Source organism: Staphylococcus taiwanensis (assembly GCA_020544305.1).
GTDB lineage: Bacteria > Bacillota > Bacilli > Staphylococcales > Staphylococcaceae > Staphylococcus > Staphylococcus taiwanensis.
The window spans coordinates 2,377,501-2,435,171 of the sequence record CP058667.1 but is presented as its reverse complement, the minus strand read 5'-3'; the positions used below and the strand labels follow the sequence as shown (position 1 = coordinate 2,435,171).

Annotated in this window: 49 protein-coding genes, 1 tRNA gene, 3 rRNA genes and 1 other RNA gene (2 of these 54 only partly in view); 52 read left to right on the top strand and 2 right to left on the bottom strand. The window is 35.6% G+C overall.

The annotated features are described in order from the left end of the window. Nucleotides 1-636, bottom strand: the 5' portion of a protein-coding gene (locus tag HYI43_11665; protein UDI79162.1) for a YibE/F family protein. 486 nt of this gene lie to the left of the window's left edge; 636 of the gene's 1,122 nt are visible here — the first part of the coding sequence; it begins with the start codon at nt 634-636; its stop codon lies beyond the left edge, outside the window. Between the two features lie 129 nt (nt 637-765). Further along, nucleotides 766-1,653, bottom strand: a complete 888-nt coding sequence (locus tag HYI43_11660) for a LysR family transcriptional regulator (protein ID UDI79161.1) — start codon at nt 1,651-1,653, stop codon at nt 766-768. Between the two features lie 162 nt (nt 1,654-1,815). Between HYI43_11660 and gltB the strand changes: the two genes are divergently transcribed. The 52 genes from gltB to lysS form a co-directional block, all read left to right on the top strand. Then, nucleotides 1,816-6,336: a glutamate synthase large subunit gene (gene gltB, locus HYI43_11655; GenBank protein UDI79160.1), complete on the top strand. Its 4,521-nt coding sequence runs from the start codon at nt 1,816-1,818 to the stop codon at nt 6,334-6,336. 17 nt (nt 6,337-6,353) lie between these two features. Then, nucleotides 6,354-7,817, top strand: a complete 1,464-nt coding sequence (locus HYI43_11650) for a glutamate synthase subunit beta (GenBank protein ID UDI79159.1) — start codon at nt 6,354-6,356, stop codon at nt 7,815-7,817. Nucleotides 7,818-7,940: 123 nt separating this feature from the next. Further along, nucleotides 7,941-8,033, top strand: a tRNA-Ser gene (locus HYI43_11645). A 251-nt stretch (nt 8,034-8,284) separates the two neighbouring features. Beyond that, the gene (treP, locus tag HYI43_11640) at nt 8,285-9,733 is read left to right on the top strand and encodes a PTS system trehalose-specific EIIBC component (protein ID UDI79158.1); all 1,449 of its coding nucleotides are present in this window, start codon (nt 8,285-8,287) and stop codon (nt 9,731-9,733) included. A gap of 100 nt (nt 9,734-9,833) precedes the next feature. Further along, on the top strand, nt 9,834-11,465 hold the full coding sequence (gene treC / locus HYI43_11635; protein UDI79157.1) for an alpha,alpha-phosphotrehalase: 1,632 nt from the start codon (nt 9,834-9,836) through the stop codon (nt 11,463-11,465). 39 nt (nt 11,466-11,504) lie between these two features. Continuing rightward, on the top strand, nt 11,505-12,230 hold the full coding sequence (gene treR, locus HYI43_11630) for a trehalose operon repressor (GenBank protein ID UDI79156.1): 726 nt from the start codon (nt 11,505-11,507) through the stop codon (nt 12,228-12,230). Nucleotides 12,231-12,321: 91 nt separating this feature from the next. Then, nucleotides 12,322-12,591: signal recognition particle sRNA large type (gene ffs / locus HYI43_11625), an RNA gene on the top strand. A 195-nt stretch (nt 12,592-12,786) separates the two neighbouring features. Then, the gene (locus HYI43_11620) at nt 12,787-13,311 is read left to right on the top strand and encodes an N-acetyltransferase (protein ID UDI79155.1); all 525 of its coding nucleotides are present in this window, start codon (nt 12,787-12,789) and stop codon (nt 13,309-13,311) included. Between the two features lie 68 nt (nt 13,312-13,379). Then, the gene (dnaX, locus tag HYI43_11615; GenBank protein UDI79154.1) at nt 13,380-15,095 is read left to right on the top strand and encodes a DNA polymerase III subunit gamma/tau; all 1,716 of its coding nucleotides are present in this window, start codon (nt 13,380-13,382) and stop codon (nt 15,093-15,095) included. A 162-nt stretch (nt 15,096-15,257) separates the two neighbouring features. Beyond that, nucleotides 15,258-15,575 (top strand): YbaB/EbfC family nucleoid-associated protein, encoded by a 318-nt coding sequence (locus HYI43_11610; GenBank protein UDI79153.1) that lies wholly within the window; start codon nt 15,258-15,260, stop codon nt 15,573-15,575. 6 nt (nt 15,576-15,581) lie between these two features. Further along, a complete protein-coding gene (recR, locus tag HYI43_11605) occupies nt 15,582-16,178 on the top strand; it encodes a recombination protein RecR (GenBank protein UDI79152.1) in 597 nt (198 codons plus the stop codon). A 527-nt stretch (nt 16,179-16,705) separates the two neighbouring features. Continuing rightward, nucleotides 16,706-18,257 (top strand): 16S ribosomal RNA (locus HYI43_11600). Nucleotides 18,258-18,592: 335 nt separating this feature from the next. Further along, nucleotides 18,593-21,518, top strand: a 23S ribosomal RNA gene (locus tag HYI43_11595). A 68-nt stretch (nt 21,519-21,586) separates the two neighbouring features. Then, a 5S ribosomal RNA gene (gene rrf / locus HYI43_11590) occupies nt 21,587-21,701 on the top strand. The 16S, 23S and 5S rRNA genes sit together here, the layout of an rRNA operon. Nucleotides 21,702-21,902: 201 nt before the next feature. Then, the gene (locus HYI43_11585) at nt 21,903-22,436 is read left to right on the top strand and encodes a GNAT family N-acetyltransferase (protein ID UDI79151.1); all 534 of its coding nucleotides are present in this window, start codon (nt 21,903-21,905) and stop codon (nt 22,434-22,436) included. Nucleotides 22,437-22,459: 23 nt separating this feature from the next. Beyond that, on the top strand, nt 22,460-23,794 hold the full coding sequence (locus HYI43_11580) for a lysine decarboxylase (protein UDI79150.1): 1,335 nt from the start codon (nt 22,460-22,462) through the stop codon (nt 23,792-23,794). 1 nt (nt 23,795) lies between these two features. Beyond that, nucleotides 23,796-24,407 carry a dTMP kinase gene (locus HYI43_11575; GenBank protein ID UDI79149.1) on the top strand — a complete coding sequence of 204 codons (612 nt, stop codon included), beginning with the start codon at nt 23,796-23,798 and terminating at the stop codon, nt 24,405-24,407. A gap of 33 nt (nt 24,408-24,440) precedes the next feature. Then, nucleotides 24,441-24,770, top strand: a complete 330-nt coding sequence (locus tag HYI43_11570) for a cyclic-di-AMP receptor (protein UDI79148.1) — start codon at nt 24,441-24,443, stop codon at nt 24,768-24,770. A gap of 284 nt (nt 24,771-25,054) precedes the next feature. Then, complete coding sequence (locus HYI43_11565; protein ID UDI79147.1) at nt 25,055-25,981, top strand: DNA polymerase III subunit delta'; 927 nt, start codon at nt 25,055-25,057, stop codon at nt 25,979-25,981. 1 nt (nt 25,982) lies between these two features. Continuing rightward, nucleotides 25,983-26,786, top strand: coding sequence for a stage 0 sporulation family protein (locus tag HYI43_11560; protein UDI79146.1), 804 nt, complete (start codon nt 25,983-25,985; stop codon nt 26,784-26,786). 16 nt (nt 26,787-26,802) lie between these two features. After that, the gene (gene yabA / locus HYI43_11555) at nt 26,803-27,201 is read left to right on the top strand and encodes a DNA replication initiation control protein YabA (GenBank protein ID UDI79145.1); all 399 of its coding nucleotides are present in this window, start codon (nt 26,803-26,805) and stop codon (nt 27,199-27,201) included. Between the two features lie 157 nt (nt 27,202-27,358). Continuing rightward, nucleotides 27,359-28,084 (top strand): tRNA1(Val) (adenine(37)-N6)-methyltransferase, encoded by a 726-nt coding sequence (locus HYI43_11550; GenBank protein UDI79144.1) that lies wholly within the window; start codon nt 27,359-27,361, stop codon nt 28,082-28,084. Then, entirely contained in the window at nt 28,077-28,325 is a 249-nt protein-coding gene (locus HYI43_11545; GenBank protein UDI79143.1) for a GIY-YIG nuclease family protein, read from the top strand. The genes HYI43_11550 and HYI43_11545 overlap by 8 nt, the downstream gene beginning before the upstream one ends. A 1-nt stretch (nt 28,326) precedes the next feature. Then, entirely contained in the window at nt 28,327-29,166 is an 840-nt protein-coding gene (gene rsmI / locus HYI43_11540) for a 16S rRNA (cytidine(1402)-2'-O)-methyltransferase (GenBank protein ID UDI79142.1), read from the top strand. Nucleotides 29,167-29,424: 258 nt separating this feature from the next. Then, nucleotides 29,425-31,404 carry a methionine--tRNA ligase gene (gene metG / locus HYI43_11535; protein UDI79141.1) on the top strand — a complete coding sequence of 660 codons (1,980 nt, stop codon included), beginning with the start codon at nt 29,425-29,427 and terminating at the stop codon, nt 31,402-31,404. A 63-nt stretch (nt 31,405-31,467) separates the two neighbouring features. Beyond that, on the top strand, nt 31,468-32,241 hold the full coding sequence (locus HYI43_11530) for a TatD family hydrolase (GenBank protein UDI79140.1): 774 nt from the start codon (nt 31,468-31,470) through the stop codon (nt 32,239-32,241). 142 nt (nt 32,242-32,383) lie between these two features. Further along, entirely contained in the window at nt 32,384-32,932 is a 549-nt protein-coding gene (gene rnmV / locus HYI43_11525) for a ribonuclease M5 (GenBank protein UDI79139.1), read from the top strand. Nucleotides 32,933-32,935: 3 nt separating this feature from the next. Beyond that, the gene (rsmA, locus tag HYI43_11520) at nt 32,936-33,826 is read left to right on the top strand and encodes a 16S rRNA (adenine(1518)-N(6)/adenine(1519)-N(6))-dimethyltransferase RsmA (GenBank protein UDI79138.1); all 891 of its coding nucleotides are present in this window, start codon (nt 32,936-32,938) and stop codon (nt 33,824-33,826) included. 99 nt (nt 33,827-33,925) lie between these two features. Continuing rightward, the gene (locus HYI43_11515) at nt 33,926-34,189 is read left to right on the top strand and encodes a Veg family protein (protein ID UDI79137.1); all 264 of its coding nucleotides are present in this window, start codon (nt 33,926-33,928) and stop codon (nt 34,187-34,189) included. 321 nt (nt 34,190-34,510) lie between these two features. Continuing rightward, on the top strand, nt 34,511-35,359 hold the full coding sequence (locus HYI43_11510; protein ID UDI79136.1) for a 4-(cytidine 5'-diphospho)-2-C-methyl-D-erythritol kinase: 849 nt from the start codon (nt 34,511-34,513) through the stop codon (nt 35,357-35,359). Nucleotides 35,360-35,375: 16 nt separating this feature from the next. Then, complete coding sequence (gene purR / locus HYI43_11505; GenBank protein UDI79135.1) at nt 35,376-36,200, top strand: pur operon repressor; 825 nt, start codon at nt 35,376-35,378, stop codon at nt 36,198-36,200. A 15-nt stretch (nt 36,201-36,215) separates the two neighbouring features. Then, on the top strand, nt 36,216-36,596 hold the full coding sequence (locus HYI43_11500) for a RidA family protein (protein UDI79134.1): 381 nt from the start codon (nt 36,216-36,218) through the stop codon (nt 36,594-36,596). Between the two features lie 67 nt (nt 36,597-36,663). Continuing rightward, nucleotides 36,664-36,966, top strand: coding sequence for a septation regulator SpoVG (spoVG, locus tag HYI43_11495; GenBank protein UDI79133.1), 303 nt, complete (start codon nt 36,664-36,666; stop codon nt 36,964-36,966). A gap of 509 nt (nt 36,967-37,475) precedes the next feature. After that, complete coding sequence (glmU, locus tag HYI43_11490) at nt 37,476-38,831, top strand: bifunctional UDP-N-acetylglucosamine diphosphorylase/glucosamine-1-phosphate N-acetyltransferase GlmU (GenBank protein ID UDI79132.1); 1,356 nt, start codon at nt 37,476-37,478, stop codon at nt 38,829-38,831. 111 nt (nt 38,832-38,942) lie between these two features. Continuing rightward, nucleotides 38,943-39,908 carry a ribose-phosphate diphosphokinase gene (locus tag HYI43_11485; protein ID UDI79131.1) on the top strand — a complete coding sequence of 322 codons (966 nt, stop codon included), beginning with the start codon at nt 38,943-38,945 and terminating at the stop codon, nt 39,906-39,908. Between the two features lie 183 nt (nt 39,909-40,091). Beyond that, on the top strand, nt 40,092-40,766 hold the full coding sequence (locus HYI43_11480; GenBank protein ID UDI79130.1) for a 50S ribosomal protein L25/general stress protein Ctc: 675 nt from the start codon (nt 40,092-40,094) through the stop codon (nt 40,764-40,766). A gap of 182 nt (nt 40,767-40,948) precedes the next feature. Next, nucleotides 40,949-41,521, top strand: a complete 573-nt coding sequence (locus HYI43_11475) for an aminoacyl-tRNA hydrolase (protein ID UDI79129.1) — start codon at nt 40,949-40,951, stop codon at nt 41,519-41,521. Further along, a complete protein-coding gene (gene mfd, locus HYI43_11470) occupies nt 41,518-45,027 on the top strand; it encodes a transcription-repair coupling factor (protein ID UDI79128.1) in 3,510 nt (1,169 codons plus the stop codon). The genes HYI43_11475 and mfd overlap by 4 nt, the downstream gene beginning before the upstream one ends. Further along, entirely contained in the window at nt 45,017-46,627 is a 1,611-nt protein-coding gene (locus tag HYI43_11465) for a polysaccharide biosynthesis protein (GenBank protein UDI79309.1), read from the top strand. The genes mfd and HYI43_11465 overlap by 11 nt, the downstream gene beginning before the upstream one ends. Then, the gene (locus HYI43_11460; protein ID UDI79127.1) at nt 46,624-47,814 is read left to right on the top strand and encodes a nucleotide pyrophosphohydrolase; all 1,191 of its coding nucleotides are present in this window, start codon (nt 46,624-46,626) and stop codon (nt 47,812-47,814) included. Before HYI43_11465 ends, HYI43_11460 begins: the two co-directional genes overlap by 4 nt. Beyond that, nucleotides 47,811-48,089: an RNA-binding S4 domain-containing protein gene (locus HYI43_11455; protein ID UDI79126.1), complete on the top strand. Its 279-nt coding sequence runs from the start codon at nt 47,811-47,813 to the stop codon at nt 48,087-48,089. Before HYI43_11460 ends, HYI43_11455 begins: the two co-directional genes overlap by 4 nt. A gap of 20 nt (nt 48,090-48,109) precedes the next feature. Then, a complete protein-coding gene (locus HYI43_11450; protein ID UDI79125.1) occupies nt 48,110-48,508 on the top strand; it encodes a septum formation initiator family protein in 399 nt (132 codons plus the stop codon). 126 nt (nt 48,509-48,634) lie between these two features. Beyond that, nucleotides 48,635-49,063, top strand: a complete 429-nt coding sequence (locus HYI43_11445; GenBank protein ID UDI79124.1) for an RNA-binding protein S1 — start codon at nt 48,635-48,637, stop codon at nt 49,061-49,063. Continuing rightward, on the top strand, nt 49,036-50,040 hold the full coding sequence (gene tilS / locus HYI43_11440) for a tRNA lysidine(34) synthetase TilS (GenBank protein UDI79123.1): 1,005 nt from the start codon (nt 49,036-49,038) through the stop codon (nt 50,038-50,040). The genes HYI43_11445 and tilS overlap by 28 nt, the downstream gene beginning before the upstream one ends. Nucleotides 50,041-50,043: 3 nt before the next feature. Beyond that, nucleotides 50,044-50,583: a hypoxanthine phosphoribosyltransferase gene (gene hpt / locus HYI43_11435; GenBank protein ID UDI79122.1), complete on the top strand. Its 540-nt coding sequence runs from the start codon at nt 50,044-50,046 to the stop codon at nt 50,581-50,583. A 289-nt stretch (nt 50,584-50,872) separates the two neighbouring features. Beyond that, nucleotides 50,873-53,053: an ATP-dependent metallopeptidase FtsH/Yme1/Tma family protein gene (locus HYI43_11430; protein ID UDI79121.1), complete on the top strand. Its 2,181-nt coding sequence runs from the start codon at nt 50,873-50,875 to the stop codon at nt 53,051-53,053. Between the two features lie 237 nt (nt 53,054-53,290). Then, nucleotides 53,291-54,175, top strand: coding sequence for an Hsp33 family molecular chaperone HslO (gene hslO, locus HYI43_11425; protein ID UDI79120.1), 885 nt, complete (start codon nt 53,291-53,293; stop codon nt 54,173-54,175). A gap of 204 nt (nt 54,176-54,379) precedes the next feature. Then, nucleotides 54,380-55,312 carry a cysteine synthase A gene (gene cysK, locus HYI43_11420; GenBank protein ID UDI79119.1) on the top strand — a complete coding sequence of 311 codons (933 nt, stop codon included), beginning with the start codon at nt 54,380-54,382 and terminating at the stop codon, nt 55,310-55,312. A gap of 227 nt (nt 55,313-55,539) precedes the next feature. Further along, nucleotides 55,540-56,343 carry a dihydropteroate synthase gene (folP, locus tag HYI43_11415; GenBank protein ID UDI79118.1) on the top strand — a complete coding sequence of 268 codons (804 nt, stop codon included), beginning with the start codon at nt 55,540-55,542 and terminating at the stop codon, nt 56,341-56,343. Next, complete coding sequence (gene folB / locus HYI43_11410; GenBank protein UDI79117.1) at nt 56,321-56,686, top strand: dihydroneopterin aldolase; 366 nt, start codon at nt 56,321-56,323, stop codon at nt 56,684-56,686. The genes folP and folB overlap by 23 nt, the downstream gene beginning before the upstream one ends. Next, nucleotides 56,687-57,163 carry a 2-amino-4-hydroxy-6-hydroxymethyldihydropteridine diphosphokinase gene (gene folK / locus HYI43_11405; protein ID UDI79116.1) on the top strand — a complete coding sequence of 159 codons (477 nt, stop codon included), beginning with the start codon at nt 56,687-56,689 and terminating at the stop codon, nt 57,161-57,163. Between the two features lie 208 nt (nt 57,164-57,371). After that, nucleotides 57,372-57,671: the start of a lysine--tRNA ligase gene (gene lysS, locus HYI43_11400; GenBank protein UDI79115.1), read on the top strand. Its footprint extends 1,191 nt past the window's final position; 300 of the gene's 1,491 nt are visible here — the first part of the coding sequence; its start codon is at nt 57,372-57,374; its stop codon lies beyond the right edge, outside the window.

Sequence of the window (57,671 nt, the reverse complement as noted above, 5' to 3'; positions counted from 1 at the left end):
CAGTGTGCCAGCAATGGTAATCCATGTCCGCGTGTGCCAGCCCGTTACTAATAGGAGAGTCACAATAGTAGCAAGTATAATCGTGCCACTCATTAGCAAGAATAAATTGACTGATGGGTGTTTATCATGAATCGCAATCGCTGCAATCACGGCTCCAGTATTAAAGACAAGTGATAGAATCGATTGTAAACCTACATTGCGTCCTACTAAGAGGAGAGACATGACAAAGATACCTACAACAGCCACAGTAAGGCTGTCACGTTTTTTCTCTAATATGGTCGCATCTTTAGGATTATTCTGGATGTGCATTAAAACTTTATTATTTTTACTAAAATGTTCTGAGTCAGCTTGTGATTTAACATATGTATTATCAACAGTTGTAGATTGACCTTTATATTTACCGTTTAATATCGTTAATGTTAAATGTTGTTTGTACTTGTAATCCGTATTATGTTGTTCGTCGACTACTTTTTGTGCCTTACCGGTCTCTACGTGAGTAATCTTTCCAATAGGCGTGTTGTAGAAAGGTGCATTAAAAAAGGTGAAAATGAAGATACCTAAAAATATTATGCCAATCGCTAGTATGACGCGATTTATCAGACGATGTTGTGAATTACTTTGTTTCTTTATATCCATAAACCATAAACCTCATTAACTTTTTTAATTTTTTACCCTTTGTTATGCCAAATGATTATACGCTTCTATGCATCTATATTCAAATAGTAACTATTTTGATTTACAAATTGCTATGAAAACACCTATAACTTAATGGTAAGTCGTCACTTTATTTAATAGTTGTTGTATTAAATTTAAAAAGTTGAGAATATCTGTCTTTTTATTATCTTTTTTAGAAACGACGCAAAGTGAACGTTTTAAGTCTGTGTGCGCTAAAGAAATATCGCTTAAATGTTCCGCCGTATCTGATAGTGATAGATAGTCTGGCATTATGACGTAACCGCGACGATGTTTTAGTAAGTAGCTTGCTAATGTTTCAGAACCTATTGTATTAAGCGATTGTTTCATTATGTGCATTAAACGTCTTTCAATCGTTGGTGCCAATGACTTTAACGTAAATAACGGTTGTTTCGTTAACTGGTTTAGTGGTGGATTAATCGTTAAAGCAATTGGATCATCTTTAGGCGCATATAAATGATACGTTTCTTCGAACAGAGGTCTCAGAGAGAGGCTTGAGTCCGCTTGCAGTTCTGACGTAATCTCCACTAGACCCACATCGATAACACCAGCATTAAGTGCGTCTATGATTTCCGAAGTGGTCATAAGGTTAGGAATAATGTCACTATCATGTTGGCGTTCAAAGGTTTGAATAATGGCTGTAATCATCTGTGACGCGTAACTTTCTTCAAATCCCAGATTAATAATACGTGTGTTTTTAAGATTTTCTTGTTGAAAAAGTGCTACCGTTTCATCCAGTTGTTCTAAAATATGTGTAGCCTGATTTAAAAATGCTTTACCGTGTGAAGTTAATTGAATATTACGCCCCTGTCTATTAAATAACGTGACCTGAAGTTCTTGTTCTAACAAGGTAATTTGTCTACTTATAGCTGATTGCGCAATGTTTAATTCTAAAGCAGCTTCAGAAATATGTTCTCTACGGGCAACTTCAATAAAGTATCTCAATTGTTTAATCTCCAAGTAAAACACTCCTTTGTAAGTTAAAATTTGCAATAATGAGTAACCGTTCTAATTTTTAGAATGATGTTATCTATTTGATATATTGTTCAGATAAATATTTTACATTATATTAATTATTATTAACAGTAAATTTTCTGAAAATTCTCAAAATGAGTGGGCATCATGTTTGATGAAAGATTAAAAAGAGGATTGTATGATTACCAAGAGGAACATGATGCATGTGGTATTGGGTTTTATGCAAATATGGATAATTTAAGGTCACACGATATCATTGAAAAGTCATTAGAAATGTTGCGTAGACTAGATCATCGCGGTGGTGTTGGTGCTGACGGGATTACTGGTGATGGTGCCGGTATTATGACTGAAATACCATTTGAATTTTTTAAACAACATGTAGAATTTGACTTACCTAATGAGGGGAATTATGCGGTAGGTCTTTTTTTCACTCAAAAGAAAATACAAGGAACAGTTCATGAAGCGCAATTTAACAAATACTTTCGTAGCGAAGGGTTAAAAGTCATCGGTTATCGTGACGTACCCGTTGATATAGAGGCAGTAGCCCCACATGTAGCGGCAACGATGCCTGCTATTCAACAAGTGTTTATCGATATACAATCGCTAGAAAATCCTACGAAATCACTATTTTTAGCAAGAAAGCAAATTGAGCAATATGGAGAGTCACAAAGTTTAGAACTTTATTTTACAAGCTTATCTCATAAAACCATCGTTTATAAAGGCTGGTTACGTTCAGATCAGATTAAAAAGTTGTATTTGGATCTTAATCATGAAGATTACAAATCTAAGTTATGTCTTGTGCACTCAAGATTTAGTACAAATACTTTCCCAAGTTGGAAACGCGCACATCCTAATCGTCTATTAATGCACAATGGAGAAATTAACACTATCAAAGGCAACGTAAATTGGATGCGGGCACGTCAAAGACAGTTAATTAAAACGTTATTTGGTGAGGAGCATAAGAAAGTACAGCAAATTGTAGATGAAGATGGTAGTGATTCAGCTATTGTAGATAACGCTTTAGAATTTTTATCACTGGCAATGGAACCCGAAGAAGCGGCTATGTTGCTTATCCCAGAACCATGGTTATACAACAAATCGAATGATGAAAATGTGCGTGCATTCTATGAATTTTATAGTTACTTAATGGAACCTTGGGATGGACCAACCATGATTTCATTTTGTAATGGAGATAAAATAGGTGCATTAACTGACCGTAATGGTTTACGTCCTGGACGATACACAATTACGAAAGATAACTTTATCGTTTTTTCTTCAGAAGTAGGTGTAGTAGATGTACCAGAAGATAATGTTGCTTTTAAAGGACAACTTAACCCAGGTAAATTATTGCTTGTCGATTTTAATTCACATAAAGTCATTGAAAATAATGAATTAAAAGCACACATTGCGAAACGCCATCCATATAAAACATGGTTAGATAACCATAAAGTTGATTTGAAATTAGATAAAGAAGTATTTAATCAAAGTTTATTAAATCCTTTAAAATTATTTGAATTACAGCGTCAATTTGGTTATACGAAAGAAGATATTTACAAATATATGGTTGATTTAGTAGTGGGTAAAAAAGAGCCTATTGGTGCTATGGGGTATGATACACCACTTGCGATACTCAATGAACGTCCAGAATCTTTATTTAATTATTTTAAACAGCTATTCGCCCAAGTAACCAATCCCCCAATAGATGCATATCGTGAAAAGATTGTCACAAGTGAATTATCTTATTTGGGTGGAGAAGGTAATTTACTTCAACCCGATACTAAAGTGTTAGATCGTATTCAATTATCTAAACCAGTTTTAACATTAACGCAATTAGACAAGATAAAGCAGAGTAAGTTTAACGTGAAACATTTATCTACACTTTATCAAGATGATCTTGAACAAGCGTTAGAAAGATTAGGAAATGCTGCTATCCAAGCTACTCGAGAAGGGCACACTATTTTAGTGCTTGATGATAGTGATCTTACGATGGATGCATCTAATGATTGTAATGCAATCTCACAATATGCAATGCCAATGTTACTCGCTATTAGTCATGTTCATCAATTGCTTATACGCGAAGGCTTACGTATGGATACAAGTTTGGTGGCATTATCAGGTGAAACACGCGAAGTGCATCATGTAGCTTGCTTAGTAGGTTACGGCGCAAACGCAGTGATTCCGTATTTGGCTCAACAAACTGTTGCACATTTAACTGAAGATGGACGTCTTGAAGGTACTGTGTCTGACAATGTTGAAACGTATACGCGTGTTTTATCTGAAGGGGTTATTAAAGTGATGGCCAAAATGGGCATATCCACTGTTCAAAGTTATCATGGTGCGCAAATATTTGAGGCAGTAGGGCTATCACATGAAGTTATAGATAAGTATTTCACAGGCACACAATCTAAATTGTCAGGTTTAAGCATTCAACATATTGATCATGAAAATAAGGCACGTCAAAGTCAACATCAAGCATTTTTAGAATCAGGAAGTACTTTCCAATGGCGTCAACAAGGACAACATCATGTCTTTAATCCAACAACGATTCACTTATTGCAACATGCTTGTAGAGAAAACGATTATAAACAATTTAAAACATTCTCTGAAGCCGTTCATGCACATAGAAAGGACCATTTACGTGATTTACTAGAATTTAAAATCCATAAACCTATTGATATCACTGAAGTAGAACCGGTAGAAGCAATTGTGAAACGTTTTAACACTGGTGCAATGAGTTACGGTTCGATTTCAGAAGAAGCACATCAAACGTTAGCTCAAGCAATGAATCGTTTAGGTGGTAAAAGTAATAGTGGTGAAGGTGGAGAAAATCCTAAACGCTACGAAATTCAAGGAGACGGCAATATTTTATCAAGTGCGATTAAGCAAGTTGCCTCAGGACGATTTGGTGTTACGAGTGATTATTTACAACACGCTAAAGAACTACAAATTAAAGTTGCTCAAGGTGCTAAACCTGGCGAAGGTGGACAGTTACCAGGTACTAAAGTTTATCCTTGGATTGCTGAAACACGTGGATCAACCCCTGGTATTGGTTTAATTTCACCACCTCCACATCATGATATTTATTCAATTGAAGACTTAGCACAATTGATTCATGACTTGAAAAATGCAAACAGAAATGCAGATGTTGCGGTTAAATTAGTATCTAAAACAGGTATTGGTACGATTGCTTCAGGTGTAGCTAAAGCCTTTGCCGATAAAATCGTTGTTAGTGGTTATGATGGAGGTACTGGTGCTTCACCGAAGACAAGTATTCAACATGCTGGCTTGCCATGGGAAATCGGCTTAGCTGAAACACATCAAACATTGAAACTTAATGATTTACGTAGTCGTGTTCGTTTAGAAACTGACGGTAAATTATTAACTGGACGAGATGTGGCACTGGCTTGTGCTTTAGGTGCTGAAGAATTTGCCTTTGCGACAGCACCACTCGTTGTCCTAGGGTGTATTATGATGCGTGTTTGTCATAATGACACATGTCCAGTTGGTATTGCCACACAAAATAAAGATTTGCGAGCGCTTTTCAGAGGGAAAGCAGATCATGTTATAAACTTTATGCACTTTATTGCAGAAGAATTGAGAGAGGTACTTGCAACGTTAGGATTAAGAACAGTTGAAGAATTGGTGGGACGTACAGATTTGTTGCAACGTTCTAGTCAAATTCATCCAGAATCGAAAGCGGCAACAATAGATATTGAAAAATTATTATATCCAGTCGAAGGTCCAAACACGAAAGAAATCAGTCAAAATCACCATTTAGATATTGGTTTCGACTTAAATTATCTTTATAAAGACGCTAAACAAAAGATTAATGATGGTGAGAAATTCAAAGGTAAATATGAGGTTAATAATGAGCAACGTGATGTAGGGGTTATTACAGGCAGTTATATTACCCAACAACATGGTAGTGAAGGGTTACCAGAAGAAACCATCGTAGCTGAAACACATGGACATGCCGGTCAAAGTCTAGCAGCTTTTGCGCCTCCAGGATTATTAATACATCATACAGGTGATGCAAATGATTATGTTGGAAAAGGGTTATCCGGTGGTACGGTTGTCGTTAAAGCACCGAATCAGCAACGTGAAAAAGAAATTATTGCTGGTAATGTATGCTTCTATGGCGCGTCAAGGGGTAAAGCTTTCATTAATGGTAGTGCTGGTGAACGTTTCTGTATCCGTAACAGCGGTGTTGACGTAGTCGTAGAAGGTATTGGCGATCACGGTTTGGAATATATGACAGGAGGTCATGTTGTCAATTTAGGAGAAGTTGGTAAAAACTTCGGGCAAGGCATGAGTGGTGGCGTTTGCTACACTTTCCCAAGCGATATTGAAACATTCAAACGTATAAACCAATTACCTACTTTAGCATTTAAAGAAGTACGACATGAACAAGAAAAAGCGTTGTTAAAGTCAATGTTAGAAGAACACTATCGCTATACTCAAAGTACTAGCGCAGCCGAAATACTCGATGATTTTGCACATATTTCGGAAAAAGTCGTCAAAGTAATACCTAAAGATTATGAATTAATGATGCAAAAAATTGAATTACAACGTCGTCGATTACCACAAGAGGATGAAGCTAAACTAGCAGCATTTTATGATAATCGAACAGCTATAGAACAAGCGTTACAGCCAGCAGTTATTTACTAAAGAAAGGAGCGTCTGTTATGGGTGAATTTAAGGGGTTTATGAAATATGAGAAACAATCATTATCTGAATTATCACTTGTTGAACGTTTGAACAATCATCAAGCGTTTCAACAACGTTTTACTCGAGATGAAGCTTCAGTTCAAGGGGCACGGTGTATGGACTGTGGTACACCATTTTGTCAGACGGGTCTTCCTTTCGGGCGGGAAACAATTGGCTGTCCAATAGGGAATTATATTCCTGAATGGAATGATTTGGTTTACCGCAAAGATTTTAAAGGTGCATATCAGCGTTTAAGTGAGACAAATAATTTTCCTGATTTTACTGGACGCGTATGTCCTGCGCCATGTGAGAATTCATGCGTCATGAAGATTAATCGCGAGTCGGTTGCCATTAAAGGTATCGAACGTACAATTATTGATGAAGCTTTTGAAAATGGCTGGGTCAAACCAAAATATCCACAACGTCATTTAAATCAAAGTGTTGCCATTGTAGGAAGCGGACCATCAGGGCTTACCGCTGCTGAAGAACTTAATTATAAAGGTTATCAAGTTACAGTGTTTGAAAAAGCAGCAGAACCTGGTGGGTTACTGATGTATGGTATTCCAAATATGAAATTAGATAAAGACGTTGTACGTCGTCGTGTTCAACTTTTAACTGAAGCAGGTATCACATTTAAAACAAGTGTTGAAATAGGTCTAGATATTACGCGTGAACAATTAGAACAACAATATGATGCAATTATCTTATGTACAGGTGCACAAAAAGCACGTGATTTACCATTAGAGGGACGCATGGGTCAGGGTATTCATTTTGCAATGGATTATCTTACTGAACAAACACAGTTACTCAATGGAGAAATTGATGAAGCTACCATCACAGCTAAAGATAAAAATGTGATTATTATTGGCGCTGGAGATACAGGTGCAGACTGTGTAGCGACAGCTTTGCGTGAAAACTGTAAATCTATCGTACAATTTAATAAGTATACGAAAGCTCCGGAAGAAATTACGTTTGAAAGTAACACGTCATGGCCTCTAGCAATGCCTGTCTTCAAAATGGATTACGCACATAAGGAATATGAAGCGCGTTTCGGTAGAGAACCTCGTGCATATGGTGTTCAAACAATGCGTTATGACGTTGATCATATAGGCAATGTTCGTGGCGTTTATACTCAGATTTTGGAAGAAACACCGGAAGGCATGGTAGTAGTTAATGGTACTGAGAGACATTGGCCAGCTGATTTAGTATTATTATCAATTGGTTTTGAAGGAACCGAGCCGACAGTGCCAAGATCATTTAATGTTGCTACGCGACAAAATAAAATAGTAGCTGATGAAACGGATTATAGAACGAATCAAGATAAAATATTTGCTGCAGGAGATGCTAGACGTGGACAAAGTTTAGTTGTATGGGCAATTAAAGAAGGTCGTGCGGTGGCACAATCCGTTGATCAATATCTACAACAACAAGTATTAGTTTAAAATAGTGTGGAGGAAGTATTCATTCGTCAATATACGCCAAAATAAAAGTATAATTTTACTATTTTAAATTTAAATATATTGACTTCCGATGAACTGTGTTATAAGATATTTATTGTGTTCATTGGAGGAATACCCAAGTCCGGCTGAAGGGATCGGTCTTGAAAACCGACAGGGCCTTAACGGGCCGCGGGGGTTCGAATCCCTCTTCCTCCGCCATTATAATTAAAATCCAAGACTAATACATAGAATATAGACAAGCACTCAGTGTTCACTGGGTGCTTGTTTTTTTGTTTTTTCTAAATATCAATTGATAAAACATGGATGTGGTACCGTCTATAGTAAACCTATCGTCTCAAATACAACGTATAAATGAAGTGGACAACTTAATTTTTTTAAAAATGTAAGCCTTTACACAACTTGTCTAGACAAGTTATACTTTGTTTATGATAAACAAGGGAGTGAAAGACGTGGCTGTAAAGAAAAAAGATGTGCAGGATATTGTTAAAGCCATTGGCGGCAAAGAAAATGTTGATACTGCAACGCATTGTGTGACACGATTACGTCTAGTTTTAAAAGACGATAATAAAGTAGATAAAGATGCATTAGATGACAATTCATTAGTGAAAGGTCAATTTAAAGCAGATAATCAATATCAAATTGTAATTGGGCCAGGGACTGTTGATGAAGTGTATAAGCAATTTATTGACGAAACAGGGGCAGAAGAATCGTCAAAAGATGAAGCTAAAGCTGCTGCAGCCAAAAAGGGTAACCCCTTACAACGTTTAGTTAAATTATTGGGAGATATCTTTATTCCCATTTTACCTGCATTAGTTACAGCCGGTCTTTTAATGGGAATTAACAATATTTTAACGATGAAAGACTTGTTTGGTCCTAAACCACTTGTCGAACAATTCCCGCAGCTTGGTGATATTTCCAACATTATTAATGTTATTGCAAGTACAGCCTTTATCTTCCTACCTGCGCTAATTGGTTGGAGTAGTATGAGAGTATTTGGCGGTAGTCCAATATTAGGTTTAGTGTTGGGACTTATACTTATGCATCCACAATTAGTTTCACAATATGACATCGCTAAAGGACACATTCCAACTTGGAATTTATTTGGTTTAGAAATTAAACAACTAAACTATCAAGGACAAGTGTTGCCAGTATTAATTGCAGCCTATGTTTTATCACTCATTGAAAAAGCATTAAATAAAGTCGTTCATGATTCAATTAAGATGCTAGTAGTTGGACCAGTAGCTTTACTTGTCACTGGATTCTTAGCATTTATAATTATTGGTCCGATTGCACTTGCGATAGGTACTGGTATTACTGGTGCAGTTCAATTTGTCTTCGAAAATGCCGGTTGGTTAGGTGGCGCGATTTATGGTTTCTTCTACGCACCACTTGTTATTACAGGATTACACCATATGTTCTTAGCAGTCGATTTCCAATTAATGGGAAGTAAACTGGGCGGTACATATCTATGGCCAATCGTTGCAATATCTAATATCTGCCAAGGTTCAGCAGCCTTTGGTGCATGGTTTATTTATAGACGACGCAAAATGGTAAAAGAAGAAGGTTTAGCCTTAACTTCAGGAATTTCTGCATTTTTAGGCGTGACAGAACCTGCAATGTTTGGTGTGAACTTACCATTAAAAGTTCCTTTCTTCGCTGCGATTTGTACATCAAGCATTTTAGGTGCCATTATTGGTGCTAATAAGGTATTGGGTAGTGTCGGTGTAGGTGGTGTTCCAGCCTTCATTTCAATCCATAGTGAATTTTGGTTCATTTATATACCTGTCACACTACTTGCTATGGTGATACCAGCCATTTTGACAGTAATCTTTGCAAGATTTACAACAGTTAAAGCTAAGAAAATGGTGGAAACGCCAGACGACACAATAGCGAAATAATTAATACAAACAAAGACGTTCACGTATCACTGTATAAGTACTTGAACGTCTTTTGATTTAAAAAGATCGGTATAATATTTAGTAAAGGTGGCAAAATAATATGGCTGAAAAAGATTGGAAAAAATCGGTTGTTTATCAAATTTATCCAAAGTCATTTAATGATACAACAGGAAATGGCGAAGGCGATATAAATGGTATTGTTGAAAAATTAGACTACTTACAATACTTAGGTGTTGATTATATTTGGCTAACACCTATTTACGAATCTCCGATGAACGATAATGGTTATGATATCAGTAATTATTTTAAAATAAATAAACGATTTGGCACGTTGGAAGATTTTGAGACATTGGTAAAAGAGGCGCACAAACGTGACCTAAAAGTGATGCTAGATATTGTTATTAATCATACATCTACGCAACATGAATGGTTTAAAGAAGCAATCAGTTCTAAAGATAATCCTTATCGTGACTATTACTTCTTCAAATCTTCACAAGATGGTCCACCAACCAATTGGGAATCCAAGTTTGGTGGCAATGCTTGGCAGTATGATGAGAAAACCGATGAATACTATTTACATCTATTTGATGTCACGCAAGCGGATTTGAATTGGGATAATGAGGAAGTCAGACAATCTTTATACGATGTGGTTAATCATTGGATTGAATTTGGTGTAGACGGCTTCCGATTCGATGTTATAAACCTTATCTCTAAAGGAGAATTTAAAGATTCTCCTGAAATTGGCAAAGAATTTTACACTGATGGTCCACGCGTGCATGAATACTTACATGAACTGAATCGTCATACATTTGGTGATAAAGGTATGATGACAGTGGGTGAAATGTCTTCAACAACAATAGATAATTGTGTGATGTATACTAACCCCAAACGTCAAGAATTGAGTAGTGTGTTTAATTTTCACCATTTAAAAGTGGATTACGTAGATGGCGAAAAATGGTCAAATGCGAAATTAGACTTTTTAAAATTGAAAAAAATATTGATGGAATGGCAAGTAGGCATATATGAAGGTGGTGGTTGGAATGCGATCTTCTGGTGTAACCATGATCAACCGCGTGTGGTATCGCGTTTCGGCGATGATTCTACTGAAGAAAATCGACAAGCAAGTGCTAAGATGCTGGCTATCGCACTACATATGCTTCAAGGAACACCGTACATTTATCAAGGTGAAGAAATTGGAATGACTGACCCGCATTTTAATTCAATTCAACAATACCGTGATGTTGAATCATTAAATGCTTACGATAATTTGAAAGAAAAACATATTGATGAAGATGAAATTTTAACTATTTTAGGTCAAAAATCACGAGATAATTCACGTACACCAATACAATGGACTTCAGGTCATCAAGCTGGCTTTACAACTGGTACACCATGGATCAATATCCCTAATAATTATGATAAAGTAAATGTCGAGTCTGCAATAGAGGATGATCATTCTATCCTACAAACGTATCGTCAATTAATTGCGTTGCGTCATAAACACGATTTGATGACATATGGTGATATTGAGCCGATGTATATGGAACACCCACAATTATTCATTTATCGTCGTAATTATCAAACACAATCATGGTTAGTGATTGCTAACTTTTCAAAAGAAGCGGTCAAATTGCCTGAAGATATTGATACGACTGGTGATATGATTATACAAAATGGTACTGTTGCGAATGGTGAAATTTCAGCATTCGGTGCAATAGTTATTGAAGTATAAAGGTAAGTAGATTGAAAAGAAATAACGGAGAAATGAAGCATGGCACCACAAAAATTTATAACGATTTATGAAAAAATTAAACAAGACATTTATAACGGGGTATATGGTTCAGGGCAACAACTACCATCAGAACATATGCTACTTGCACAATATAGTGCGTCTCGTGAAACCGTTAGGAAGGCACTGGATTTATTAGCTAATGATGGCTTGATTCAGAAGATTAGAGGCAAAGGCTCTATTGTTATCAATCAAGGTGTAACTGAATTTCCGTTTTCAGATTTAATTAGTTTTAAAGAGATTCAACAGGAGTTAGGTTTGGAACATGAGACGAAAGTGCTTGTTAATGAAGTCATACAAGCAGCCCATGTTCCTCAAGTTAAAGCACAATTAGGCATTTCAGATAATGAAGCACTGATTCATATCGTAAGAAGTCGTAGTATTAATGATAAAGTAAAAATCTTAGATGAAGATTACTTTGTAGCTTCTGTCGTACCAAATATTTCAAATACTGTGGCTTTGGATTCCATCTATAACTATTTAGAAAAAGAATTAGGTTTAGAGATAAGTTATTCGAATAAGTCGATTACTTTTGAACCTTTTACTGAAAAGGAATATGAAATTTTTGGAAAGGTGCAACCTCCGTATACTGCAACTGTAAGAAGTATTGTTTATTTAAAAAGTACTAAGCAATTTCAATATAATATCTCTAAACATTTGGCGACTGAATTTAAATTCAATGAGTTTTCAAGACGTTATAAAAAATAATTACTCAAATAGTCACTTTTGTAATTATAAATTTTAGAGAATAAACTTAACACTTGCAATAAGAAGTTTGGTTATAGTATTATAAAACTTACCGTGCTAGGTGGGGAGGTAGCGGTTCCCTGTACTCGAAATCCGCTTTATGCGAGACTTAATTCCTTCGTTGAGGGTGTGTTTTTGTGAAGTCTGCCCGAAGCACGTAGTGTTTGAAGATTTCGGTCCTATGCAATATGAACCCATGAATCATGTCAGGTCCTGACGGAAGCAGCATTAAGTGGATCCTCATATGTGCCGTAGGGTAGCCGAGATTTAGCTGTCGACTTCGGTAACGTTTGTGATACACATTCGATTCGAAGGTGCACGGTTTTTAATTTTTTAAAAACCAAACCAAACTTATAAATGGTAAATATAAATATTAAATGGGTGGCTTTGAATGCAAAGTCACTCCTTTTTTGTATAAAATGAAGAGGTATTCAGATTTGATAAATTAGATGAGAAAAATGTCTTTTTTGAAATGGGGATATGATAAAAGAAAAAGACAAGTCATGGGGGCAAATTTATGCAAATTTACTTAAGTACATTAACTGAAATGGACTACGCAGAAACATTGGATAAAATCGAAACAAATTATGATGCACACTCAAAAAATGGTAAGGCACAACGTGAACTTGTTAAGACGTTGCGACAAACACCGACTTATAATTATGAACTTGAAGTGATTGCTAAAAATGAAGACGGTGACGTCGTAGGCCATATTATGTTAAGTGAAATAGATTTAGTTGATAATGAAGATAGATATAAGGCGTTAGAATTAGTTTCATTGATTGTAGATGATACTGTGCGTAATGAAGGTTTAGGTAAAGCGTTAGTTCAAGCAGTTGAAGAACGAGCCAAATCTCAACATTATACGACTATCATTGTGAGCTGTGATACTAGTTATTTTGAGCAATTAGGATATGAACTAGCAACAGACCATGATATTTTCTCTAAAGAAACAAATCAATCAGATTTGCGAGTGAAATTCTTATGGGATCAACTAAATGAGTATCCACATGGCACAGTACAAAATGCCGATTTTGTTTAGGAAAATAATTGAAATCAAGAAGATGATGCGTGATATAATAATGAGTAATTGTTAATGGAGGTGCGAATGTGAATTATCAAGCTTTGTATCGAATGTTTAGACCCCAAAGCTTTGAAGATGTAGTGGGACAAGAACACGTAACTAAAACATTGCGAAACGCCATATCAAAAGGCAAACAATCTCACGCATACATATTTAGTGGTCCTCGAGGTACAGGTAAAACAAGTATTGCTAAAGTATTTGCAAAAGCAATTAATTGTTTAAATCCTCAAGATGGAGAACCATGTAATGAATGTGCAATTTGTAAAGGTATCACTCAAGGTACAAATGGAGATGTCATTGAAATAGATGCTGCCAGTAATAATGGTGTAGATGAAATTAGAAATATTAGAGATAAAGTTAAATACGCACCTAGTGAATCGAAATATAAAGTATACATTATAGACGAAGTTCATATGTTAACTACAGGTGCGTTTAACGCTTTACTTAAAACGCTAGAAGAACCTCCAGCTCACGCGATTTTCATTCTAGCTACTACAGAACCTCATAAAATTCCGCCTACAATTATTTCACGAGCACAACGCTTTGATTTTAAGGCAATTGGTACAGATCAAATAGTCGACCGCTTACGCTTTGTAGCTGAAGAGCAGAAATTAGACTATGATGAAGCGGCGCTTGAATTTATTGCTAAAGCTTCAGAAGGTGGTATGCGAGACGCATTAAGTATCATGGACCAAGCAATAGCATTCGGTGATGACCACTTAAAGTTGCAGGATGTTCTCGATGTTACAGGTAGTGTCGATGAAGCAGCGTTAAATGAATTGTTCAAAGTAGTAGTTGAAGGTGATGTGAAAGAAGCGTTTAATCGATATCATCAATTTATTAAAGAAGGTAAAGAAGTAAACCGTCTAATTAATGATATGATTTACTTTGTGCGTGACACCATTATGAATAAGACAGTGGATAATCAAGCAGAATATGATGCGTTAATCCACTTTGACTTAGAAACGCTATACCATATGATTGATATTATTAATGATACATTAGTATCGATTCGATTTAGTGTTAATCAGAATGTTCATTTTGAAGTATTATTAGTGAAAATTGCTGAAATGTTAAAATCTCAACCTGATACTGTACAAAATGTGGCGACAACTCATGTGGCATCAGAACCAAATAATGAAGTATTGTTGCAACGCATGGAACAACTGGAAAATGAATTAAAAACATTGAAAGCGCAAGGTGTGCCACAGTCAAATTCAAGAAATAACCAAAGTGCTAAGTCTGTTTCTCGAGGTAAGCGCCAAAATAAAAATGCGTTCTCTATGACTAGTATTGCTAAAGTATTGGATGAAGCAAATAAAGAAGATATTCAATTGCTGAAAAAACATTGGTTAGAAGTCGTTGATTATGCCAAAAGTAATGATAAAAAGTCTTTAGTTAGTCTTTTACAAAATTCTATACCAGTTGCAGCGAGTTCGAAACGCGTGTTAATTCAATTTGATGAAGAAATACACTGTGAAATTGTTAATAGAGACGAAGAAAAACGAAAAAGTATTGAAAATGTCGTTAGAAATATTATAAATAAAGATGTTGAAGTCGTGGGTGTGCCATCTGACCAATGGATGAGAGTACGCTCAGAGTATATTAATAATAGAAAACAACACGAAGACGATGATAGTCGATCAGATAGTACAGTTGAAGAAAATAAACAAGAAACGGATGTAGCTCAAAAAGCACGTGATTTATTCGGAGAAGAAACCGTACATTTAATAGATGAATAAATATCTGGGAAACTGTTTATTATAGAAGAAACACGTTTTATTTTATTTAATAATAGCTTCTTTTATGAAAAAACAGTGATACATGACAATGATTATAAACGCATGTATAATAAAATATAAATTAAAAGACAATGTTAATACATTTAAGGAGGAAATGATATTATGCGCGGTGGCGGAAATATGCAACAAATGATGAAACAAATGCAAAAAATGCAAAAGAAAATGGCTCAGGAACAAGAAAAGCTTAAAGATGAACGTATCGTAGGTACAGCAGGTGGCGGTATGGTTTCAGTAACAGTAACTGGTCATAAAGAAGTAGTAGATGTAGAAATTAAAGAAGAAGCGGTAGATCCAGACGATATCGAAATGTTACAAGATTTAGTATTAGCTGCTACTAACGAAGCAATGAACAAAGCGGACGACTTAACTCAAGAACGTTTAGGTAAGCATACGCAAGGCTTAAACATTCCGGGAATGTAAGCATAGATGCATTATCCAGAACCCATATCTAAATTAATAGATAGTTTCATGAAATTGCCAGGCATTGGCCCTAAGACGGCTCAACGTCTGGCATTTCACACTTTAGATATGCAAGAAGACGATGTTGTCCAATTTGCTAAAGCCTTAGTAGATGTTAAACGTGAGCTTACCTATTGTAGTGTTTGTGGACATATCACTGAAAATGATCCATGTTATATTTGTGAAGATAAACAAAGAGATCGTTCAGTTATATGTGTTGTCGAAGATGATAAAGATGTGATTGCCATGGAAAAGATGAGAGAATATAAAGGGCTCTATCATGTATTACATGGCTCAATCTCTCCTATGGATGGTATAGGGCCGGAAGATATTAATATTCCAACACTTATTGATAGATTAAAAGATGAAGAAGTTAAAGAGCTTATATTAGCAATGAATCCAAATCTTGAAGGTGAATCAACTGCAATGTATATTTCAAGACTTGTGAAACCAATTGGCATTAAAGTTACTAGATTGGCGCAAGGACTTTCGGTCGGTGGAGATTTAGAATATGCTGATGAAGTTACTTTATCAAAAGCAATAGCTGGTAGAACAGAAATGTAATCATTTAGAAGGTCGCTATTTAAGTAAAGCGAACTGTGATAGGTTATGTATAGACCATCAACAGTGTGTTTTGCTACTAAATAGCGATTTTTTAATTTAATTTAAAAAATGCGTAAATTTTTTAAAGTTTGTTATTTTAGTGATTTCGGAAGGTTTTATAGGGTATCGTAGTTGTTGAGCAGTATTTAAAATGAACGATATCTGTATATTTTTCTTTAATGTTCGGAAATTAATGAGATTTCTGACATTCAGATGCTCCGGAGTGTAATTTTTACCGTTGTTAAAACGCCGGAAAGCCTGTATAGTATATATTTGTTGAGCGGAACAATTCAACGAACATTAAAATCACTTAAAAAAATAATTAAAAAAGATATTGACTTTCAAGTTGATAAAGAGTATAATTATTTCTTGTGATAACGAAATGAACATTGAAAACTGAATGACAATATGTCAACGTTAATTCCAAACAGTAACTTAAATGTTACAAACATTATTTAGTATTATGAGCTAATCAAACATCATAAATTTTTATGGAGAGTTTGATCCTGGCTCAGGATGAACGCTGGCGGCGTGCCTAATACATGCAAGTCGAGCGAACAGATAAGGAGCTTGCTCCTTTGACGTTAGCGGCGGACGGGTGAGTAACACGTGGGTAACCTACCTATAAGACTGGGATAACTTCGGGAAACCGGAGCTAATACCGGATAATATTTCGAACCGCATGGTTCGATAGTGAAAGATGGTTTTGCTATCACTTATAGATGGACCCGCGCCGTATTAGCTAGTTGGTAAGGTAACGGCTTACCAAGGCGACGATACGTAGCCGACCTGAGAGGGTGATCGGCCACACTGGAACTGAGACACGGTCCAGACTCCTACGGGAGGCAGCAGTAGGGAATCTTCCGCAATGGGCGAAAGCCTGACGGAGCAACGCCGCGTGAGTGATGAAGGTCTTCGGATCGTAAACTCTGTTATTAGGGAAGAACATACGTGTAAGTAACTATGCACGTCTTGACGGTACCTAATCAGAAAGCCACGGCTAACTACGTGCCAGCAGCCGCGGTAATACGTAGGTGGCAAGCGTTATCCGGAATTATTGGGCGTAAAGCGCGCGTAGGCGGTTTTTTAAGTCTGATGTGAAAGCCCACGGCTCAACCGTGGAGGGTCATTGGAAACTGGAAAACTTGAGTGCAGAAGAGGAAAGTGGAATTCCATGTGTAGCGGTGAAATGCGCAGAGATATGGAGGAACACCAGTGGCGAAGGCGACTTTCTGGTCTGTAACTGACGCTGATGTGCGAAAGCGTGGGGATCAAACAGGATTAGATACCCTGGTAGTCCACGCCGTAAACGATGAGTGCTAAGTGTTAGGGGGTTTCCGCCCCTTAGTGCTGCAGCTAACGCATTAAGCACTCCGCCTGGGGAGTACGACCGCAAGGTTGAAACTCAAAGGAATTGACGGGGACCCGCACAAGCGGTGGAGCATGTGGTTTAATTCGAAGCAACGCGAAGAACCTTACCAAATCTTGACATCCTTTGACAACTCTAGAGATAGAGCTTTCCCCTTCGGGGGACAAAGTGACAGGTGGTGCATGGTTGTCGTCAGCTCGTGTCGTGAGATGTTGGGTTAAGTCCCGCAACGAGCGCAACCCTTAAGCTTAGTTGCCATCATTAAGTTGGGCACTCTAAGTTGACTGCCGGTGACAAACCGGAGGAAGGTGGGGATGACGTCAAATCATCATGCCCCTTATGATTTGGGCTACACACGTGCTACAATGGACAATACAAAGGGCAGCGAAACCGAGAGGTCAAGCAAATCCCATAAAGTTGTTCTCAGTTCGGATTGTAGTCTGCAACTCGACTACATGAAGCTGGAATCGCTAGTAATCGTAGATCAGCATGCTACGGTGAATACGTTCCCGGGTCTTGTACACACCGCCCGTCACACCACGAGAGTTTGTAACACCCGAAGCCGGTGGAGTAACCATTTGGAGCTAGCCGTCGAAGGTGGGACAAATGATTGGGGTGAAGTCGTAACAAGGTAGCCGTATCGGAAGGTGCGGCTGGATCACCTCCTTTCTAAGGATATATTCGGAACATCTCGTAGAGATGAGGAATAACGTGACATATTGTATTCAGTTTTGAATGTTTATTTTAAACATTCAACTTAATAAATGAATATTGCATAAGACGTTTTATTTTGATATAATTTCTTATTGTGATTTTGATTTTATTGATTGTACATTGAAAACTAGATAAGTAAGTAAAATAGATTTTACCAAGCAAAACCGAGTGAATTAGAGTTTTAAAAAAGCTTGAATTCATAAAATATAATCGCTAGTGTTCGAAAGAACACTCACAAGATTAATAACAGGTTTCTTAACATTAGAACTACGTTCTAATATGGTGGAAACATAGATTAAGTTATTAAGGGCGCACGGTGAATGCCTTGGCACTAGAAGCCGACGAAGGACGTTACTAACGACGATATGCTTTGGGTAGCTGTAAGTAAGCGTTGATCCAGAGATTTCCGAATGGGGGAACCCAGCACGAGTTATGTCGTGTTATCGACAAGTGAATTCATAGCTTGTCAGAAGGCAGACCCGGAGAACTGAAACATCTTAGTACCCGGAGGAAGAGAAAGAAAAATCGATTCCCTGAGTAGCGGCGAGCGAAACGGGAAGAGCCCAAACCAATAAGCTTGCTTATTGGGGTTGTAGGACACTCTATACGGAGTTACAAAAGAATATATTAGACGAATCATCTGGAAAGTTGAATCAAAGAAGGTAATAATCCTGTAGTTGAAAATATATTCTCTCTTGAGTGGATCCTGAGTACGACGGAGCACGTGAAATTCCGTCGGAATCTGGGAGGACCATCTCCTAAGGCTAAATACTCTCTAGTGACCGATAGTGAACCAGTACCGTGAGGGAAAGGTGAAAAGTACCCCGGAAGGGGAGTGAAAGAGAACTTGAAACCGTGTGCTTACAAGTAGTCAGAGCCCGTTAATGGGTGATGGCGTGCCTTTTGTAGAATGAACCGGCGAGTTACGATCTGATGCAAGGTTAAGCAGTAAATGTGGAGCCGTAGCGAAAGCGAGTCTGAATAGGGCGTTGAGTATTTGGTCGTAGACCCGAAACCAGGTGATCTACCCATGGTCAGGTTGAAGTTCAGGTAACACTGAATGGAGGACCGAACCGACTTACGTTGAAAAGTGAGCGGATGAACTGTGGGTAGCGGAGAAATTCCAATCGAACCTGGAGATAGCTGGTTCTCTCCGAAATAGCTTTAGGGCTAGCCTCAAGTGATGATTATTGGAGGTAGAGCACTGTTTGGACGAGGGGCCCTTCTCGGGTTACCGAATTCAGACAAACTCCGAATGCCAATTAATTTAACTTGGGAGTCAGAACATGGGTGATAAGGTCCGTGTTCGAAAGGGAAACAGCCCAGACCACCAGCTAAGGTCCCAAAATATATGTTAAGTGGAAAAGGATGTGGCGTTGCCCAGACAACTAGGATGTTGGCTTAGAAGCAGCCATCATTTAAAGAGTGCGTAATAGCTCACTAGTCGAGTGACACTGCGCCGAAAATGTACCGGGGCTAAACATATTACCGAAGCTGTGGATTGTCCGTAGGACAATGGTAGGAGAGCGTTCTAAGGGCGTTGAAGTATGATCGCAAGGACATGTGGAGCGCTTAGAAGTGAGAATGCCGGTGTGAGTAGCGAAAGACGGGTGAGAATCCCGTCCACCGATTGACTAAGGTTTCCAGAGGAAGGCTCGTCCGCTCTGGGTTAGTCGGGTCCTAAGCTGAGGCCGACAGGCGTAGGCGATGGATAACAGGTTGATATTCCTGTACCACCTAGCATCGTTTTAATCGATGGGGGGACGCAGTAGGATAGGCGAAGCGTGCTGTTGGAGTGCACGTCTAAGCAGTGAGATTGAGTGTTAGGCAAATCCGGCACTCTTAAGATTGAGCTGTGATAGGGAGAGGAAATTGTTTCCTCGAGTCGTTGATTTCACACTGCCAAGAAAAGCCTCTAGATAGATAATAGGTGCCCGTACCGCAAACCGACACAGGTAGTCAAGATGAGAATTCTAAGGTGAGCGAGCGAACTCTCGTTAAGGAACTCGGCAAAATGACCCCGTAACTTCGGGAGAAGGGGTGCTCTTTAGGGTGCAAGCCCAGAAGAGCCGCAGTGAATAGGCCCAAGCGACTGTTTATCAAAAACACAGGTCTCTGCTAAACCGTAAGGTGATGTATAGGGGCTGACGCCTGCCCGGTGCTGGAAGGTTAAGAGGAGTGGTTAGCTTCTGCGAAGCTACGAATCGAAGCCCCAGTAAACGGCGGCCGTAACTATAACGGTCCTAAGGTAGCGAAATTCCTTGTCGGGTAAGTTCCGACCCGCACGAAAGGCGTAACGATTTGGGCACTGTCTCAACGAGAGACTCGGTGAAATCATAGTACCTGTGAAGATGCAGGTTACCCGCGACAGGACGGAAAGACCCCGTGGAGCTTTACTGTAGCCTGATATTGAAATTCGGCACAGCTTGTACAGGATAGGTAGGAGCCTTTGAAACGTGAGCGCTAGCTTACGTGGAGGCGCTGGTGGGATACTACCCTAGCTGTGTTGGCTTTCTAACCCGCACCACTTATCGTGGTGGGAGACAGTGTCAGGCGGGCAGTTTGACTGGGGCGGTCGCCTCCTAAAAGGTAACGGAGGCGCTCAAAGGTTCCCTCAGAATGGTTGGAAATCATTCATAGAGTGTAAAGGCATAAGGGAGCTTGACTGCGAGACCTACAAGTCGAGCAGGGTCGAAAGACGGACTTAGTGATCCGGTGGTTCCGCATGGAAGGGCCATCGCTCAACGGATAAAAGCTACCCCGGGGATAACAGGCTTATCTCCCCCAAGAGTTCACATCGACGGGGAGGTTTGGCACCTCGATGTCGGCTCATCGCATCCTGGGGCTGTAGTCGGTCCCAAGGGTTGGGCTGTTCGCCCATTAAAGCGGTACGCGAGCTGGGTTCAGAACGTCGTGAGACAGTTCGGTCCCTATCCGTCGTGGGCGTAGGAAATTTGAGAGGAGCTGTCCTTAGTACGAGAGGACCGGGATGGACATACCTCTGGTGTACCAGTTGTCGTGCCAACGGCATAGCTGGGTAGCTATGTATGGACGGGATAAGTGCTGAAAGCATCTAAGCATGAAGCCCCCCTCAAGATGAGATTTCCCAACTTCGGTTATAAGATCCCTCAAAGATGATGAGGTTAATAGGTTCGAGGTGGAAGCGTGGTGACACGTGGAGCTGACGAATACTAATCGATCGAAGACTTAATCAATTTATTTCAACGTTTTGCGAAGCAAAATCGTTTACTTACTATCTAGTTTTGAATGTATAATCATTCTCTTGTCTGGTGATAATGGCAAGGAGGTCACACCTGTTCCCATGCCGAACACAGAAGTTAAGCTCCTTAGCGCCGATGGTAGTTGGACTAACGTTCCGCTAGAGTAGGACGTTGCCAGGCAAACAAATCGTATGGATGCGATGAGCCGATATTGAGACCGTAAGGTCTCTTTTTTTATGTCAAAATATAAAAAATTAAAGACGAATGAAGTGTATTTAATTGCACATAAATAAGAAATATAGCTTAATCATTCTTTTTATATTCCTTTCATTTACTTTTACAAAATTTTTCAATAAAATTTTAATTAAAGGAGTGCTAAAGATGATTATTAGAGCTTTAGAAGAAACAGACCTACAATTCGTACATCATTTAAATAATGAATATTCTATTATGTCGTATTGGTTTGAGGAGCCGTATCAATCTTTAAGTGAATTACAAAGTTTATACCATAAACATATTCTAGATGAATCAGAGAGACGATTTGTTATTGAAGAGAATAATATCTCGATTGGTATTGTAGAGTTAGTGGAAATTAACTTTGTACATAGAAATTGCGAGGTTCAAATAATTATTGATTCACGATATGGAAATAAAGGTTATGCAAAGAAAGCGTTTAAGATGGCCATTGATTATGCATTTTTAGTTTTAAATATGAATAAAGTATATTTATATGTAGATATTAATAATAAAAAAGCAGTACATATATACAAAAATGCAGGTTTTCATATTGAAGGTGAACTTAAAGAGCATTTTTACACTCAAGGGAAATATAAAGATTGCTATATTATGGGATTACTTAAATCAAAATGGATTGAATTGCGTAATGGCAGTGATGATTTATCTCAAATTCATTAATAATTTAGAAAGTGTGCTATAAAATGAAACTTCCTATTACTGAAAAATTGAATCAACTTAATAAACAAAATGCAATTTCATTACATGTACCAGGTCATAAAAATATGACAATTGGTCACTTAGATCATTTGAAAATAAGTATGGATATGACTGAAATTACTGGACTTGATGATTTGCATCATCCTGAGGACATTATATTGAAAAGTATGGAGAATATTGAAAAGCACCCCAACTATGATGCCTATTTTTTAGTCAATGGTACTACTTCTGGTATTTTAGCAGTTGTTCAAGCTTTTTCAGAAATAGAGGGAAACTATTTAATCAGTAGAAATGTACATAAATCTGTATTTCATGGTTTAGATCTTGTACAACAACCAGCAGACATATTACCAATGTTTACAAGTGATGTGAGTAATCAATATTTAGGTCCAGAGACACATCATTTTAACCATAATCAGAAACTAAGTATTGTAACTTATCCTAACTATTATGGTGAGTGTTTCAATATTAAAGAATTTGTTATTAAAATGCATTGTCAGCATATTCCAGTATTAGTTGATGAAGCCCATGGTGCACATTTTAATTTACAACATTTTCCAAAGTCATCTCTTGAGTCAAATGCGGATTATGTTGTGCAATCGTATCATAAAACGTTACCTGCACTAACAATGGGATCTATGCTATTTATTCATAAAAATGCACCAATGAAAGAAGAAGTTATCCGTTATTTGGGATACTTTCAAACGTCTAGCCCTTCTTATTTGGTAATGTCTAGTCTTGAAATGGCACATCAATTTTTTAATGATTATCAGAGTGAATTATTTTTTGAAAAAAGAAAGCAATTCATAAACACTTTGAAATTAACTGGTTTTAATGTTATTGAAGTAAATGACGCATTAAAATTATTAATTCAGTATCCAGGATATTCAGGATATGATATCCAAACTTGGTTTGAACAATTAGATATTTATGCTGAGTTAGCTGATGATAAGCAAGTTCTGTTTGTCTTACCTCTTTGGCATAAAGATGACACATATCCATACGAAACTTTATTACATAAAATTTCACAACTAGATTTACCATCTATATCAAACAATAAATTAGAAACAATAACTTTACCTACAAAAGCGGGCATATATTATCCTCAACGTATCCATTCTACAATTTGGGTCGATATGAAAGAGGCGATTAATAAAGTTTTAGCCAAACACATTATTCCTTATCCACCTGGTGTTCCTATTTTTCTAAAAGGGGAAAGAATCACTCAAAATATGATAGAATTAGTGCAAGATTATCTTCAAAAAGGTAATAGAGTTGAAGGTATTATAGATGAAAAAATTTTAGTTAAGGATGAATGAAATGTCTGCATTTATAACATTTGAAGGTCCTGAGGGTTCAGGTAAAACAACAGTCTTGCAGCGTGTATCTGAAAAGTTAGCGCAACACTATCAAGTGGTTACAACTAGAGAACCTGGGGGTGTACCTACTGGTGAAGAAATTCGTAAAGTGTTGTTAGACGGTGGGAAAATGGATATCCGCACTGAAGCAATGTTGTTTGCAGCTTCAAGAAGAGAACATTTAGTGGAAAAAGTTATCCCTGCTTTGAGAAGTGATAAAATTGTCCTCTGTGATAGATATATTGATAGTTCTTTAGCTTATCAAGGGTATGCACGGGGTATAGGTATTGAAGAAGTTAAAAAATTAAATGATTTCGCAATAAATGGTCTTTATCCAGATTTAACAATTTATTTGGATATTACTGCTGAAGTTGGACGAGATAGAATCCTTAAAAATCAACGAATTCAAAATCGACTTGATAAAGAAGATATCGTATTTCATGAGAAAGTCATTGAAGGATATCAACAAGTGATTCAAGAAACACCGAATCGTTTTAAAGTGGTTGACGCAACAAGAAGTATTGATGAAGTAGTCACTGAAACTTATGAGATAATTTTAAAATTTTTAAAATAATTATGATATAATAACTAGAAGAGGTGTTTTAAGATGAAAATGATTATAGCGATCGTTCAAGATCAGGATAGTCAAGAACTTTCAGACCAACTCGTAAAAAATAACTTTAGAGCTACTAAATTAGCAACTACTGGTGGATTTTTAAAAGCCGGAAATACTACATTCTTATGTGGTGTTGACGACGATCGTGTAGACGATATTCTTTCAGTAATTGATAATACTTGTGGTAATAGAGAACAACTTGTTTCTCCAATGACACCAATGGGTGGTAGTGCAGACTCTTACATACCTTATCCTGTTGAAGTTGAGGTTGGAGGCGCTACAGTATTTGTAATGCCAGTCGATGCATTCCATAGATTTTAATCATTAAAATTAAAAAGAAATGTGAAATGAAATTTAAGACATCTTAGAAAATATACAATATTTCGAGGTTGGGACATAATTAGCTCATGCTCTTGGATACCAATTATCGGTGTCTCCAAGACAGGATTTTCAGCAAATGCATCTTCAGTTTACTAACTGAGTGCTTCTCACGATTCAACAGAATTATAAGTGTAATTTTGTGTATCGTTTTAATTTGCGTTAATTCTAAATGCTTTTGTCCTAACCTCTTTTTATATTAGAAGATTGAATAAGGAGTATGCAAAATGGATGAACAACAAAAATTAGCTAATGCGTATCATTCAAATAAGCTATCGCATGCCTACTTGTTTGAAGGTGATGATGCACAATCAATGAAGCATGTCGCGATGGAATTTGCAAAACTTATTCTGTGCAATGGTAATCAACAATGTGAAAGAAAAATCGATACGTATAATCACCCCGATTTTGTATATGTTTCTTCAGAAGAGAATACAATTAAAAAAGAACAAATTGAACAACTTGTACATCGCATGAATCAACTTCCAATTGAAGGCACACATAAAGTATATATTATCGAAGATTTTGAAAAGTTAACTGTTCAAGGTGAAAATAGTATATTAAAATTTTTAGAAGAACCACCTGAGAATACAATAGCTATTTTATTATCAACAAAACCTGAGCAAATTCTAGATACGATTCATTCACGCTGTCAGCATGTGTATTTTAAACCAAGTGATAAACAACACTTTGTAGATAAATTAGTAGAACAAGATATTAATAGAGCAGTAGCAGAGATGCTAAGCACATATACTACACAACTAGAAACCGCGAAAGATTTAAATGAAGAACATGATTTAATTGCACTTAGGAAAGTGATCATTCATTGGTGTGAATTATTATTAACGAATAAACCGATGGCATTGATTGCTATCATTGAATTATTGAAAAATGCAAAAAATCGAAAGTTACAATCTCTTACATTGGCAGCTGTGAATGCTTTCTTTGAAGATATTATGCATGCCAAAATAGGTATTGAGCGTAACTATGTATATACAGATTTAGAAGCGGAAATTGTAAAGTATGCAGAACAATTATCGTTTAATCAAATCATATTAATGTACGACCAAATCACAGAAGCGCACAAAAAATTAATGCAAAATGTTAATCCAACGCTCGTATTTGAACAAATAGTAATTAAAGGTGTGAGTTAGAATGCCAAATATCGTAGGTGTACAATTTCAAAAGGCTGGGAAACTGGAATATTATGCGCCTAAAGATTTAGACGTAAAAGTTGATGAGTGGGTTGTAGTCGAATCTAAGCGAGGCATTGAAATTGGAAGTGTTAAGTTTCCACCTAAAGACGTTGAAGATGGAGATGTAACACTACCTCTAAAAGAAATTATACGTGTCGCAACTGAGGACGATATCGAAACATATTATCAAAATGACCGAGATGCTAATGAAGCATTAGAATTGTGCAAAGAATTAGTAAAAAATCAACAATTGGACATGAGATTGGTGAATTGTGAATATACGCTAGATAAATCTAAAGTTATTTTCAATTTTACCGCAGACGATCGTATTGATTTTCGTAAATTAGTAAAAAACTTAGCACAAAATTTAAAAACACGCATTGAATTAAGACAAATTGGTGTGCGTGATGAAGCGAAATTATTGGGTGGTATTGGACCATGTGGACGTTCGTTATGTTGTGCTACATTCTTAGGAGATTTTGAACCGGTATCTATTAAAATGGCTAAAGACCAAAACTTATCATTAAATCCTACAAAAATTTCAGGTGCTTGTGGACGTTTAATGTGCTGTCTTAAATATGAGAATGATTTTTATGAAGAAGCAAGAGCACAATTACCAGATGTTGGTGACAAGATAGAAACGCCTGAAGGTAAGGGTCAAGTCATAGGTTTAAATATATTAGATATTTCGATGCAAGTTAAAATTGAAGGACTAGAACAGCCGTTAGAATATAAAATGGAAGAATTAGAAGCTTTGAACTAAGGAGGGTACGTTACTTTTGAATCGCAACGACTTATTTGAAAAAATTGTTCAACTAGAAAGTAATGTTCATCAATTAAATGAAGATATGACTGATTTGAAGTCCTTAGCTGTGCAACTTATTGAAGAAAATGTCACTTTACAAGTTGAAAATGATAATTTAAAAACATTGATGGCTAAGAGCGAACAAGATGTGGAATCTACTAAGGTTTCAAATCATCTTGAGGGTAATAAAAAAGAAACTGATAAAAAAAATAACACTAAAAGTACAATCAAGCATGTCAAAAAACCTTTACCAAGTAAAGATAATTTAGCAGTTTTATATAGTGAAGGGTTTCATATTTGTAATGGTGAATTATTTGGTAAACATCGTTATGGTGAAGACTGTTTATTGTGCATGAATGTGTTAAATAGCTAAACTTAATTTGATTGCTACTGTTAGGCTTATCAAACAATCTAATAGCAATTTTAATTATGCTAATTTATAGCTTTAGCTGATAATAAGGGATGGATTTCAACTCAATCGAAAGCGTGATGGGTTGTAAAGACATCTCTTTTTTAGGAGAAAAAGGATTATGTTAAAAAATCACGAACGTTATGATTATTTGATTAAAGAAAACTTACAAATTATACAAAATGATGATGTTTTTTCATTCTCTACCGATGCTTTGTTGTTAGCACATTTTACAAAAGTTAGAAAAAATGACAAAGTATTAGATCTTTGTGCTGGAAATGGTGTGATTGCATTATTATTATCTGCTAAAGGATCTCAACAAATTGAAAGTATCGAGATACAAGAGCAATTGGTAGGTATGGCGGAACGCAGCTTTAAATATAATCATTTAAATGAACGCTTATACATGCATCATATGGATTTAAAAGAGGTAACGAAACGCTTTAAACCTTCTCAATATACTTTAGTAACCTGTAATCCGCCTTATTTTAAAAATAATCAATTGCATCAACATCAAAAGGAAGCACATAAAATTGCACGACATGAAGTCAAATGTACATTGGAAGATTGCATGTTAGCTGCACGTCATTTGTTAAAACAGGGTGGTCGCCTAATGATGGTTCATAGAGCGGATAGATTGATGGATGTCTTAACAGAAATGCGCAAGGCGAATATTGAACCAAAACGGGTAGTGTTTATCTATAGTAAGATAGGTAAATCAGCTGTTACGATTGTAGTAGAAGGACGTAAAGATGGTAAACAAGGATTAGAAATTGCACCGCCATTCTACATCTACAATCAAGATGGAGCGTATAGTGATGAGATGAGAGATGTATATTATGGATAAGCACTATGTTTATATTGTTAAATGTAAAGATAATACGCTATATACTGGTTATGCCAAAGATGTTGAGGCACGTATTGCAAAGCACAATGCTGGAAAAGGAGCCAAATATACTAAAATAAGACGTCCGGTAGTGTTAGTTTATCAAGAAACATTTACTTCAAAATCAGAAGCCATGCGCAGAGAGTATGAAATTAAAACATTCACAAGAGAACAAAAATTAAAAATGATTGAGGGGAAATAAGATGGCGACACTCTATTTAGTGGGTACTCCTATTGGCAATTTAGGAGATATTACCTTTCGTGCGATTGAAACCTTAAAAAATGCTGATTTCATTGCCTGTGAAGATACGCGTGTGACTAAGAAATTATGTAATCATTACGATATTCAAACACCGTTAAAATCATATCATGAACATAATAAAGCACAACAAACAGATTATTTAATAGAGTTACTTGCTGAAGGGCATGATATCGCATTAGTATCAGATGCTGGATTGCCGTTAATTAGTGACCCAGGATATGAATTGGTAGTTGAAGCACAGAATAATAATATTAAAGTTGAGACGGTCCCAGGCCCTAACGCAGGTTTAACAGCCTTAATGGCAAGTGGTTTGCCTTCATATACTTATACATTTTTAGGTTTTTTACCGCGAAAAGAGAAAGACAAAATAGCTGTTTTACAGGAAAGAATGTATCAAGACAGTACGATTATTGTTTATGAATCACCGTTTAGAGTTGTGGAAACATTAAAAGCCATTTCCAAAGTGGATGCTACACGACGCGTAGCAGTAGGACGTGAATTAACTAAAAAATTTGAACAAATCGTTATGCGAGATATTGAGTCATTACTAATAGCTTTTCAAAATGAAGACATTCCACAAAAAGGCGAATTTGTTATTCTTATTGAAGGCGCAAAACCACTTGAGACAGAACAATGGTTTGAAAGTTTATCTATTACAGAACATGTTGCGCATTATATAAATGAACAACAAGTTAAACCTAAAAAAGCAATTAAATTAGTAGCTGAAGATCGACAAATGAAAACGGGCGAAGTTTATGATATTTACCATGAAATCAAGTGATTTCATAGGTAGTATTTGAAGGTGAATTATTTTCAGAAAATAAACGGTGAAAATCATAGAAATAGCCCATAAAACAACGAATTTATGGTAATGTAAATAAGATACGACATTAGAATTTCTATATGCGTTATAATTTAAAGTAACGAAATATTAAGGGAACTGTGACGATGTTAAATTGTCTCAGTCTTTTTGAAAGTTTATAGGAAAGAATAGTAAATTTAAAAGTTTTTATGTTGTAAACGATGAGGAGGACCATTGATGGCGAAAGAAACATTTTATATTACAACCCCTATTTATTACCCAAGTGGTAATTTGCATATTGGCCATGCATATTCAACGGTTGCAGGAGATGTAATCGCACGATACAAACGTATGCAAGGATATGATGTACGTTATTTAACAGGTACAGATGAACATGGTCAAAAAATTCAAGAAAAAGCACAAAAAGCGGGTAAAACTGAATTAGAATATTTAGATGAAATGATTAATGGCATTAAACGTCTATGGAATAAATTAGAAATCTCTAATGATGACTTTATTCGAACAACAGAAGAACGTCATAAACTTGTTGTTGAAAAAGTATTTGAACGTCTTTTGAAACAAGGCGATATCTATCTTGGTGAATATGAAGGATGGTATTCTGTACCTGATGAAACGTATTACACTGAATCACAATTAGTTGATCCTGTGTATGAAAATGGCAAAATTGTTGGCGGTAAGAGTCCCGATTCAGGCCATGAAGTTGAGTTAGTTAAAGAAGAAAGCTATTTCTTTAATATCAATAAATATACTGATAGATTATTAGAATTTTACGATGCTAATCCAGACTTCATTCAACCACCTTCAAGAAAGAATGAAATGATTAATAACTTTATTAAACCAGGTTTAGAAGATTTAGCCGTTTCACGTACGTCATTCGACTGGGGCGTGAGAGTGCCATCAAATCCTAAACACGTAGTATACGTATGGATTGATGCATTGGTTAACTATATCTCATCATTAGGTTATTTATCAGATGATGATGCATTATTCCAAAAATACTGGCCTTCAGATGTACATTTAATGGCTAAGGAAATTGTGCGTTTCCACTCTATTATTTGGCCGATTTTATTAATGGCATTAGATTTACCACTTCCTAAAAAAGTATTTGCGCATGGTTGGATTTTAATGAAAGACGGCAAAATGAGTAAATCAAAAGGAAATGTAGTAGATCCAAATGTACTTATTGACCGTTATGGCTTAGATGCAACACGTTACTATTTAATGCGTGAGTTACCATTCGGTTCAGATGGCGTCTTTACTCCGGAAGCCTTTGTAGAACGTACAAACTATGATTTAGCGAATGACTTAGGTAACTTAGTTAACCGTACAATCTCTATGATTAATAAGTATTTCCAAGGTGAACTTCCAGCCTATCAAGGTCCTAAACATGAATTAGATGAAGACATGGAAGCTCTTGCTTTAGAAACTGTGAAAAACTTCAACGAAAATATGGAAAGTTTCCAATTTTCAGTAGCATTATCTACTGTTTGGAAATTAATCAGTCGTACGAATAAATATATTGATGAAACAACGCCATGGGTATTAGCTAAAGACGAAGCACAACGCGATATGCTTGGAAATGTAATGGCACACTTAGTAGAAAATATTCGATTTGCTACCGTGCTATTAAGACCATTCTTAACACATGCACCAAGAGAAATCTTTGAGCAATTAAATATTAATAATACAGAACTATTCGAATTAGAAAGTCTTGAAACATACGGCGCTTTAACGCAACCCATTATGGTTACTGAAAAGCCATCTCCAATCTTCCCTAGATTAGATACTGAAGCGGAAATTGCATATATCAAAGAATCTATGCAACCGCCTAAATCTGAAGAATCTAAAGAAGAAGCGGAAGCACCAAGCAAAGATCAAATCGATATTAAAGACTTTGACAAAGTAGAAATTAAAGCGGCTACTATCACTGATGCAGAAAATGTTAAAAAATCTGATAAATTATTAAAAATTCAAATCGATTTAGGTTCTGAACAACGTCAAATTGTTTCAGGTATTGCAAAATTCTATCGCCCTGAGGATATTATTGGTAAAAAAGTAGCAGTTGTAACAAACTTGAAACCAGCTAAATTAATGGGACAAAAATCAGAAGGTATGATTTTATCTGCTGAGAAAGATGGCGTCTTAACTTTAGTTAGCTTACCAAGTGCTATTCCAAATGGTGCAATTGTAAAATAGAGCAAGCTTTTCAATATAATAATTTAAAGTATAAACCAGACCTTAAATGTTAGGAGAGATAGCATGTTAATCGATACACATGTTCACTTAAATGATGAACAATATGATGAAGATTTAAGCGAAGTTATTTCACGTGCTAGAGAAGCGGGTGTTGATCGCATGTTTGTTGTTGGTTTTGATACGCCGACAATCGAACGTACGATGGAATTGATAGATGAATATGACTTTATTTACGGTATCATCGGTTGGCATCCTGTTGATGCAATTGATTTCACTGAAGAACGCTTAGAGTGGATTGAAGGATTAGCTAAACATCCTAAAATTATTGGTATTGGTGAAATGGGACTTGATTATCATTGGGATAAATCACCTGTTGATGTTCAAAAAGAAGTATTTAGAAAGCAAATTGCATTAGCTAAGAGAGTCAAATTGCCGATCATTATTCATAATAGAGAAGCAACACAAGACTGTGTAGACATCTTAAGAGAAGAACATGCAGAAGAAGTAGGAGGCATTATGCATAGTTTTAGTGCTTCTCCAGAAATTGCCGATGTGGTTATTAATAAATTGAATTTCTATGTTTCTTTAGGAGGACCTGTAACATTTAAAAATGCAAAACAGCCTAAAGAAGTTGCAAAACATGTTCCAATGGATAGATTATTAGTTGAAACGGATGCACCGTACCTATCTCCTCATCCATATAGAGGTAAACGTAATGAACCAGAAAGAGTTACGCTAGTTGCTCAACAAATCGCTGAATTACGTGGCATGACATATGAAGAAGTTTGTCGTCAAACAACTGAAAATGCTGAAAGATTATTTAAATTAAATCAATAATATTGATGTGAGAAAGATGTTAAACAAGACATGTCGTGGTATCATTTTTATAAATAAACACGACGTGTTATCATCTTTCTCATTTTTTTGATTTTCAAAAATGAATAAGATGAAATTGAGTGAAAGGTAATGATAATTTACTATGAAGATAAATGAATTTATCGTTGTAGAAGGTAGAGATGATACACAACGCGTTAAATCAGCAGTTGAGTGTGATACGATTGAAACAAACGGTAGTGCTATTAATAAGGAAACGTTAACTGTAATTCAAAATGCGCAAGAAACAAGAGGTGTTATTGTGTTAACGGATCCTGATTTTCCTGGAGATAAAATTCGCAATATAATTACTGAACATGTGTCTGGTGTGAAGCATGCGTATATTGATCGTGAAAAGGCAAAGAACAAGCGAGGCAAGATTGGTATTGAACATGCACAACCAAGCGATATTAAAGAAGCGCTTATGCACGTAAGTTCACCTTTTGAAGAAGCTAAAGAATCCATTGATAAAAGTGTGTTAATCGATTTAGGATTGATAATTGGTAAAGATGCAAGACGGAAAAGAGAAATATTAGGTCAAAAATTACATATAGGGCATTCAAATGGGAAACAATTGCTTAAAAAATTAAATGCTTTTGGTTATACGGAAGCAGATGTAAGAGAAGCATTATCGATGAATGAGGAGAGTGATTAAAAGGTGGAAAGAAAAGATATTGCGACACCTTCACGAACGAGAGAATTATTAAATCAATTTGGATTTAATTTTAAAAAGAGTTTAGGACAAAACTTCCTAATAGATGTAAATATTATTCATAAAATTATAGATGCAAGTCAAATCGACAAATCTACAGGCATTATAGAAGTTGGACCGGGTATGGGCTCATTAACAGAACAACTAGCTAAAAGTGCTAAAAAAGTGATGTCGTTTGAAATAGATCAACGTCTTATTCCAGTTTTAATGGAAACACTTGCCCCTTATGATAATGTAACCATTATTAATGAGGATATTCTAAAAGCAGATATCGCCAAAGCTGTAGAAACACATTTAAACGATTGCGACAAAATTATGGTCGTTGCCAATTTGCCTTACTATATCACAACCCCAATCTTATTGAATTTAATGCAACAAGATATTCCAATTGACGGTTATGTGGTCATGATGCAAAAAGAAGTTGGGGAACGTTTAAATGCTGAAGTGGGTACAAAGGCATATGGGTCATTATCAATTGTGACACAGTATTATACTGAAACAAGTAAAGTCTTAACAGTACCTAAATCAGTCTTTATGCCACCACCAAATGTCGATTCAATCGTTGTAAAATTAATGCAAAGATCAGAACCGTTAGTGACAATAGATGATGAACAAGCTTTCTTTAAACTGGCTAAAGCAGCATTTGCACAAAGACGAAAAACAATAAATAATAATTACCAAAATTTCTTCAAAGATGGAAAAAGTCATAAAGAAAGTATCTTAAAATGGCTGGAACAAGCGGAAATTGATCCAAAAAGACGTGGTGAAACATTATCAATACAAGATTTTGCACGATTGTATGAAGAAAAGAAAAAATTCCCTGAATTAGAAAATTAAATTGTTGACAAAGCGCATTTACCTTGATAAAATTTAAATTTTATTTGACAATACACCTCGAAATATGGTATTATGTAACTTGTAGCGAGGTGGAGCAATATGCCAAAATCAATTTTGGACATCAAAAATTCTATTGATTGTCATTTAGGAAATCGTATTGTACTTAAAGCCAACGGTGGTCGTAAAAAAACAATTGAACGTTGTGGTGTGTTAAAAGAAACATATCCTTCAGTATTTATTGTTGAATTAGACCAAGATAAGCATAATTTTGAAAGAGTTTCGTATACATATACGGATGTGCTAACAGAGAACGTACAAGTTTCATTTGAAGAAGATAATCATCAAGAAGTAGTTGCACACTAATTAGAGATAAATATAGAGTTTAGTGTTCTTCAGACTCTATAATACAAACATATTTGGGTGTTGGGCTGATAATAGTTCAACACTCTTTTTTTTATCTATATTTTACATATACAAAGCCGATGAAAGATTGTGACGAGTTTGACAAAATGGCATGCATCAAATTTACTTGAAAATGCTACAATTTCATCAAAAAGCGTATATTAGTAGATTAATAATTCTCTTTCATTAAGATTTTACATAAATTTGTGCGATATCTATCAAATAATTTAAGTCTTTATGTTAAAATCATCTTATTACTATTGACGAAGAGAGGGCGGAAAAATGATATATGAAACGGCACCTGCCAAGATAAATTTGACGCTCGATACACTTTTCAAAAGAGATGATGGTTATCACGAAATTAGTATGATTATGACTACTGTTGATTTAAATGATCGTTTATCTTTTCAAAAAAGAAAAGATAAAAAAATTATTGTTGATATTGAACATAATTATGTTCCGAATGACCAAAAAAATTTGGCTTATCGTGCAGCTAAGTTAATGATGGAAACGTATGATCTAAAACAAGGCGTGACGATAACGATAGATAAAGATATTCCTGTTTCAGCAGGGTTGGCTGGAGGTTCAGCTGATGCAGCAGCAACAATGCGCGGTATAAACCGATTATTTAATCTCGATATATCTTTAGAAGAGTTAAGCGATTTAGGTATACAAATTGGGACAGACGTACCTTTCTGTATTTATAATCGAACAGCTTTGTGTAAAGGTAGAGGTGAAAAAATAACGTTCTTAAATAGACCACCTTCTGCATGGGTTGTCTTAGCTAAACCCAATTTAGGCATTTCTTCTCCAGACGTGTTTAGGGCACTTGATTTAAATAATGCGCACTATGTAGATACATTAATGTGTGAAGAAGCGATTGCTGATGGAGATTATGATAAATTGTGTAAAAGTTTATCTAATCGTTTAGAGCCTGTATCGATGTCTATGCACCCTGAAATTGAAAAGATCAAAAATAATATGTTGCAATGTGGTGCTGATGGGGCGTTAATGAGTGGCAGTGGTCCGACTGTTTATGGACTTGCCCAAAAGGAAAGCCAAGCAAAAAAAGTGTTTAATGCTGTGAATGGCTGCTGTAATGAAGTGTATTTAGTTAGATTATTAGGATAGAAGGGTTGAACAACATATGAGGTATAAAAGAAGCGAACGTATCGTCTTTATGACACAATATTTAATGAATCATCCAAATCAGTTAATACCGTTAACTTTTTTTGTGAAAAAATTTAAACAAGCTAAATCCTCAATTAGTGAGGACGTCCAAATCATCAAAAATACATTCCAAAAAGAAAAGTTAGGTACAGTAATCACAACGGCCGGAGCAAGTGGAGGCGTGACATATAAACCGATGATGAGTAAAGAAGAAGCAACGGAAATTATTGATGAAATTATTACATTGCTTCAAGAAAAAGAACGTCTATTACCAGGAGGCTATCTTTTCTTATCAGACTTAGTAGGAAATCCTACATTGCTTAATAAAGTTGGTAAATTAATAGCAAGTATCTATATGGAAGAAGAGTTGGATGCTGTTGTAACAATCGCTACGAAAGGGATATCACTTGCCAACGCAGTAGCGAACGTATTAAATTTACCTGTAGTAGTAATTAGAAAAGACAATAAAGTTACAGAAGGTTCTACTGTGTCAATTAATTACGTTTCTGGTTCATCACGTAAGATTGAGACAATGGTTCTGTCAAAACGAACATTGGCGGAAAATTCTAATGTTCTAGTAGTAGATGATTTTATGCGAGCAGGAGGCTCAATCAATGGGGTTATGAATCTCATGAATGAGTTTAAAGCTCAAGTAAAAGGGGTATCTGTACTTGTAGAATCAAAAGAAGTTAAACAAAGGTTGATTGAGGATTATACTTCTTTAGTTAAATTATCTGATGTTGATGAATATAATCAGGAATTCAAAGTAGAACCCGGCAATAGTTTGTCTAAATTTTCTTAAAAGGAGTTTTACAGCATGAAAACAATTAACACTAATAAAGCACCTGAAGCTTTAGGACCATACTCACACGCTATGGTTGTGAATAATTTAGTATTCACATCAGGACAAATTCCATTAGATACTGAAGGAAATATTGTCAGTGATGATGTGAAAGAACAAACCAAACAAGTACTTGAAAATTTATCAGTTGTACTTGCGGAAGCTGGTTCGGATTTAAATTCTGTTGTGAAAGCAACAATTTTTATCTCTGATATGAATGAATTTCAACAAATAAATGAAGTTTATGGTAGCTACTTTAGTGATCATCAACCAGCACGTAGTTGTGTTGAAGTTGCACGTTTACCTAAAGATGTTAAAGTTGAAATTGAAGTTGTAGGTAAAGTTAAAGGAATATAATTTCCTTAATTAAAACATTGTCAAGCTTCTAAACAAACAAAGATATATACTAGGGGGGGCTCACTGCATGAAAGTGACAGATGTAAGACTTAGAAAAATACAAACAGATGGCAGAATGAAAGCACTTGTTTCAATTACACTTGATGAAGCTTTTGTGATTCATGATTTACGTGTAATCGAAGGAAACTCAGGTCTTTTCGTTGCTATGCCAAGCAAACGTACACCAGATGGTGAATTCCGTGATATCGCGCATCCAATCAACTCTGATATGAGACAAGAAATCCAAGATGCCGTTATGAAAGTATATGACGAAACAGATGAAGTAATTCCTGATAAAAATGCTTCATCAGAAGAATCAGACGAAGCTTAAAATAAATATAGAATAAATAATGTGCTTGGGACATCGTTCCCAGAGAAATAGCCAGTAAATGAGTTTTTTAATTCATTTACTGGCTTCTTTATTTACAATACTGTGTATCGTTGGCTCGCTTACTCAACTTGCTTTGTTTGTAGAAACTGATTAACTCATTTTCTCTGTGTTGAGGCCCTTTTTAGGGAACAGCTACTTACCTAATTGCAAATGCGCTTAGGTTCATTAAATTACTGTTCCCTCAAGAGTCTCGCCAAAATACTTTATATTTATATGTAATTTCACATGGTTTCTGAACGTTTGATTATAATTAGATCATCTTAGTGATGCTTAACATTTACAAAACCGTTTTAATCTTGAAACTCGAAGTTGAGTTAAATTATAATAAATAAGAAGTGTAAAATATTTTATCTGCAAAGTATGATTTATAAATTGAGAAAGTAGTTAATTTACATAAATTAAAGACATCGCTTTGTTTAGGCGGAAAATTAATTGGAGGGTTACCATTCATGCAAAGAAACGCGGTAATATTAGCAGCTGGAAAAGGTACGAGAATGAAATCAAAGAAATATAAAGTGCTACATGAAGTTGCTGGTAAATCAATGGTTGAACATGTGTTAACAAATGTTAAAGAGGCAGGCGTTAATCAAATCGTGACAATCGTCGGTCATGGTGCTGAGGAAGTTAAAGAAACATTAGGAAATCAATCATTATATAGTTACCAAAGCGAACAACTAGGAACTGCACATGCTGTAAAAATGGCACAAGATCATTTAGAAAATGAAGAAGGAACAACACTAGTTGTGTGTGGTGATACACCGTTAATTACCGCTAACACATTACAAAAGTTAATTGAACATCATGAAGGTGCTAACGCCCAAGCCACTGTATTATCAGCAACTGCACAAATTCCTTTCGGTTATGGAAGAATCGTTAGAGATGCTAATAATCAATTAAAATGTATCGTTGAGGAAAAAGACGCAACTGATGAAGAAAAAGCGTTAACAGAAATTAGTTCAGGCATTTTTGCATTTGACAATAAAGTGCTTTTTGAAAAATTGGCAAAAGTAAAAAATGATAATGCACAAGGTGAGTATTACTTACCTGATGTTATTTCTTTAATTTTAGAAGATAACGGCATCGCTGAAGTTTATCATACAGATGATTTTAATGAAATTATGGGTGTTAATGATCGAGTGATGCTAAGTAATGCTGAAAAAGCCTTACAACAACGTATTAACATTCAACATATGAGAAATGGTGTGACAATCATCGACCCAACAACGACGTTTATTGGTCCAGATGTACAAATTGGTATGGATACAATTATTGAGCCAGGCGTACGTATTAATGGTAAAACAGTTATTGGTGAAGAAGCGGTCATCGGTCAATATTCAGAAATTAATAATAGCCAAATTGGTGCTCAAGTAGACATCAAACAATCAGTAATTAATGATTCAACAGTTGGCGATAAAACCAAAGTTGGCCCATTTGCGCAGTTGAGACCAGGTTCAAATTTAGGCGCGGAAGTAAAAGTAGGTAACTTTGTAGAAGTGAAAAAAGCAGATCTTAAAGATGGCGCTAAAGTTTCACACTTAAGCTATATTGGAGACGCAGAAATTGGCGAACGTACAAATATTGGGTGTGGTTCAATCACAGTTAACTATGATGGCGTAAATAAATTTAAAACAGTAGTGGGTAAAGATGCCTTTATAGGCTGTAATACAAACTTAGTAGCGCCGGTAACAGTAGGTGATGGCGTATTAATAGCAGCAGGCTCTACAATTACAGATAATGTTCCAAATGAAAGTTTAGCACTTGCACGTGCGCGTCAAATTACTAAAGAAGGTTACCTCAAAAAATAAATTTTTAATAAAATAAAGTATCTCTTTTTTACAATTTATTGTTGAAGATAGTAAAAGTGACTAATTTTTTATATAATGTAAGTGTCTAAGTTAAAAATTGGAGGACTATAAATGTTAAATAATGAATACAAGAATTCATCTTTAAAGATTTTCTCTTTAAAAGGAAATGAGCCGTTAGCGCAAGAAGTTGCTGATCGTGTAGGGATTGAATTAGGGAAATGTTCTGTAAAACGCTTTAGTGATGGTGAAATTCAAATCAATATTGAAGAAAGTATTCGTGGTTGTGATGTCTTCATTATCCAACCAACTTCGAATCCAGTTAATTTACACCTAATGGAATTATTAATTATGATTGATGCATGTAAGCGTGCTTCAGCAGCAAATATTAATATTGCAGTTCCATACTATGGTTATGCACGACAAGATAGAAAAGCACGTAGCCGTGAACCTATTACAGCTAAATTAGTAGCTAACTTAATTGAAACAGCTGGCGCTAATCGCATGATTGCTTTAGATTTACACGCACCACAAATTCAAGGATTCTTTGATATTCCAATCGACCATTTAATGGGTGTACCTATCATTGGTCAACATTTTGAAAATGACCCTAACATCGACCCTGAAGAATGTGTCGTAGTATCACCTGACCATGGTGGTGTTACACGTGCACGTAAACTTGCTGACATTTTAAAAACTCCGATTGCTATTATTGATAAACGTCGTCCTAAACCTAACGTAGCAGAAGTTATGAACATTGTAGGAGAAATCGAAGGACGTACAGCGATTATTATTGATGATATTATTGATACAGCAGGTACAATTACGTTAGCTGCACAAGCACTTAAAGATAAAGGTGCTAAAGATGTATACGCTTGTTGTACACACCCAGTATTATCTGGTCCTGCAAAAGAACGTATCGAAAATTCAGCGATTAAAGAATTAATCGTTACAAACTCAATCTTACTTGATGACTCTCGTAAGCCATCAAACACAAAAGAATTATCAGTGGCTGGTTTATTAGCACAAGCTATTATTCGTGTGTATGAACGAGAATCAGTCAGTGTATTATTTGACTAAAGTTTACAAATGAATTTGACTTATATATTTCAACCGTGTATAATACATTCGTTCGTGGTTTTACGAACTAATAAACACTTGCAAGCAACTTATTAAGTTGATGGGTAAGTGAAGGGAAGTCCAGTACTTAAGTTTCTCACGAGAATAAGTCACTAGACTTGAAAATGAAAGGTGGAAATACGAATGACTTCATTAAAGTCAATCATCCGTCAAGGTAAACAAACACGTTCTGACCTTAAAAAACTACGTAATACAGGTAAAGTACCTGCAGTTGTTTATGGTTATGGTACTAAAAATACTTCAGTTAAAGTTGATGAAGTTGAATTCATCAAAGTTATCCGTGAAGTAGGACGTAACGGTGTTATCGATTTAGGCGTAGGTTCTAAATCAATTAAAGTAATGGTGTCAGATTATCAATTTGACCCACTTAAAAACCAAATTACACACATTGACTTCTTAGCAATCAACATGACTGAAGAACGTACTGTTGATGTACCAGTTCACTTAGTAGGTGAAGCTGCTGGCGCTAAAGAAGGTGGCGTAGTTGAACAACCATTATTCGACTTACAAGTTACAGCAACTCCAGAAAATATCCCTGAGTCAATCGAAGTTGACATTACTGAATTAGAAGTAAATGACAGCTACTCAGTTGCAGATATTAAAGTATCTGGCGATTTCACAATTGAAAACGACCCAGAAGAATCTGTTGTAACAGTAGTTCCTCCAACTGATGAACCTACTGAAGAAGAAGTTGAAGCTATGGAAGGTGAAGCAGCAACTGAAGAACCTGAAGTAGTTGGTGAAGACAAAGAAGATAGCGAAGAAGAAGACAAAGAAGAAAATAAAGACGAAGAATAATTCGTTTAACGTTTTCTATATTGCTTATACGCTATAAATAGTCAAATAGCACTGTGCTTATTAACATAAGCATGGTGCTTTTTGTGTTATTATAGGGAATGTTATAGAATAATGATTAATCAATATACGTTCCCGTCTTTTTAGATAAATGTATAAAACGAACACAATGGAGGTAGCAGCGTATGAAATGTATTGTGGGTCTTGGAAATATAGGTAAACGTTATGAATTAACAAGACACAATATTGGCTTTGAAGTAATTGATTACATTTTAGAAAAACATCATTTTACTTTAGATAAACAAAAATTTAAAGGAGCTTACACGATTGAACATCTTAATGGCGATAAGGTGTTATTTATCGAACCCATGACAATGATGAACCTTTCAGGAGAAGCTGTTGGACCGTTAATGGACTATTATAATGTAGACGTAGATGATTTGATTGTATTGTATGATGATTTAGACTTATCTCAAGGACACATTCGTTTGCGCCAAAAAGGTAGTGCTGGTGGTCATAATGGCATGAAATCAATTATAAAACATTTAGGTACAGATCAATTTAAACGTATTCGTATTGGTGTAGGGAGACCAACAAATGGCATGTCAGTTCCGGATTATGTATTGCAGAAATTTTCAAAAGAAGAAATGATGACAATGGACAAAGTGATTGAACATTCAGCACAAGCCGTTGAAGCATTTATCGAAAGTTCACGCTTTGATCATGTAATGAATGAATATAATGGAGAAGTCAATTGAGAACAGTCATTTCAGATTATATTCAAAACGACAAACGCTTCCAAGAACTAGACGATGTTTTTGGTCAAGAGAATATTCTTGTTACCGGCCTATCTCCCTCAGCCAAGGCAACGATTATTGCTGAAAAGTACCTAAAAGATAAAAAACAGATGTTGTTAATCACCAACAACTTATATCAAGCAGATAAATTAGAAACAGATATTCTGCAATATGTGAATGATTCAGATGTTTATAAATATCCTGTTCAAGATATTATGACTGAAGAATTTTCAACGCAAAGCCCTCAACTTATGAGTGAACGTGTAAGAACACTAACCGCATTAGCTCATAATGAGAAAGGGTTATTTATCGTTCCATTAAATGGCTTAAAAAAATGGCTAACACCAGTAGAATTATGGAAAGACCATCAGATGACGTTACAAGTGGGCGATGATATTGATGTAGATGACTTTTTAAATAAATTAGTGAACATGGGATATCGTCGCGAGAGCGTCGTATCACACATTGGCGAATTCTCTCTACGTGGTGGCATTATTGATATCTATCCGTTAATCGGGCAACCTGTCCGCATTGAATTATTCGATACGGAAGTTGATTCGATTCGTGATTTTGATGTTGAAACGCAACGTTCAAACGATAACGTTGAAAAGATCGATATTACTACTGCAAGTGACTATGTCATCACAGAAGATGTGATTCAACACTTACAAACTGAATTAAAACAAGCGTATGAAGAAACGAGACCTAAGATTGATAAATCAGTAAGAAATGATTTGAAAGAGATATATGAAAGTTTTAAACTCTTTGAATCTACATTTTTTGATCATCAATTGTTACGTCGCCTCGTAGCATTTATGTATAAACAACCGTCTACACTGATTGATTATTTTGAAAAGGATGCCATCATTGTAGCCGATGAATACAACCGTATTAAAGAAACTGAAAAGACACTAACAACTGAAGTGGATGACTTTATTCAAAATCTAATTGAGAGTGGTAATGGCTTCATAGGGCAATCATTTATGCAATATGATGGTTTTGAAACATTATTAGGCAATTATCCAGTTACCTACTTTACATTGTTTACGTCTTCGATGCCGGTACAGTTACAACATATCATTAAATTCTCATGTAAACCTGTGCAACAATTTTACGGTCAGTACGATATCATGCGTTCAGAATTTCAACGCTATGTACACAATGACTATACAATCGTGGTATTAGTCGAGACGGAAACCAAAGTTGAACGAATACAATCTATGTTAAATGAGATGCATATTCCAACTGTGACGCATGTTCATAATGATATACAAAGTGGACAAGCCATTGTTACAGAAGGTAGTTTATCTGAAGGTTTCGAATTGCCATATATGCAATTGGTTGTTATCACTGAGCGAGAGCTTTTCAAAACGAAACAGAAGAAACAACGTAAACGTACTAAGACCATGTCTAATGCGGAAAAGATTAAGTCATATCAAGATTTAAATGTAGGCGATTATATCGTACATGTACACCATGGTGTGGGACGTTATTTAGGTGTAGAAACGCTAGAAGTTGGCGATGTTCACAGAGACTACATTAAATTGCAATATAAAGGCACGGATCAACTCTTTGTACCTGTTGACCAAATGGATCAAGTACAAAAATACGTCGCTTCTGAAGATAAATCACCAAAGTTAAATAAACTTGGTGGTTCAGAGTGGAAAAAGACGAAAGCTAAAGTTCAACAAAGTGTCGAAGATATTGCTGATGAATTAATTGCTTTATACAAAGAAAGAGAAATGTCGGTTGGTTATCAATATGGTGAGGATACTGCTGAACAGCATGCGTTTGAAATGGACTTCCCGTATGAACTGACACCTGACCAAGCAAAATCAATCGAAGAGATTAAAGGCGACATGGAACGTGAGCGTCCAATGGATAGATTGTTATGTGGTGATGTTGGTTATGGTAAGACTGAAGTTGCTGTGCGTGCAGCGTTTAAAGCGGTAATGGAAGGGAAGCAAGTTGCATTTCTAGTGCCTACAACTATCTTAGCGCAACAACATTATGAAACGTTAATTGAACGTATGCAAGATTTCCCTGTACGTATTGAGTTGATTAGTCGATTCCGTTCAACCAAAGAAGTCAAAGAGACAAAAGAGGGTCTCAAATCTGGATACGTGGATATTGTTGTTGGGACACATAAATTACTCAGTAAAGATATTCAATACAAAGATTTAGGCTTATTAGTTGTCGATGAAGAACAACGCTTTGGTGTACGTCATAAAGAACGTATTAAAACAATGAAGACTAACGTTGATGTGTTGACTTTAACAGCAACACCGATTCCTAGAACATTACACATGAGTATGCTAGGTGTGCGAGATTTATCTGTTATTGAAACGCCACCAGAGAATCGTTTCCCAGTACAAACCTATGTGTTGGAGCAGAACAGTAATTTTATCAAAGAAGCTTTAGAACGCGAGCTATCACGTGATGGACAAGTATTCTATCTATATAACAGAGTTCAATCTATTTATGAAAAGCGTGAACAACTCCAAATGCTAATGCCTGGTGCGAATATCGCAGTGGCACATGGTCAAATGACTGAACGTGATTTAGAAGAAACTATGTTAAGTTTCATTAACGGTGAATACGATATCTTAGTCACAACTACAATTATAGAAACAGGGGTAGATGTCCCTAATGCCAATACATTAATCATTGAAGAAGCAGACCGCTTCGGTTTAAGTCAGTTATATCAATTACGAGGTCGTGTAGGGCGATCAAGTCGTATTGGTTATGCCTACTTCCTACATTCAGCCAATAAAGTGTTAACAGAAACTGCCGAAGAACGTTTACAAGCGATTAAAGAATTTACTGAATTAGGTTCTGGATTTAAAATTGCGATGCGAGATTTAAATATACGTGGTGCCGGAAACTTATTAGGTAAACAACAACATGGCTTTATTGATTCTGTCGGTTTCGACCTTTATTCACAAATGTTAGAAGAAGCGGTTAATGAAAAACGTGGAATCAAAGAAGAAGAACCTGATGCACCAGAAGTAGAAATGGAACTTAACCTGGATGCCTACTTACCAGCCGAATATATTCAAAATGAACAAGCTAAAATTGAAATTTATAAAAAGTTACGTAAAGTTGAAACAGAAGAACAACTTTTTGATATTAAAGATGAGTTAATTGATCGCTTCAATGACTATCCGGTTGAAGTTGAACGTTTATTAGAAATGGTAGAGATTAAAATACATGCGTTATATGCTGGTGTGACATTAATTAAAGACAAAGGTAAGCAAATAGAGGTTTCTCTATCTACTAAAGCGACAGAACAAATCAATGGAGAAGAATTGTTTAAACAGACGCAACCATTAGGTCGTGCGATGAAGTTAGGTGTTAAAGAAGGTAAAATGCATGTAATGCTAACTAAATCTAAACAATGGTTAGACAACTTGAAATTCTTAGTGAAATGTCTTGAAGGAAGTATGGTTATTGAAAATGAGCTTTAAATCCATGTCTAAATCTGAGAACGCAAACAAGTCGAAATTGTCTGGTTCAAAGCATGTAGGAGAGAGAAGGACATCAGAACATGCAGCTTTCAATGGGGTCGTTATTTTGACCTTAGCGCTTATTATTGTAAAGGTGCTTAGTGCCATTTATCGTGTCCCTTATCAGAATGTGCTTGGTGATACTGGATTATATGCTTATCAACAGATATATCCTATTGTTGCATTGGGAATGATTTTATCGATGAATGCAATCCCGAGTGCGGTTACACAAACACTTGGCAGTAGTGGTAGTGCACCTGCTTTTTCAAAAGTGCTCATACGTTTCCAAATGATAGGTGTGATCATCTTCGCAGCTATCTTGGTTCTAGCACATCCACTTGCAATACTAATGGGAGACCCCCGACTTGCACCAATGCTTAGAATGGCCAGTTTTAGTTATTTGTTTATCGGAGTACTTGGTGTCTTTCGTGGCTTCTATCAAAACAAACAGCAAATGAATATTCCGGCTATTTCCCAGGTTATAGAACAATTTATTCGTGTAGGTTTTATCATCATAGCAATTATGTTGTTCATGATGAAAGATTGGACGATTTATCAAGCTGGAACGATTGCTATCTTGGCCTCTGCACTTGGGTTCTTAGGCTCTAGTCTATTTCTAATGATGACTAAACCCTTCCCTTTGAAAATGCAGAACCAAACACTATCGATACCGTGGAAAGGACTTCTTATGTCCACGCTTATCTTTGCATTGAGCCAGTTACTAGTTATACTATGGCAATTTATCGATAGTTTTACCGTCGTTCATACATTGCAATCTTACGGTCTACATTTTAAAAATGCTATTATGCAAAAAGGTATATATGATCGTGGCGCTTCATTTATACAAATGGGCTTAATCGTTACGACAACATTTAGTTTTGTACTTATTCCTTTGCTAACCGAAGCAATTGAAGCCCATAATCACGTGAAAATGAATCGTTATGCCAATGCTTCACTTAAAATAACAATTTTAATTAGTGCAGCAGCTGGTATCGGCCTCATTAATTTGTTGCCTATGATGAATCATGTCTTTTTTAAAACAGACAGTCTAGGTTTTACATTAGGATTTTATATGTTGACGGTCATTTGTGTATCCTTAATAATGATGGATATTGCATTATTGCAAGTGCTTAATCAGATTCGCCCTATTTTAATTGGAATCGTAGCAGGATTGTTAGCTAAAGCTATATTAAACGTATTAATGATTCATTCCTTTGGTATAGCTGGTGCAAGTATAAGTACAGTACTGTCATTAGCACTCTTTGTTGTTATATTACATTATGAAGTAATTAAACATTATCGTTTTAGTCGTATGCGTCATTTTATTTTCAAAATGTTAGCAGCATTAGTAATGATGACAATTATTATTCAACTTGTCATGCACATATTGCCTCCGACTGGACGTTTAGGTGGGTTGGTAGAACTATTAGTTGTAGCTATCATAGGTGTTGCCGTATTATTAATATTGATAATGAAACTTAATATTTTAGGATATAAAGAGTTAAAACACTTGCCATTTGGTGATAAGTTATATCATATAAAGAAAGGACGACATTCATGACACATACAATAACGATTGTTGGGTTAGGCAATTATGATCTTGATGACTTACCGTTAGGTGTATATCGCTTCTTAAATCAACAGCAATTGATTTATGCACGTACACTCGACCATCCAGTGATTCGTAGTTTACAACATGAACTACAGTTTGAAAGTTTTGATACTATTTATGAGGAAAATGACAGTTTTGAAGATGTATATCAGCAAATTGTTGATATTTTAATAGAAAAAGCAAAAACGAGTGACGTAGTGTATGCAGTGCCAGGGCATCCACGAGTTGCAGAAACAACAACTGCTAAATTATTAGAGTATGATGCACAACAGGATGATGTTGATGTGAAAGTACTAGGTGGAAAAAGTTTTATCGATGATATATTTGGCGCAGTAAACTGTGATCCTAATGATGGTTTTACTTTATTAGATGGGACGGCATTAGAATCAACAATGTTAAACATTCGAACAAATACGCTCATTACACAAGTGTATAGTGCAATGATGGCGGCTGACATCAAGATTACATTGATGGAACGCTATTCAGATGATTTCTTAGTTCAAATTGTTACGGAAGCGCATAGTACAGGAGCGAAAGTACTTGAAGTGCCATTGTTTGAACTTGACCATGATGAAGCGGTGTTTAATAATTTAACAAGTGTCTTCGTTCCTAAAGTAGTTAAAGAAGAAGAAAAGTATCAAGACTTTGATTTTGCTGTTGAAGTGATTGATCGTTTAGTTGATGATGACAATGGATGTCCATGGGACCGTGTTCAAACACATGAATCTCTTAAACGTTATTTAATTGAAGAAAGTTTTGAGTTATTTGAAGCTATTGATAATGAAGATGACTGGCATATGATTGAAGAACTTGGAGATATATTATTACAAGTTCTGTTGCATACGAGTATTGGTAAAAAAGAAGGTTACATGGATATTAACGAAGTTATAGAAAGTCTTAATGCCAAGATGATACGTCGTCATCCGCACATTTTCGGAGAAGAAAACGCAGAATCAATGGAAGATTTGCATGACATTTGGCAAACAGCTAAAAGTAAAGAAGGCAAAACGCCTCGCGTCAAATTTGAGAAAGTATTTGCAGACCATTTCATGGCATTGTATGATAAAACCAAAAATAAGGATTTTGATGAGGAAACCCTTAGAAATTACTTGAAACAAGGGGAGAAAGATTCATGAGATTAGATAAATATTTAAAAGTATCAAGATTAGTTAAACGTCGTACTTTAGCTAAAGAAATTAGTGACCAAGGACGTGTTACAGTTAACGGCAATGTTGCTAAAGCAGGTACGGATGTTAAATTAGAAGATGAGTTAGTTATTCGTTTTGGACAAAAGCTTGTGACTGTTAAAGTAACCGGTCTAAGTGAACACGCTTCGAAAGAAAATGCTAAAGGCATGTATGAATTAGTTAAAGAAGAACGTATTAATAATAATCAATTTGAAGAAGAATAGACCGAAGGAGGTGACAAGCTATGAGTAAAAAGGTAGAAGAAATTGGCAATCAATATACCTCCGAGAAAAATCGTAAGAAAAAACGACAACAGAAAAAGATGCGCATTGTACGACGTAGAATTACTGTATTTGGTGGATTACTATTGGCTGTGATTGTCATTCTATCCATCATGCTTGTCGTCCAAAAGCAAAGTAATGATCATGCCGCAACGGAACGTAAGCATAAAGAAGAGCAATTCCAAAAGAAGCAAGATGAAGAAATTGCATTAAAAGAAGAACTCAGTAACCTCAATAATAAAGATTACATAGAGAAAGTTGCTAGGGATGATTATTATTTAAGTAATAAAGGTGAAGTTATATTTAAATTACCTAATAAAGATGATAATAACACTAAGTCTGAATCCTCCAATGGCGACTAAGAAATAGCATAATAAATTTTTAGCAAAGAAGTATGAATTATATGGTTTTATAGCATTGTGAAAATACTAAAACAGGAATATAATAAGGTTAAAATCGAATCAAAATCGGGAGGATTTATTTAGAATATGTCAATCGAAGTTGGAAACAAGCTAAAAGGTAAAGTTACAGGTATCAAAAAATTTGGTGCATTCGTAGAATTACCTGAAGGGAAAAGTGGCTTAGTTCATATCAGTGAAGTAGCTGATAACTATGTTGAGAATGTTGAAGATCACTTATCAGTTGGAGACGAAGTCGAAGTCAAAGTCTTATCAATCGCAGATGATGGTAAAATTAGCCTTTCAATTAAAAAAGCAAAAGACCGTCCTCGTAGACCACAACACAAATCTAATCAAAATAGACCACCTCAACAAAAAGGTGAAGATTTTGAAAAGAAATTAAGCAATTTCTTAAAAGATAGTGAAGATAAATTAACTTCTATTAAACGTCAAACTGAATCAAGACGTGGTGGCAAAGGTTCGCACGACGTATGCGTTATGAATGGTTCGATACTATGATGACTCAATTAGAAGCCAATGTATTCATAACTGCACATCATTTAAATGATCAACTTGAAACCATTTTTTATCGATTATTCACTGGACGTTCGACGCGAAGTTCCTTAGGTATGGATGAGCGTTCGTGGCGAGATTCATATAGAATGGTTCGTCCACTGCTTAACACAACTAAGTCAGATATATACCGCTATCAACAACATCATCAAGTACCTTACTACGAAGATAAATCAAATAGTGATAATAAATACGCACGTAATGATATACGTAATCGTTTATTGCCTGCTATTGATAGTCATGCAGATCTTGATACTACACAATTATTAAAGTTAAAAGAATGGCATGATATACAATTACAACTCACACATCAACGTGTGAATCAATTTATTGATAGTGAATTCGAAATTGATAAAGCGTCGTTGCAGTTTCAATGTTCACGTCATGCTTTCAAGCAACTTGATGAAGTCACACAAATGGTTTTATTAGATCAATTATTTGAACGAATACAATTAGGTGTTACATTTTCAGAAAAAAATTATCGCGATTGGTTTCATAAAATCAATAGTGAAATCGCACAATTTGAGATAACTCTTTCTGAAAAATGGATAATTCAAATTGCATATGATAAATTTATAATAATGGCGCAAAATGAGACAGATATACTGACTGAACAAATAGTTACAAATGCTAATACATATCGATTTGGGACGTATATTATTAAAGTTCACCCTAGTATTGAGCAACAAAGTTTACCGTTAACTATACGCACAAGACATGATGGAGACAAGTTTAAACTTAACGGACAAAAAGGACACAAAAAAGTAAGCCGCTTATTTATTGATAATAAAATTCACAATGATGAACGGATGTGTATGCCATTAATTGAAGATCGACAACATAATATTATTGCTGTTGGTAATTTGTTTATTGCTAGCACATATGATAAACATATCGATATTAAAAAAATTGGAGATGAATGATCAATGAAAGATGATTTAAAAGAAATTTTGTTAACAGAAGAAGATATTCAAAATATTTGTAAAGAACTAGGTGAACAACTTACTAGAGATTATAAAGATAAACCACTTGTATGTGTAGGTATTTTAAAAGGGTCAGTAATGTTTATGGCTGATTTAATTAAACGTATCGATACGCATTTGGCAATTGATTTTATGGATGTTTCAAGTTATCACGGTGGTATGGAATCTACTGGTGAAGTACAAATCTTAAAAGATTTAGGATCTTCTATTGAAAATAAAGATGTCTTAATTATTGAAGATATTTTAGAAACTGGAACAACTTTAAAATCTATCACTGAATTATTACAATCTCGAAAAGTAAATTCATTAGAAATTGTTACTTTATTAGATAAACCAAATCGTCGTAAAGCTGATATTGAAGCGAAATATGTAGGTAAAAAAATCCCAGATGAGTTCGTCGTAGGTTATGGATTAGACTACGCAGAACATTATCGTAATTTACCTTATATTGGTACTTTGAAACCGGAAATTTATAGTAAGTAAGTGACTTTTATTTACGTATAAATTATATTAAATAGGGTCAAAGATATAATAACTATACTTAGTTATCAATATGGTGTAGACTCATTTTATATTGATTCATTTGCGTTCTAATTTAAGGGTTATTTTTATTGAAAAATAAAGAACTTTTCAAAGAGGAAAAACAGACGAAAATCATTGATAACACAGGGAATATGGAAAAGTAATACAAAAGTTGAAATGCTAGCCTTTACAAGGCCTATTGTGTTACAATTTTTGTTAGCTTTATTATAGAAATAGGAGGAAATGACGCATGCAGAAAGCTTTTCGCAATGTGCTAGTTATCGCAATTATTGGCGTTATTATATTCGGCGTATTTTCTTACATAAATGGGAACGGTAATACACCGAAACAACTTTCCTATTCACAGTTTGTAGAAAAATTGGATAAAGGAGATTTGAAAACTCTAGAAATCCAACCTGAGCAAAATGTGTACTTGGTAAGTGGTAAAACAAAAAATGATGAAGATTACTCTTCAACTATTTTATACAATAACGAAAAAGATTTACAAAAAATCACAAGTGAAGCAAAAAGCCAAAAAGGACTAGATTTTACAGTTAAAGAAGAAGAAAAACAAAGTGTCTTCATTAGTATGTTGACTACACTTATTCCTGTATTAATTATTGCCTTATTATTCATTTTCTTCCTTAGCCAAGCACAAGGTGGCGGCGGTGGCGGTCGTATGATGAACTTTGGTAAATCTAAAGCGAAAATGTACGATAACCAAAAACGTCGTGTTCGTTTCTCAGATGTTGCTGGTGCGGATGAAGAAAAACAAGAATTAATTGAAATTGTTGACTTCTTAAAAGACAATAAGAAATTTAAACAAATGGGATCAAGAATACCTAAAGGTGTATTACTTGTAGGCCCTCCAGGTACAGGTAAAACATTATTAGCACGTGCCGTAGCTGGTGAAGCTGGCGCACCATTCTTCTCAATCAGTGGTTCTGATTTCGTTGAGATGTTTGTCGGTGTCGGTGCAAGCCGTGTACGTGACTTATTTGAAAACGCAAAGAAAAATGCACCATGTATTATCTTTATTGATGAAATTGACGCAGTTGGTCGTCAACGTGGCGCAGGTGTTGGTGGGGGTCACGACGAACGTGAACAAACACTTAACCAATTATTAGTTGAAATGGATGGGTTCGGTGAAAATGAAGGTATTATCATGATTGCTGCGACTAACCGTCCTGATATCTTGGATCCTGCGTTATTACGTCCAGGTCGTTTCGACAGACAAATTCAAGTTGGTCGTCCAGATGTTAAAGGTCGTGAAGCAATCCTTCATGTACACTCTAAAAACAAACCACTTGATGAAACAGTTGACTTAAAAGCGATTTCACAAAGAACGCCTGGCTTCTCTGGTGCCGATTTAGAAAACTTACTAAACGAAGCTTCATTAATTGCAGCTCGTGAAGGTAAAAATAAAATCGACATGCGTGATATCGAAGAAGCAACTGACCGTGTTATTGCTGGTCCAGCTAAAAAATCACGTGTTATTTCTGACAAAGAACGTAATATCGTCGCACACCATGAAGCGGGACATACAGTCATTGGTATGGTACTTGACGAAGCTGAAATTGTGCATAAAGTAACGATTGTTCCACGTGGACAAGCTGGTGGTTACGCAATGATGTTACCTAAACAAGACCGTTTCTTAATGACTGAACCTGAATTATTAGATAAAATTTGTGGTCTATTAGGTGGTCGTGTATCAGAAGATATTAACTTCCACGAAGTATCAACTGGTGCTTCTAATGACTTCGAGAGAGCAACACAAATTGCACGTTCTATGGTTACTGAATATGGTATGAGTGAAAAACTTGGACCATTACAATTCTCAAGTAGCGGTGGTGGACAAGTATTCTTAGGTAAAGATATGCAAGGTGAACCTAATTATTCTGGTCAAATCGCTTATGAAATTGATAAAGAAGTTCAACGTATTATTAAAGAACAATATGAACGTTGTAAACGAATTCTATTGGAACATGAAAAAGAACTTAAACTTATTGCTAAAACATTGTTAACTGAAGAAACACTAGTAGCTGAACAAATACGTTCATTATTCTACGACGGTGTATTACCTGAAGTAGATTATGATGCTGCACGTGTGGTTAAAGATGATGATTCAGATTATAACGATGGTAAATATGGTAAATCTTACGATGACATTCGTGAAGAACAATTAGATGAAGGTCGTGAAGACGAACAAAAAGACCGTAGAGAAGATCAAGATATTGAGCGTGAACGTAGAAATCATCAACAAGATGGTAGAGACAACCATGCTGGTCATGATCGACTACGTGACGATTCAAATAGTGATTATAGTCGTCGAGATGCTTCAGATGATGAAGATGAAACAGGTTATGAACAATCACCAAATATCGACAAACCATATAACCCAAATGATCCAAACAATCCAAATAATAGATAGTAATGAATTGGATTATTATCTCCTTTGATTAAGGTGAACATCCTTAATCGAAGGAGATTTTTTTAATACTTAAAGTGATATATTGGATATGTATTCTTGCTAAAGCAAGTTACTTCATATTCTTATTAAACAGGTGTAGAATAAGTATCCTTACAGATAAAAATGAATAGTATACACATTTTCAACAATAATAAAAATCCAGATAAATAATAAATACTATAAAGGAGATAGAAGTAAATGACACATGATTATATTGTTAAATCATTAGCTTTCGATGGAGAAATTCGTGCCTATGCAGCGTTGACTACTGAATCTGTTCAAGAAGCACAAACACGCCATTATACATGGCCTACAGCATCTGCAGCAATGGGTCGAACAATGACCGCTACTTTGTTAATGGGAGCAATGTTAAAAGGAGATCAAAAATTAACAGTGACTGTTGATGGTAAAGGGCCTATTGGACGCATTATTGCTGATGCAAACGCACAAGGTAATGTACGCGCCTATGTTGATAAACCACAAACGCATTTCCCATTAAATGAGCAAGGTAAATTAGACGTAAGACGTGCTGTTGGCACAGATGGTTCAATTCAAGTCGTTAAAGACGTAGGTATGAAAGATTACTTCTCTGGGGCTAGTCCAATTGTTTCAGGTGAATTAGGTGAAGACTTCACATATTATTTTGCTACAAGTGAGCAAACGCCATCTTCAGTTGGCTTAGGCGTATTGGTCAATCCTGATAATTCAATCAAAGCTGCAGGTGGCTTTATCATTCAAGTGATGCCAGGTGCTAAAGAAGAAACGGTTACTAAATTAGAAAATGCGATTAATCAAATGACACCAGTATCTAAATTAATCGAACAAGGTTTAACACCAGAAGGCATTTTACATGAGATTTTAGGTGAAAATAATGTCCAAATATTAGAAACAATGGATGCACAATTTGAATGTAATTGCAGTCACGAAAAATTCTTAAATGCGATTAAAGGTTTAGGAGAAGCAGAAGTTCAAGATATGATTAAAGAAGATCATGGAGCTGAAGCGGTATGTCATTTCTGTGGCAATAAATATAAATATTCTGAAGGCGAATTAGAAGAATTACTAGCTTCTATGCAAGCTTAATGAAATTAAATCCTAAAGACAATAGACCTGTGTGTGTTTATTGTCTTTTTTTATGGGAAAATGATGAATGTAATCATAAAATGGGACTTTAAAGTACAGTATGCGTATAATTATCTTTGTCTTTTTAGAAAATTCTGATAGAATATAGTTATATCCGATAAAAAAACTAAGTTTTAAATAAGAAAGTAAAAGGAGCGTTTTTCAATGGCACAAAAACCAGTAGATAACATTACTCAAATTATTGGCAATACACCGGTAGTAAAATTAAGAAACGTTGTAGATGAAGATGCAGCAGATGTATATGTAAAATTAGAATACCAAAATCCAGGTGGCTCAGTAAAAGACCGTATCGCATTAGCTATGATTGAAAAAGCTGAAAAAGAAGGAAAAATTAAACCAGGTGACACAATTGTAGAACCAACAAGTGGTAACACTGGTATTGGTTTAGCTTTCGTATGTGCAGCTAAAGGTTATAAAGCAGTATTTACAATGCCTGAAACAATGAGTTCTGAACGTCGTAACTTATTAAAAGCTTATGGTGCAGAATTAGTTTTAACACCAGGTTCAGAAGCGATGAAAGGCGCAATTAAAAAAGCTAAAGAATTAAAAGAAGAACATGGTTACTTTGAACCACAACAATTCGAAAATCCAGCAAACCCTGAAATCCATGCATTAACAACTGGACCAGAACTAGTTGAACAATTTGAAGGTAAACAAATTGACGCATTCTTAGCTGGTGTAGGTACTGGTGGTACTTTATCTGGCGTTGGTAAAGTATTAAAAGAAAAATATCCAAATGTTGAAATCGTTGCGATTGAACCAGAAGCTTCTCCTGTATTAAGTGGTGGAGAACCAGGCCCACATAAATTACAAGGTTTAGGTGCTGGATTTGTACCAGATACTTTAGACACTAACATTTATGATAGCATTATCAAAGTAGATAACGATACAGCGATGGAAACATCACGTCGTGTTGCTAAAGAAGAAGGTATCTTAGCAGGTATTTCTTCAGGTGCTGCGATTCATGCTGCTATCCAAAAAGCTAAAGAATTAGGTAAAGGTAAAACAGTCGTAACAGTATTACCAAGTAATGGTGAACGTTACCTATCTACACCTTTATATTCATTCGACGACTAATTTAAAGTTAAAGTTTTGGCGCTAGTGAAGTTTATATATTGCTTCACTAGCGTTTTCTTTTTGAAAAATGCACATCTAATTTAAATGATTGAATGCTTTGGATATCTTTTTGTCGATTATAAACACTGAAATGTTTGGAAAATGAGTGTATCATTAATATGTATATATTAAGACAATGTAGTTATCGTTCTACATATCATTTTCAAAAAGAGCGAAGGGTGACAAAAATGACTAAAACAAAAATTATGGGAATCTTAAATGTGACACCTGATTCATTCTCAGATGGTGGCAAATATAATTCTGTAGAAAAAGCAGTGGCACGTGCTAAAGAGATGATAGAAGAAGGCGTCGATATCATCGACGTAGGAGGCATTTCTACCCGTCCTGGATTTACAGAAATCACTGTCGAAGAAGAAATTGAGCGTGTGGTTCCTGTAGTAAAAGAATTAGTTAAATTGAAAGTTCGAATTTCAATAGATACATACCGTAGTGAAGTAGCAGAAGCATGTTTAAAACTTGGTGCAACGATGATTAATGACCAATGGGCAGGATTATATGATCCTGAAATACTAAACAAAGTCGCAGAATATGATGCAGAAATTGTATTAATGCATAATGGTGATGGGCATCGTGATCAACCAGTCGTTGAAGAAATGTTATTGTCTTTAATGACTCAGGCGAATAAAGCTGAAATGGCCGGTATTCCCCAACATAAAGTATGGTTAGATCCGGGTATTGGTTTTGCGAAAAGCCGAGAAGAGGAAAATGAAGTGATGGCACGTTTAGATGAACTTGTGGCAACGGAGTATCCTATTTTATTAGCAACAAGTCGTAAACGTTTCATTAAAGAAATGATTGGTACTGAAACAAAGGCAATTGAACGCGATGAAGCCACTGCTGCGACAACGGCCTATGGTATAATGAAAGGCGTCAAAGCCGTTCGTGTCCATAATGTACAATTGAATGCACGATTAGGTCAAAGTATGGATTTCTTAAAGGAGAATGAAGATGAACGACATAATCTTTCTTAATGGTATGAAATTTTATGCTTATCATGGGGCTTTAGCTGCTGAAAACGAAATAGGCCAAATCTTTATCGTGGATGTGACGTTAAAAGTGGATTTAAAAGAAGCGGGACAATCAGATGAAGTGACTGATACTGTGCATTATGGTGAAGTGTTTGAAGATGTTAAAGAAATTGTGGAAGGCCCACCGTGTAATTTGATAGAACATCTAGCTGAACGTATTGCAAAACGTATAAATTCACACTATAATCGTGTAATGGAAACGAAAGTCAGAATCACTAAAGAGAACCCACCTATACCAGGATATTACAATGGCGTAGGTATAGAGATAGTGAGGGAGAATCGTTAAATGGTAAAAGCGTATTTAGGTTTAGGAAGTAACATAGGAGATAGAGCGCAACAATTACAAGAAGCTATCGAAATAATTGATAGTATGGAAGATATTGTTGTCACACAAATATCTCCTATTTATGAAACTGCACCTGTAGGCTATACAGAGCAGCCTAACTTTTTAAATTTATGTTTAGAAATTGAAACAGAATTAGAACCACAAACACTTCTTAATAGATGCTTAGAAACAGAACAACGATTACATCGCGTGAGAGACATTCGTTGGGGTCCAAGAACATTAGATGTTGATATCTTACTATACGGGGATAGGATTATTGAAAAAGATAATCTTGAAATTCCGCATCCACGTATGAGTGAACGTGCCTTTGTCTTAACACCATTAAATGATATTGCACCTAAACAAATTGAACCTCGTTCAAAGAAAACTATCTCTGATTTAGTAAAGCCAGACGATACAGTTATCAAGTATAAGTAATGAGGCATGTTTAATTATATTGTTTAAAATGGGTATGATAATAATGTGTCGTTAATATGAATTATAGTGCGGAAATGCTAGAGATAATTGGTATATACTTAAAGCGTACGTATAATGAATTAAAAAATGATAGATATCTTATAAAAGTTCTAAAATAATGCATGGAACAACTATCAGAAAAACAAGAAGTTTAAAAGGAGAGAAAGTTATGTCAGAAGAAATGAATGACCAAATGCAAGTCCGTCGTCAAAAACTACAAGAATTAATCGATTTAGGTATCGATCCATTTGGTAAACGTTTTGAGCGTTCAGCAACTGCAAGCGAATTAAAGTCTAAATGGGATGAATTCTCTAAAGAAGAACTACATGATAAAGAAGACGAAAGTCATGTTTCAATTGCAGGTCGTTTAATGACTAAACGTGGTAAAGGTAAAGCTGGTTTCGCACATGTTCAGGATTTAACTGGACAAATCCAAATTTATGTCCGTAAAGACCAAATTGGTGAAGAA

Excerpts from the sequence above, each read along its gene's own strand:
- gltB (UDI79160.1), top strand. The coding sequence starts at position 1,816 with ATGTTTGATGAAAGATTAAAAAGAGGATTGTATGATTACCAAGAGGAA.
- HYI43_11650 (UDI79159.1), top strand. The coding sequence starts at position 6,354 with ATGGGTGAATTTAAGGGGTTTATGAAATATGAGAAACAATCATTATCT.
- treC (UDI79157.1), top strand. The coding sequence starts at position 9,834 with ATGGCTGAAAAAGATTGGAAAAAATCGGTTGTTTATCAAATTTATCCA.
- treR (UDI79156.1), top strand. The coding sequence starts at position 11,505 with ATGGCACCACAAAAATTTATAACGATTTATGAAAAAATTAAACAAGAC.
- HYI43_11620 (UDI79155.1), top strand. The coding sequence starts at position 12,787 with ATGCAAATTTACTTAAGTACATTAACTGAAATGGACTACGCAGAAACA.
- HYI43_11610 (UDI79153.1), top strand. The coding sequence starts at position 15,258 with ATGCGCGGTGGCGGAAATATGCAACAAATGATGAAACAAATGCAAAAA.
- recR (UDI79152.1), top strand. The coding sequence starts at position 15,582 with ATGCATTATCCAGAACCCATATCTAAATTAATAGATAGTTTCATGAAA.
- HYI43_11585 (UDI79151.1), top strand. The coding sequence starts at position 21,903 with ATGATTATTAGAGCTTTAGAAGAAACAGACCTACAATTCGTACATCAT.
- HYI43_11580 (UDI79150.1), top strand. The coding sequence starts at position 22,460 with ATGAAACTTCCTATTACTGAAAAATTGAATCAACTTAATAAACAAAAT.
- HYI43_11575 (UDI79149.1), top strand. The coding sequence starts at position 23,796 with ATGTCTGCATTTATAACATTTGAAGGTCCTGAGGGTTCAGGTAAAACA.
- HYI43_11570 (UDI79148.1), top strand. The coding sequence starts at position 24,441 with ATGAAAATGATTATAGCGATCGTTCAAGATCAGGATAGTCAAGAACTT.
- HYI43_11565 (UDI79147.1), top strand. The coding sequence starts at position 25,055 with ATGGATGAACAACAAAAATTAGCTAATGCGTATCATTCAAATAAGCTA.
- HYI43_11560 (UDI79146.1), top strand. The coding sequence starts at position 25,983 with ATGCCAAATATCGTAGGTGTACAATTTCAAAAGGCTGGGAAACTGGAA.
- HYI43_11550 (UDI79144.1), top strand. The coding sequence starts at position 27,359 with ATGTTAAAAAATCACGAACGTTATGATTATTTGATTAAAGAAAACTTA.
- HYI43_11545 (UDI79143.1), top strand. The coding sequence starts at position 28,077 with ATGGATAAGCACTATGTTTATATTGTTAAATGTAAAGATAATACGCTA.
- rsmI (UDI79142.1), top strand. The coding sequence starts at position 28,327 with ATGGCGACACTCTATTTAGTGGGTACTCCTATTGGCAATTTAGGAGAT.
- metG (UDI79141.1), top strand. The coding sequence starts at position 29,425 with ATGGCGAAAGAAACATTTTATATTACAACCCCTATTTATTACCCAAGT.
- HYI43_11530 (UDI79140.1), top strand. The coding sequence starts at position 31,468 with ATGTTAATCGATACACATGTTCACTTAAATGATGAACAATATGATGAA.
- rnmV (UDI79139.1), top strand. The coding sequence starts at position 32,384 with ATGAAGATAAATGAATTTATCGTTGTAGAAGGTAGAGATGATACACAA.
- HYI43_11515 (UDI79137.1), top strand. The coding sequence starts at position 33,926 with ATGCCAAAATCAATTTTGGACATCAAAAATTCTATTGATTGTCATTTA.
- HYI43_11510 (UDI79136.1), top strand. The coding sequence starts at position 34,511 with ATGATATATGAAACGGCACCTGCCAAGATAAATTTGACGCTCGATACA.
- purR (UDI79135.1), top strand. The coding sequence starts at position 35,376 with ATGAGGTATAAAAGAAGCGAACGTATCGTCTTTATGACACAATATTTA.
- HYI43_11500 (UDI79134.1), top strand. The coding sequence starts at position 36,216 with ATGAAAACAATTAACACTAATAAAGCACCTGAAGCTTTAGGACCATAC.
- spoVG (UDI79133.1), top strand. The coding sequence starts at position 36,664 with ATGAAAGTGACAGATGTAAGACTTAGAAAAATACAAACAGATGGCAGA.
- glmU (UDI79132.1), top strand. The coding sequence starts at position 37,476 with ATGCAAAGAAACGCGGTAATATTAGCAGCTGGAAAAGGTACGAGAATG.
- HYI43_11485 (UDI79131.1), top strand. The coding sequence starts at position 38,943 with ATGTTAAATAATGAATACAAGAATTCATCTTTAAAGATTTTCTCTTTA.
- HYI43_11480 (UDI79130.1), top strand. The coding sequence starts at position 40,092 with ATGACTTCATTAAAGTCAATCATCCGTCAAGGTAAACAAACACGTTCT.
- HYI43_11475 (UDI79129.1), top strand. The coding sequence starts at position 40,949 with ATGAAATGTATTGTGGGTCTTGGAAATATAGGTAAACGTTATGAATTA.
- HYI43_11465 (UDI79309.1), top strand. The coding sequence starts at position 45,017 with ATGAGCTTTAAATCCATGTCTAAATCTGAGAACGCAAACAAGTCGAAA.
- HYI43_11460 (UDI79127.1), top strand. The coding sequence starts at position 46,624 with ATGACACATACAATAACGATTGTTGGGTTAGGCAATTATGATCTTGAT.
- HYI43_11455 (UDI79126.1), top strand. The coding sequence starts at position 47,811 with ATGAGATTAGATAAATATTTAAAAGTATCAAGATTAGTTAAACGTCGT.
- HYI43_11450 (UDI79125.1), top strand. The coding sequence starts at position 48,110 with ATGAGTAAAAAGGTAGAAGAAATTGGCAATCAATATACCTCCGAGAAA.
- HYI43_11445 (UDI79124.1), top strand. The coding sequence starts at position 48,635 with ATGTCAATCGAAGTTGGAAACAAGCTAAAAGGTAAAGTTACAGGTATC.
- tilS (UDI79123.1), top strand. The coding sequence starts at position 49,036 with ATGCGTTATGAATGGTTCGATACTATGATGACTCAATTAGAAGCCAAT.
- hpt (UDI79122.1), top strand. The coding sequence starts at position 50,044 with ATGAAAGATGATTTAAAAGAAATTTTGTTAACAGAAGAAGATATTCAA.
- HYI43_11430 (UDI79121.1), top strand. The coding sequence starts at position 50,873 with ATGCAGAAAGCTTTTCGCAATGTGCTAGTTATCGCAATTATTGGCGTT.
- hslO (UDI79120.1), top strand. The coding sequence starts at position 53,291 with ATGACACATGATTATATTGTTAAATCATTAGCTTTCGATGGAGAAATT.
- cysK (UDI79119.1), top strand. The coding sequence starts at position 54,380 with ATGGCACAAAAACCAGTAGATAACATTACTCAAATTATTGGCAATACA.
- folP (UDI79118.1), top strand. The coding sequence starts at position 55,540 with ATGACTAAAACAAAAATTATGGGAATCTTAAATGTGACACCTGATTCA.
- folB (UDI79117.1), top strand. The coding sequence starts at position 56,321 with ATGAACGACATAATCTTTCTTAATGGTATGAAATTTTATGCTTATCAT.
- folK (UDI79116.1), top strand. The coding sequence starts at position 56,687 with ATGGTAAAAGCGTATTTAGGTTTAGGAAGTAACATAGGAGATAGAGCG.